Genomic DNA, 55,366 nt, shown 5'->3' with positions numbered 1-55,366 from the left:
GAAGCCGGAGCCGATCCAGCGACGCGGCCAGGGTGGCGGCGGGCGTTCGCAGCGCCAGGGACAAGGCGCGGGGCGTCGTGACGGCGCTGCTGGTGGTGGCGCATCGGCCAAGCCGGCTCAAGGCTCCGGTCAGCGTTCGGGACAGCGTGCGTCTAACGCTCAGCCCGCGCCGCGGCCGCAAGGTGCGAAGCCGGCCGGCAATGGCGGTCAGCCGCGTCGCGATACTCAGCGGCACGACGATCGGCCGCGTGCCGCCGCGCATGATGGCGCTCCCGCGCACCACGCGCCGCGCAAGCCTCAAGGCAATCGTTCGCCCAACGGCAATCCGGGCGCGTTGCTCGGCGGCGGCGTGAAGCGCAACGATGCGCCGCGTGGCGCGCAACCGTCGCGCAACGGCGACCGCGGCCGTTAAGCGCCGCTCGGCCTAAGGGCTGCCAGCGTGCGTACCAGCCATTAGCGCTTCCCTGCTCGAAGACTAACGGCTGCTCGCGGCGGCAGCCCGCTTCAAATGCTCGATTTGCTGTTCCCATCGCTCGAGCGCCGCACTCCCCTCTCCCTGCAATTCGAACGTGATGCCGCCCGTCAGGCGCGCATAACGGGCGCTTTGCGCTTCCGCTGTGTCGATCGAGCCGAGCAGATAGACGAGGCCGCTGTCATCGCCCGCAACACCGGGCAGCGGCGCGATACGCAATTGCACCTGATAGAACGCCGCATCGCATACAAAGCTCAGCGCCGCGCGCCCGCTTTGCGCAATCGCGCCCGTCGCGCGCGCCTGCGGCCATAGCGCAATGCACAGCGTGCGCGAGTCGGGTGCATAGAGTTCGCCGACGCTCAGCAGCGATGTGCGCACGTGCCCGTTCGCATCGACGCTCAACAGCGAGGCGGTGAAGCCCACCTTGTCCGCAAGCGACGAACCGTCGAACAACGCGCGCACGTTGGCCGGCCATTCGTCGAACACATTCTGTTCGAGCGGACGCGCGGACGGTGATGCGGAAGAGGAATCGCTCATGCCATCGATCCAGTCGAAGAGGGGGGTAAAGCTCAATCATGCCTCGAAAAAAGCAAAGCCCGCTGATGCGGGCTGATGCGGGCTTTGCTCTTTGCTTCGCTTTCAAGGCTCAGCGAAAGAACACATGCTGCGTGATCTTCGCGAGCGGATAATGCACACCCGGCTGAATGCGCGCCGGCAGATCGAGCGGCTTGAGCAGCATCTTCACGCACATGTCGGCGGACAGATTGCGCCGCACCAGCTTATTGATACGCGCCGCGCGCTCGCGGTTATATGCGGAGTCGTGCACGCGCTCCGGATAGCGAATCGCGAACACGTGGCGCAATGCGATCTCCGAATCTTCGTTCTTGATTTCCATCACGCGACGCATCAACGCGCCGAGCACCGCGAGCCGGCCGTTGCCCTCGATCCGGTTGTACTTCTTGAAGTACTTGAAAAAGTGCTTGTAATGACGGACTTCGTCGGTGCGGATGTTGTCGGTGATCTGCTTGAGCACCGGCTCATCCGAGCATTCGTTGATCGCTCGATACAGCGTCGCGGTACCCGTTTCGACTACGCAACGCGCGACCATCTCGAGCGCCCGGGTCTTTTCGAAATCGTCGACCGAGCACGTCAGCGAATACTCGCCCATGAAATTGCGGAACGCGGTGTGCCAGTCGAACTCGGGCCATACATACGCGATATAGGTCTGCAGCGCCCGGCCGTGCTGCATTTCCTCGGGCTCCCACTCGTGGTTGAGCCAGGCCGAGACCTCCGGATCGTCGTTGAAAAATGTACTCAGATTGCTGGTGTAGAGATCAGTGCCGCTTTCGATGAACGAGGCCGCGCACAGCAACAGCAGCAGGTCTTCGTTGGCCGCGGCCTTCTGCCGGTCGATGCGCGTCAGATCGATGTCCTCGATCCGCCAGGGCATGACATGGTTCAGCTCCGTGTGCATTGTGTCTTGCTCCCATGCTGTACCGACCCGTGGAGTTCTTCGCAACCGCCCCCGCGCTCGCCGTGATGTTCTCCGTGCCGGATACAACGCCGTGAATTAGAGTTGGGCCCTTGTACCCTGCATGTTAGCCGGAGATATCCGACCATGCAGTTCACACAGCACAGACCATGCCGCAACGACGCAGTTCCGATTCCAAGATAGTCGAAATCTTGCAGCGGATTAAAAACGATGTCCGCAAGGCAAAAAAAGCCAGCCCAAAAGGCTGGCTTTTCGGACACAACCCAGGTCCGGCCGGGTTGGAGACACGGGCGCCCCCAGGCGGCCCGCTCTTCCTCAGGCAGCTTGTACCTCGCCCGAGACGGGACGCACTCGACGCATGCGCCGCGCAACGATGATCAGCGATGCGCCCGAAAGCACCGCCGCAAGCAGCACGTAATAACTCGGCGCGAGTTTGTCGCCGGTCAGATGAATGAAGGTTTCGACGATGGTCGGCGCGAAGCCGCCGAAGATCGTCACGCCGATGCTGTAACCGATCGAAAGGCCAGTCGAGCGTACCTGGGTCGGGAAGATCTCCGACATCAGCGCGGGCATCGGCCCCGAGTACGAGGCCTTGAAAATACCGGCGACGCCTTGCAGCACGAGCAGCCAGCCAATCGTCGGATGTGCCTGCAACCATGCGAACATCGGATAGATCAGCAGGCCCATCAGGATCGACGTGCTCAGCATGATACGAATTCGGCCGATGCGATCGGACAGCGCGCCCATGATCGGTGAGAAGATGAACTGCATGCCGCCGTTCAGCACGACCACACCGAACGAGGCGGCCGCCGCCATATGCAGCTGCTTGACCGCGTAGAGCGGCATGTAGAGCTGCAGCACGTACACCCCGACCGTCGACTGCGCAACGATGCCGATCGCGAGCAGCAGGTTGACCCACTGATTCGCGAACGACGCGTCCTTCGATCCGTTCACGGCCTTGTGTTCGCCGGCCGCTTCGCTAGCCGCCCGCTCTTCACGCAATGCGAGGAATTCGGGTGTCTCGTCCAGATGCGAGCGAATGTAGTAGCCGACCGGCCCGACCAGCAGACCGAACACGAACGGCACACGCCAGCCCCAGCTGTTCAGGTGCTCGGCCGGCAGCCACGCGGTCAGCAGCGAACCGAAGGCCGCCGCGGTGATCGCCGCGAGACCCTGGCTCGCGAACTGCCAGCTCGCGTAGTAGCCGCGCCGCGTCGCGCTGTGTTCGACCATGAACGCGGTCGCGCTGCCGAACTCGCCGCCGACCGCGAAGCCCTGCACGAGCCGCGCGAACAGCACCAGCAGCGGCGCCGCGAGACCGATCGTCGAAAACGGTGGCATCACGGCCATCGTGAAAGTACCGACCATCATCAGCGCGATCGCGAGCGTGAGCGCCGCTTTGCGGCCCTTGCGGTCGCCGTACACGCCGAGCACGATCGCGCCGAGCGGGCGCATCAGGAACGAGATGCCGAAGGTGGCGATCGCGAGCAGCGTCGACAGCCACTCGTCCTGCATCGGGAAGAACTGTTTCGCGATGATCGTCGCAAAGTAGCCATAAACCAGGAAGTCGAACCACTCGAGCGCGTTGCCAATCGACGACGAGAAAACGATCCGCCGCACCATCGCTTTCGAAAGCGGCGCGGCGTGAGGCGAAGCGCTTGTCGAATGCGACGCGGGGGTGTTCATGATGGTCTCCTGCGTGTCTGCTGCGTGATAGCTGTGTCGGGCGCGGCTTCGCCTGCATCGGCGAGGCGGCTGGTGGGCGCGCATTGGCGCGGCATACGGAATGCCGCGCGTTCGTCGCCTGTTGCCCGGGTGTCTGAGCTGAGCTCCGGTGTGGACCTCAGCTCCGCGCGTTGCCTCGTCGTGGCCTAGAAGCCGGCCGCCAGACCGTCGCGGCGGCTGTCGCTGGCCGCTACGTAGCCGCGCTCCGGCTCGTTGCGATCGAGCTTCCAGATGAACTGGCCGGAGCCGAAGTCCATGTACGGATCGTCGACCGACTTGATCGTGTGGCCGAGCTTCTGCAGGCCCTCGGTGGTCTTCGGATCGAGCGTCGACTCGATATCGACCGTGAAGTCGCGGTTGACCTTCCAGCGCGGCGCATCGCACGCGGCCTGCGGCTGCTGTCCGTAGTCGAGCATGCGCACCACGGTCTGCAGATGACCTTGCGGCTGCATGTCGCCGCCCATCACGCCGAAGCTCATCACCGCTTCCTGCTGGCCGTTCACCTGCTGCGTGAGGAATGCCGGAATGATCGTGTGGAACGGCCGCTTGCCGCCCTCGACGACGTTCGGCGACTTCGGGTCCATCGAGAAGCCGCAGCCGCGGTTCTGCAGCGCGATGCCGCTCTCGGGCACCACGACACCCGAGCCGAAGCCCATGTAGTTCGACTGGATGAAGCTGACCATCATGCCGCTCTCGTCCACGGCCGACATGTAGATCGTGCCGCCCGCCATCGGCATGCCGAAGTCGAAGTGCGTCGCGCGCTTCGGATCGATCAGCTTCGCGCGTGAGCTCAGATACGCGTCGTCCAGCATCTGCTCGGGCGTGACTTCCATCGAGCGCGGATCGGCGACATAGCGATACACGTCGGCAAACGCGAGCTTCATCGCTTCGATCTGCAGATGCTGCGACTCGACGCTGTCGACCTTCAGCGACTTCACGTCGAACTTTTCCAGGATGCCGAGCGCAACCAGCGCCGCGATGCCCTGGCCGTTCGGCGGAATCTCGTGCACGGTGTAGCCGCGATAGTCCTTGCCGATCGGCTCGACCCAGTCAGCGCGGTAGTTGCGCAGATCGTCGGCGCTCAGCGCGCCGCCGCCTGCGCGCGCGAACGCGGCAATCCGCTCGGCGATTTCGCCTTCGTAGAACGCGCGCGGGCCTTGCTCGGCGAGCAGGCGCAGCGTCTTCGCGTGACCGGGGAAGCGCACCAGCTCGCTGACCTCGGGCGCACGGCCGCGCGGCATGAAGGTTTGCGCGAAGCCCGGCTGGTCCTTCAGCTCAGGCACCGCGGCTGCCCACTTGTAAGCGACGATGCTCGCCACCGCGTGACCGCGCTCGGCGATTTCGATGGCCGGCTCCATCAGGTCGGCGAACGGCAGCTTGCCGAACTTCTGGTGCAGCGCTTCCCAGCCGGCGATCACACCCGGCACGGTGACCGCATCCCAGCCGCGCTTCGGCTGCTGCGCGAGGCCGTTTTCCTCGCCATATTTGCGCTTGAAGTAATCGACGTTCCACGCGGCCGGCGCTACGCCCGACGCGTTCAGACCATGCAGCTTCTTGCCGTCCCACACGAGCGCGAACGCGTCGCCGCCCAGGCCGCACGACACCGGCTCGACCACCGTGATCGCGGCGGCGGCCGCGATGGCCGCATCGACGGCATTGCCGCCTTTCCACAGCATGCGCAGCCCGGCCTGCGCGGCGAGCGGGTGCGAGGTCGAAACGATATTGCGTGCGAATACGGGCAGACGTTGCGTCGGATAAGGGTTTTGCCAGTTGCTGAAGCCAGTCATGTCGAACACTCTCGAAAGCGCGGCCGGCACGAAAAAGTCGCCGGACATCAGGGGAAAGGTTGTAAAGCAGGTAAATCGCGAAACCCAGGATTGCATCGCGAAGCGCGCCAAAAAACAAATTCATTTATTAAATGAATAAATGCGAAATGCGCCTGAACGAGGGGATCGAGCAAATCCGTAGTGCTCTCGGCGAATTCCAGCGGACTGCGCCAGTTGGCGGACAAAGGGCACGATGGTCTTACAATAGCCGCAACCGCGTTCGTCGACGGCCGGCTTTCGGCCAGCCGCTTGATGACGACGACGGACCGCGCCGACACAACAGCCACGACACACCACACATGACACGAGACCCCCGCCTGACTCTCAACGCCCGGCAACAGGAATTGCTGGAGTGGGTGCAACGCGACGGCTTCGTGACCGTGGACGACCTCGCGAGCCACTTCGACGTCACCCCGCAGACGATCCGCCGCGACGTCAACTGGCTCGCCGATATAAACCTGCTGCGCCGCTATCACGGCGGCGCCAGTCTGCCGACCAGTTCCGAGAACGTCTCCTACACCGCGCGCCAGCGCATGTTCCATGAAGAGAAGCGACGCATCGCGGCGCTGGTGGCCACTCACATTCCGGACCAGGCATCGCTGTTCATCAACCTCGGCACGACCACCGAGGAAGTGGCACGCGCGCTGAACCGCCACCGCGGCTTGCGCGTGATCACGAACAATCTGAACGTCGCGAGCATGATGAGCGGCTACCCGGACTGCGAAGTGCTGGTGACGGGCGGCATCGTGCGACCGTGGGACAAGGGCATCGTCGGGGAACTGGCGATCGACTTCATCCGTCAGTTCAAGGTCGATTTCGCGATCATCGGCACGTCGAGCATCGAAACGGACGGTACGCTGCGCGATTTCGATACGCGCGAAGTGCGTGTCGCCGAGGCGATCATCGAGCACGCGCGCACCGTTTTCCTCGCCGCCGATCACTCCAAGTTTGGCCGGCCCGCGCTAGTTCGCCAGGGACATCTCGAGCAGATCGACGCGCTGTTCACCGACGCCGCCCCACCCGCCGACATGGCCGAGGCTCTGAACGCCGCGAATTGTCAAATCTACATCGCCGGATAATTCCAGGCGTTCTCCGCCATGCTGCGGTGCACGCAAAACCTCGCGTGAAATCAAGAATTTGGCTGCAGGGCCGGACCGCCTATCGCGCGGCCAATTGTCAAATGGAAAATTTACGGGGACCATGTTGGCGTTTCATCGGTGCTCGCCTACACTCCAGTTCCCCAGCGTACGTTGCGAGTTTCGCACGGCGTCGGTTGTGTGAACCTGTCGTGTAAGCCGTACCTCCCGCCCTGATCTTTAGCGGACCCCCGCCCCGGCCTACCGGTCGACTGCAAGGCTGTCCGCAATTTGCTGACATGGAGAGAACGATGCTGAGTCCGCATGAATTCGCCACGTTGTTGCTCGTCAAGGACGCCCCCAACCAGGTCGAAATGGACCGAGAAGAACTCGATGCGTTGCTCGAACGCCAACTGGTGCAACTCGAACGCCTCGCATCGGGCAACGAAGAATGGCGCGTGACGGAAACCGGCGACACCGCATTGCGGGCCATCAAACGTTATTCGTGAGTTTCCCCTGCAGTTGACAGCGGGCCGCCTTTGCGGCCCTTTGTTGTGCGCATCTCATTTACACAGTAAATTCGCGCGACGGACTTCTTCCCGACCTCGCGCATGCCCAAGACGCTCTCCGCCGACGACATCCAGCAGTTTCGCGAAGCGATGCGACGCGTCGCGGAAAACGCGTTTGCGACCCGCGGCGCACAAGGCGTGACGATGCGCGAGCTGGCGAAGGAGCTCGGCTGCAGCGCGATGACACCGTATCGCTATTTCCGCGACAAGGAAGAAATTCTGGCGATGGTCCGCGCCGCCGCGTTCAACCGCTTCGCCGCGCGCCTCGAAGCGGCCGCGAAAGCGATCCCCGCGAGCGCCCCCGCCATCGATCACAGCGCCGTCAGCCGGGCCTATGTCGACTTCGCGCTCGATGAGCCGCACGCCTATCGTTTGATGTTCGATCAGACGCCGCAACAGCAAGGCGCTTACCCCGAGCTGGCCGCGGCGTCGCAACGCGCGTGGCGCCTGCTGGAAGCGCACTTCGAGCGGCTCGTCGAGGCGGGTGTTCTCGAAGGCGATCCGCGTCTGATCGGCTACGCGTACTGGACGAGTCTGCACGGCTTCACGATGCTCGCGCTCGCGAACCAGTTGCCGCCGCCGGCGGCCCGACACGCCGATTCCGCCGACGACGGCGCACATGAGCCGTCGCGCGAAGCGGTGTTCGCGCAGATCCTGCGCATGCTGTGGCGCGGAGCGTTGGCGCCGCAAAAGTGAACCGGTGCGCCTGGCAGGCGGCGCGAGAGTCGGGCCCACAGTCAACCCGCTGCCACTTAGCCGCTACGCAAGGTCGGGTCGACAGTCGCCCGCCAGCTGAGCGCCCTTGCGCGCTGCTCGTTGAAGAACTCGACCCACTGGTTGCGCACCTTCGGATCGCTGCTCGTCCCCTCGCTCGCATGGCGCTGCGCGATCGACGCCTGGAACGCGCAGAAGTCGTCATTCGACAGCCGGCCGCGCCGGTTCGCCACATAGGCATCGAAGAACGTCTCGTAGACGATCTGCGCGTCGTGGCCGTAGTCGACGGTCTGCGGCGAGCACATCTTCTGCAACGCCTCGAACGACGTCGCGCCCCTCGTCCCTTCCAGACTCGGCGTACTCACGCATCCTGCCAGAAGCGCGGCAGCGCCGATCATCAAAAATCCTCGCATTCATCACCTCGAAATGGCTGCTGCCAAGAGTATCGTCCGCGCTCGCGCGTTACGCCACTCGGTCGCCATTCGATCCACGTTCGTGCAAATCAAGCGAACTTTACTTTTTCGAATATGTTCATTAAAGTTCGAAAACGAACATGATTCGTTCAATTAGCTTTCCAACTGACTTCCAGATTCGATCCAGAGGGCTCAGCAGGTGACGCAAGGCACGAAATACGATTTGCTCGTCGTCGGTGGTGGGATCAACGGCGCCGGCATCGCCCGCGACGCGGCCGGCCGCGGCCTGTCGGTGCTGCTGTGCGAGCAGGACGATCTGGCCGCGCACACGTCGTCGGCGAGCACCAAGCTGATCCACGGCGGGCTGCGCTACCTCGAGTACCGCGAGTTCGGGCTCGTACGCAAAGCGCTGCAGGAGCGCGAAACGCTGCTGCGCGCGGCGCCGCACATCATCTGGCCGCTGCGCTTCGTGATGCCGCACATGCCCGAACTGCGCCCCGCCTGGCTGATCCGCGCGGGTCTGTTCCTGTACGACCATCTGGCTAAACGCGAGCTGCTGCCGGGCTCGCGCGGCATCGTGATGAGCCGGCATCCGGCCGGCGCGCCACTCGTCGAAACGATCAAGCGCGGCTTCGTTTATTCGGACGGCTGGGTCAACGACGCGCGCCTCGTCGTGCTGAACGCGCTCGACGCGCACGAGCGCGGCGCGACGATCCTCACGCGCACGAAGCTGCTCAACGCCGTGCGCGCGGGCGGCGAGTGGCGCGCGCAACTGCAAGGGGCGGACGGCACGACGCTCGACGTGCGCGCCGCCGCGATCGCGAACGCGGCGGGCCCGTGGGTCGGCGAGCTGCTGCAAGGCGCGCTCGGCCGGCCGTCGTCGCATAGCGTGCGGCTCGTCAAGGGCAGCCACATCGTCACGCGGCGCCTATTCGAGCACGACCACGCGTACATCTTCCAGAACCCGGACAAGCGGATCATCTTCGCGATTCCCTATGAGCACGACTACACGCTGATCGGCACGACCGACCTCGAATATCGCGGCGACCCGTCGCAAGTCGCGATCGACGCCAACGAAACGCAGTACCTGTGCGATTCGATCAACCGCTACTTCAGGCAGAAGATCTCGCCCGCCGACGTGCGCTGGAGCTATTCGGGCGTACGCCCGCTGCTGGAGGACGAGAACGCGGACAATCCGTCGGCGGTCACGCGCGACTACTCGCTCGAACTCGATGCGCCCGCGAACGAGGCGCCGCTGCTGTCGGTGTTTGGCGGCAAGATCACGACCTTTCGCAAGCTCGCCGAGCAGGCCGTCGATACGCTCACCGACGCGCTGCACCACGGCGCGCCCGCGTGGACCGCCGACGCGCCGCTGCCGGGCGGCGACATCGCGCAGGCGAACTTCAATCGCTTCCTCGGCGAGTTCTCGCGCGAACATGCGTGGCTGCCGGCATCGCTCGCGCATCGGCTCGCGCGCGCGTATGGCACGCGCGCGAATCGCGTGATCGGCTCGGCGCACTCGCGCGCCGAGCTCGGTCGCGAGTTCGCGCCGGGTCTGCACGAAGCCGAGCTGATTTATCTGCGCGATACCGAATGGGCGCGCACCGCGCAGGACGTGCTGTGGCGCCGCTCGAAGCTCGGCCTGCATGTCGAGCCGGACACGCTCGAGCAAATCACGCGCGACATCGACGCGTGGTTCGCGCGCGAACCGGTCCGGCAGAGCGCCTAGCAGGCTGTTGAATTTGGATCCCGTGTAAACGGGGTTTGAAGGACGGGCGTTATGGATATCGTGTTCATGATCTTTGGCAGCGGATGCGATGCGCGGAATGGACGAGATGCAGGAACCCCTGTTCACGACGGTCAAGCTCGAGGACTTCGTCCCGGCAGATCACCCGTTGCGACCGATCCGGTTGCTGGTGAATGATGCGTTGAAACGGCTCAACGGGCTGTTCAGCGTCATCTACGCGGACACCGGTCGTGCCTCGATTGCGCCTGAGAAGCTGATGCGGGCGCTGCTGTTGCAGGTGTTCTACTCCGTACGCAGCGAGCGCATGCTGATGGAGCAGATGCGCTACAACCTGCTGTTCCGCTGGTTTGTCGGGCTGGCGATTGAGGACGCCGTGTGGGACCACTCGGTGTTCTCGAAGAACCGCGACCGGCTTCTGGAGCATGAAGTCGTGGAAGCGTTCTTCACCGAAGTCATGAGCCTGGCGGACAAGCGGGGCTTGCTGTCGAGAGAGCATTTCTCGGTGGACGGCACGCTGATTCAGGCGTGGGCCAGTCACAAAAGCTTCCGCCGCAAGGACGGCCCGGACGATGGTCCGCCAGCCGGCGGTGGCCGCAACGCCGACACCGACTGGAAAGGCGAGCGACGTAGCAATGCCACGCACGAGTCGACTACTGATCCGGAGGCGCGATTGTTCAAGAAGAGCCACAAGAGCCCGGCCATCCTGTGCTACCACGGGCACATCCTGATGGAGAATCGCTCGGGGCTGGTGGTCGGCGCCGTGGTTAGTCACGCAGATGGTTTTGCCGAGCGGGCCAGCGCATTGCAATTGCTCGATTGCGTGCCAGGTACTCATGCGAAGACAGTTGGCGCCGACAAGGCGTATGACACCCGTGACTTCGTGAACGATTGCCGCGCTCGCAACGTGACACCGCATGTCGCGCGCAACGATGAGCGTTGGGGCGGCAGCGCCATCGACGGTCGCACTTCGCGGCATGCGGGCTACCGGACTAGCCAGATCATCCGCAAACGAATCGAAGAGCATTTCGGCTGGGGCAAAACCATCGGGCGGATCCGGCAGACGGTCTATCGCGGCCTCAAGCGCGTCGACCAGCACTTCAAGCTGACGATGGTTGCGAGCAATCTGACCCGCATGGCCCGAATGCCAGGGATGGTGCCGCGAGGAGCGACGCGATGAGCCGCCAATGCGCGAAGACTGCGCGCCAGACGAGCCGCATGCGTGCGCCTGCCCCGCGCAGATCGCGCGGTGAACCGTTAATTCAGCGCAATATCGCACGCGCAAGTCTCCTGAACATAGCTTCGGTCGTCATGACGGGGCGCTTTTCAACAGCCTGCTAGGCGACGCGGCAGACGACACCCGGCGAGCGGAGCCGGCCACCCACCGCAGCTTCGGCTGGACGACGCCGGCACGCACCCTCAAACTATGGCGGCTCGCTCGCAACAACACGCCGCTCGCATCGCCGGCCAAACGATCCGGCGATCCATAACATGCATGGAGAAGAGACAATGCAGGATCAGTACGTCCTCGCGCTTGACCAAGGCACCACCAGCTCACGCGCGATGCTGTTCGACCGGCGCGGCAACGTCGTGTCGAGCGCGCAAAAGGAATTCCAGCAGATCTACCCGCAGCCTGGCTGGGTCGAGCACGATCCGCGGGAAATCTGGTCGACCCAGGCCGGCGTCGCCGCCGAGGCGGTCACGCGAGCCGGCATGAACGGCACGTCGATCGCGGCGATCGGCATCACGAACCAGCGCGAAACCACGATCGTGTGGGATCGCGAAACCGGCCACCCGATCTACAACGCGATCGTCTGGCAGGACCGCCGCACCGCCGACTTCTGCGACGAACTGAAAGCGCAAGGTCTCGAAGCGAGCGTGCGCGCGAAGACCGGTCTGCCGATCGACTCGTACTTCTCGGCGACCAAGATCCGCTGGATTCTCGACAACGTCGAAGGCGCGCGCGAAAAAGCGCGTCAGGGCCGGCTCGCGTTCGGCACCGTCGACAGCTGGCTCATGTGGAATTTCACGAAGGGCGCGCTGCACATCACCGACGTAACCAACGCGTCGCGCACGATGCTGTTCAACATCCATACGCTGAAGTGGGACGACGAACTGCTCGCCGCACTCGACGTTCCGCGCAACATGCTGCCGGAAGTGCGGCCATCGTCGGAGGTGTACGGACCGACGGTGACCACCGTGTTCGCATCGAAGATTCCGCTCGCGGGCATCGCCGGCGATCAGCACGCCGCATTGTTCGGCCAGATGTGCACCGAGTCCGGCATGGTCAAGAACACCTACGGAACCGGCTGCTTCCTCGTGATGAACACGGGCGCCAAACCGATCGAATCGAAGAACAATCTGGTCACGACGATCGCCTGGCAGATCGGCGAGCGTATCGACTACGCGCTCGAAGGCAGCATCTTCATCGCCGGCGCGGTGGTGCAGTGGCTGCGCGACGGCCTCGGCATCATCAGGAGCGCGGCCGAAATCGAAACGCTCGCGCGCAGCGTGCCGCATTGCGACGGCGTGTATCTCGTGCCTGCGTTCGCCGGCCTCGGCGCTCCGCACTGGAACGCGCATGCGCGCGGCACGCTGTTCGGGCTCACGCGCGGCACGACCTCCGCGCATATCGCGCGTGCGGCGCTCGATTCGATCGCATATCAATCGCTCGATGTGCTGAAGGCGATGGAAGCCGACTCGGGCATTCGCATCGGCGAACTGCGCGTGGATGGCGGCGCGTGCGCGAACAATCTGCTGATGCAGTTCCAGGCCGACATCCTCGGCGTCGACACGGTGCGCCCCCAGGTGTCGGAGACGACCGCGCTCGGCGCCGCCTATCTGGCCGGTCTCGCGGTCGGCTACTGGAAGGATATCGACGAGTTGAAGAGCCAGTGGAAGCTCGAGCATCGCTTTACGCCGGCGCTGCCGCACGCGGAGGTCAGGACCTGCCTCGATGGCTGGCAGCGCGCGATCCGCGCGGCGAAGGCGTGGGCCGATACACCGTAAGGTCGTCAGGCCGCGGGCACGCAGAACATCGAAAGGACGTGGTCCGAAAGCACGTATGATGTCGCTTTTCACCCCGGCGAGCGGGCCCCGCAACCCGCCGCCCGCGCGCGTTGCGCTTATCGTTTTTCAGGCATGATCGACCACCTCATCTGTGACTGCGACGGCGTGCTCGTCGACAGTGAAGTCATCGCCGATCGCGTGATGTTCGACACGCTGACGGCCACCTTTCCCGGCATCGATTTCGCCCCCGTCATCAAAACCGCGTTCGGCCAGCAAACCTCGCGCTTTCTCGCCGGCCTCGAAAAGCAGTTCGACATCACTCTGCCCGCGAACTTCCTCGATACGATCGAGCACAACGTCGAGCTCGCGCTCGCCGCGTCGCTCGGTCCGATCCACGGTGTGCGCGACGCGCTGCAGCGCGTGACGCTGCCGGCCGCAGTCGTGTCGAACAGCCGCATGACACGTGTGAGCGCATCGGTGCGGCGGGCCGGTCTGCAGCAGATTTTCGGCGAGCGGGTGTTCAGCGCCGAGCAGGTCGCGCGGCCAAAGCCCTATCCCGATGTCTATCTGTTCGCGGCCACGTCGCTCGGCGTCGAGCCCGCGCGCTGCCTCGTCGTCGAAGACAGCGTCTCGGGCCTGAACGCGGCGCGCGCGGCCGGCATGAAGACGATCGCCTTCGTCGGCGCGAGCCATATTCCGGACGGCTATGCGGATGCGCTGCGCGCGATGGGCATCACGCGAATCATCAAGCATATGGATGAACTGCCGGCGCTGATCGACGCGGGCGTGCGCGGCGAGTTCGGCGACGTGCAGTCGTAGCGGTTTCGCGCAACGCCGATAAAAAAGCCGGTTCTTCTTGCGAAGAACCGGCTTTTTGCGTCATGGCACTGCGTGCCGCTCGAAGCATGATGGCCCGTCAAGCCTCGGCCAGCGCGCCCTCGCGCACCCGCGCGAGCGTCTCGCGAAACTCGACCAGCTCGGCGATCGTCAGCATCGGCAGATCGTGTTGCGCGGCAAAGCGTTCGACGTCCGCACCGCGCGTCATCGTGCCATCGGCGTTCATCAGTTCGCACAGCACGCCGGCCGGCGTCAGGCCCGCGAGGATCGCCAGATCGACGGTGCCTTCGGTGTGGCCGCGCCGTGCCAGCACGCCGCCGGGCATCGCGCGCAGCGGGAACACGTGGCCAGGGCGCACGATGTCGGCGGGCGTGGCCGTATCGGCGATCGCAGCGAGGATCGTAGTCACGCGATCCTGCGCGGACACGCCGGTGCTGACGCCTTCGCGCGCTTCGATCGACACAGTGAACGCGGTGCCGTGACGGCTTTCGTTGTTGACGGCCATCGGCGGCAGTTCGAGCGCGCGGATCTTGTCGTCGGGCAGGCACAGACACACGATGCCGCTGCATTCGCGGATCAGGAGCGCCATCGTTTCGACCGACAGGCGCTCGGCCGCGACGATCAGATCGGCTTCGTTCTCGCGGTCGTGGTCGTCCTGCAGCACCACGGCGCGACCCTCGCGCAGTGCCTGCAAGGCGGCGGCGATACGCGGCGGAACGGCTTCGGTGGCAAGCAGGGGAAGATCGGCGAAGGCATCGTCTGCAATCGTCGACGGAGCGGGAAAAGTAGCAAAGGACATGTTGAAACGCTCATCGCAAAAGTTGGGCGAAAAACGTTTCAGGGCATTGCAAACAGACTGACGCGCTGCCGCCTGGCACGCCGCACGAAAGCGGACGATAGTCAGCCGCCCAAGCTACGGGCGGCATCGCGGAACGCACATGACTATCTGCACATCTTCTTCCATCCGGACTATCACCGTCGGCTCTGGCTTCTGACCAGATCTGCTGACCCCGCCGCAATCTCCGCTACTGCGAAGACCACTCGATGCGGGCGCTCGCGGGCTTGCCGGCTCACGCTGTCGCGCTGTCGGCCTACCGCCGGTGGGGAATTGCACCCCGCCCTGAAGACGCACTGATTGCCGGTTTGACCGGCCGGCGAAGCATACAACAGTCGCGCAAGCGCTGCAGCGCGACGAACAAAGACCCTACTGACGGCGTTGGCCCTGCATCGACGCCCCGAGCTGCCCCAGAACCTCGAATGCCGTCGATTCTCAACCCGGCACGCCTTCGCACGCAGCCTCATCGCGCGCGGCGCTCGCGGCCCGCACTTCCCAGCGCGGCGGCGCCTCAGCTCGCAGCGTCACGCGAAACGCGCGCGCCTCGGTGTCGCCGGGATTGCGCAGGCTGTGCGGCTGGTCGGCGTCGAACACGATCGCGTCGCCGGTCGCGAGCAGCTGGCGCTGGTCGTGCACGCTGACTTCGAGCGTGCCGTCGCTGACCACCAGATTCACCGTCGTGCCCGGCGCGCGGCGAATGCCCGCCTCCGTATGCAGCGGCGCGATCCGCAGCTCGTGAAACTCGGCGGCGATCGACTCGTCGTCGGGATACAGCGGGCGCACCGAGTAGCGCCCGTTCGCGCTGACCACGCGGGCCGAACGCTCGGCCGGCAGATGCTCGAAGCCGTTGGTCGCGTGACGCCGCAGGAACGCCGCCACCGACACCTTCAGCGCCGCCGCCACCTTGCACAGCACTTTGATCGACGGCACGCTGCGCGCCGACTCGATTTGCGCGAGCATCGCGCGCGACACGCCGGACGCGCGCGCCAGCGCATCGAGCGAAAGCTGGCGTTCGGCGCGCAGCCGCGCCAGATTCACGCCGACCAGCTGTTCGAGCGCATCGAACGGTTCGGCAGAGCGCGGCGCGGCGTTGGTATCGCCATCGGCCGAAGGATCGCGGACCAGCGCGAGCGGGGAATGCATATTGGCCTCCAGAGCGCCGCCCAGCGGCGCAAGAGCAGTAAGTGGAGGCAAGATAGCATCGGCTCTCGCCGCGCCCAACGAAGTTATCGTCACACTGTTATCAGCATGGCGGAGGCAAGCAACTGACGACTCACGCGCCTTGGGCGAACGTGCGCGCGCTGCTCGATTTCCTCGCCGAGCGCTTCGCGCAGGTGTCGGATCAACCGGGAAGCCCGCTGGGACTGCCGCTGGAGCAGCCAATGAGCGCCTCATGAGCGCTAAAACCCCCGCAGCGTGAAGGGCTATAATATGCAGTTACGCTGCAAAGACACGCGCAAGCCGGCCATCAAGCGCCGCGCTGCCCCGCGCCGCGGCCTCCTTCACCTTTTTACGACGCCCCCAGGTTAACCACTGCGACCGGCGAAATTCGATGACCAAGAAAGTTTATGTAAAAACCTTTGGCTGCCAGATGAACGAGTACGACTCCGACAAGATGGTCGACGTGCTCGGTGCCGCTGAAGGACTCGTCAAGACCGACACGCCGGAAGACGCCGACGTGATCCTGTTCAATACCTGCTCGGTGCGCGAAAAAGCGCAGGAAAAAGTCTTCTCCGACCTCGGCCGCGTGCGCGAGCTGAAGGACGCGAATCCGAATCTGATCATTGGCGTGGGTGGCTGCGTCGCTAGCCAGGAAGGCGCATCGATCGTCGCGCGCGCGCCGTACGTCGATATCGTGTTCGGTCCGCAAACGCTGCACCGCCTGCCGCAGATGATCGACGAGCGTCGCGCGAGCGGCCGCGCGCAGGTCGATATTTCGTTTCCCGAAATCGAGAAGTTCGATCACCTGCCGCCGGCGCGCGTCGAAGGTCCGAGCGCGTTCGTGTCGATCATGGAAGGCTGCAGCAAGTACTGCAGCTACTGCGTCGTGCCGTACACGCGCGGCGAGGAAGTGTCGCGTCCGCTCGACGACGTGCTGACCGAAATCGCCGGCCTCGCCGACCAGGGCGTGCGCGAAGTCACGCTGCTTGGCCAGAACGTGAACGCTTATCGTGGCAAATTCGGTGGCGCGCTTACGGTCGGTTCGACCGAGATCGCCGACTTCGCGACGCTGATCGAATACGTCGCGGACATCCCCGGCATCGAACGGATTCGCTACACGACGTCGCATCCGAAGGAATTCACGCAGCGCCTGATCGACACTTATGCGAAGGTGCCGAAGCTCGTCAGTCACCTGCATCTGCCCGTGCAGCACGGCTCCGACCGCATCCTGATGGCAATGAAGCGCGGCTACACCGTGCTCGAGTACAAGTCGGTGATCCGCAAGCTGCGCGCGATCCGCCCGGATCTGTCGCTGTCGACGGACATGATCGTCGGCTTCCCCGGCGAGACCGAGGAAGACTTCGCGAAGATGATGGCGCTCGTCGAAGAGATGAAGTACGACACGAGCTTCTCGTTCATCTACAGCCCGCGCCCCGGTACGCCGGCCGCGAACCTGCACGACGACACGCCGCGCGAGGTGAAGCTGAAACGTCTGCAGCATCTGCAGGCCACGATCGAAGAGAACGTGCAGCGCATCAGCGACGCGATGGTCGGCAAGATCGAGCGCATTCTGGTCGAGCGCCCGGCGCGCAAGGACCCGAACGAGCTCGCGGGCCGCACCGAGAACAACCGCGTCGTCAATTTCCCGGCGTCGGTGGCGTCGCATGCACGGCTGATCGGTCAGATGGTCGACGTGAAGATCGTGCACGCGTACCCGCACTCGCTGCGCGGCGAACTGGTGATGGTTCACGACGACGGCGCCGCCGTGACGCACTGAGCACGCTAAGCGCACTGACCGACATTCTGAGTATCGCAACCGACAGGATCGACTCACCGCCTTGAAGACCACTCAGCAGCATCTGGAATTCACCGCACCGCGCGATGACAACGCGCGGCTCGCCAACCTCTGCGGACCGCTCGACGAAAATCTGCGGCAGATCGAGCAGGCGCTCGACGTGACCCTGCAGCGCCGTGGCCACCGCATCACGATCCGCGGGCGCGGCGCGAAACTCGCGCTCACCGCGCTCGAAAACTTCTACAACAGCGCACGCGAGCCCTTGTCAGTCGACGACATCCAGCTCGCGCTCGTCGAAGTGCGCCATCCGGCGCGCCATCGTTCGAACGGCAACGGCAATGGCAATGGCGGCGACGCCGTCGACACGCGCTTCACCGGCAATCCCGATCATCCGTTCGACCAGCCCGCCGATGCCGATGCGAGCGAAGATGACTTCGAGGAATACGGCCCGAAACTGTACACGCGGCGCGCGGATCTGCGCGGCCGCACGCCGGCGCAGCGCGAGTACCTGAAGCAGATCGTGTCGCACGACGTCACCTTCGGCGTCGGCCCGGCCGGCACCGGCAAGACCTACCTCGCGGTGGCCTGCGCGGTCGACGCGCTCGAGCGCGACCAGGTCAAACGCATCGTGCTGACGCGCCCGGCCGTCGAAGCAGGCGAGCGGCTCGGTTTTTTGCCGGGCGATCTGGCGCAAAAGGTCGATCCGTATCTGCGTCCGCTGTACGACGCGCTGTATGACCTGCTCGGCTTTGACAAAACCGCGAAGATGTTCGAGCGGCAGATGATCGAAATCGCGCCGCTCGCGTACATGCGCGGCCGCACGCTGAATCACGCGTTCATCATCCTCGACGAGGCGCAGAACACCACGCCCGAGCAGATGAAGATGTTCCTCACGCGGATCGGCTTCGGCTCGAAGGCGGTCGTCACCGGCGACACGACCCAGGTCGACCTGCCGCGCGGCCAGAAGAGCGGGCTGATCGAAGCGCAGCAAGTGCTCGCGAACGTGCGCGGCATCGCGCTCACGCGCTTCACGAGCGCGGACGTGGTGCGCCATCCGCTGGTCGCGCGAATTGTGGAGGCGTACGATGCGCATGCGCAGAAATCGACCGCCGCGGCCGATTCGCGCTAAAGCGATGCGCTTCGCAGCGCGAGGCCCGCGTGGCCTCGCCGCCACGCCGCAAAAAACGACTGAGCCACGAACGCCACGCACAGAAACCGCATGAGCCGCACCCCAAAACTAACGCTGAGCCTGCAATTCCCCGCTGCCAAAGCCTGGCCGGAACACAAGGCGCTACTGCCGCGCGCGACGGTGGCCGGCTGGATCAAGGCGGCGCTGTTCGCAGACGGCGAACTGACGGTTCGCTTCGTCGACGCCGAAGAAGGCCGCACGCTGAACCGCACTTATCGCGGCAAGGACTATGCGACCAACGTGCTGACCTTCGCCTATGCCGAATCGGAAGACGACCCGGTGACGGGCGATCTGATTCTGTGCTGCCCGGTGATCGAGAAGGAAGCCGCCGAGCAGGGCAAACCGCTTGCCGCGCATTACGCGCACCTGCTCGTGCACGGCACGCTGCATGCACAAGGCTACGACCACGAGGTTGAAGAAGAAGCCGAGGAAATGGAGGCGATCGAAACCGAAATCCTCGCCAGGCTCGGCTTTCCGGACCCTTATCAATAGACGTCCCCGCCCCTCCTCCAACCGAACCCACCGTGAGCACTCCGTCCCCCGAAACCGAGATTCCCGTGCGCTGTCCGGACTACCCGCCGGTGCTCGGCGACTCGCGGCTTCTGACTGACGACGAACTGCGCGCGTCGCTTGAATGCACGTTGCGCGGCTGGGACCGCCAGAGCGATCTGTGGCTGTTCGGCTATGGCTCGCTGATCTGGAACCCGGGACTGCCCACCGTCGAAGCGATGCGCTCGAAGGTGCACGGCTATCACCGCGGCCTCTATCTGTGGTCGCGTGTGAATCGCGGCACGCCCGAGCAGCCCGGCCTCGTGCTCGCGCTGGATCGCGGCGGCTCGTGCACCGGCATGGCGTTCCGGCTCGCAGCCGATGGCTCGATGCCGCATCTCGAAGCACTGTGGCGCCGCGAAATGCCGATGGGCTCGTACCGTCCCGCGTGGCTGCCGTGCGTACTCGCGGACGGCCGGCGCGTCGACGCGCTCGCCTTCGTGATGCGCCGCGACGTGCCGAGCTACACCGGCAAGCTGCGCGACGACATCATTCAGACCGTGCTGGGCTGCGCGAGCGGCCGCTACGGCACGACTTTCGACTACGTAAGCCGTACCGTGCATGCGCTGCGCGAAAGCGGCATGCCGGACCGCGCGCTCGAAGCGCTGCTCGCGCGCTGCAAGCCGGTCGTGTAATTTCGTCATCTCGGCGAAAACCCCACCCGCGACTTTTTTGCCGGCGAGCGCTTTTGACCGCGTAATCGGTTAGGATGATTCCACGCTCCGCCTTCGCGGCGCGGCCGTTTCACCTCGGCTTCACTCATCGCCAGGCCCGGCCGGACACGGTTCCGCCATGTGCCTGGTGTATCCTTAACGCTCTGTAACAGCGCGCCCAGTCTCGCCGGGCGCACTACCATGAACGACACGTATCCCAGTCGACGCCATACCGGACGCCATCTCGACAAACCGCAGGAAAAGCGCTCGCTGCTCGAACGCCTGACCGACTTCATCTCGCCCGAACCCGACTCGCGGGCCGAACTTCTGGAAATTCTGCAGGACGCGCACGAGCGCAACCTGATCGACGCCGACTCGCTGTCGATGATCGAAGGCGTGTTCCAGGTCTCGGAACTGAGCGCGCGCGACATCATGGTGCCGCGCGCACAAATGGACGCGATCAACATCGCCGACAATCCCGCCGAATTCATCCCCTACGTGCTCGAGAAAGCGCATTCGCGCTATCCAGTCTACGAGGGCAATCGCGACAACATCATCGGCGTGCTGCTCGCGAAAGATCTGCTGCGCTATTACGCCGAAGAAGAATTCGACGTGCGCGGCATGCTGCGCCCGGCCGTGTTCATCCCCGAGTCGAAGCGGCTGAACGTGCTGCTGCACGACTTTCGCGTGAACCGTAACCACCTCGCGGTGGTCGTCGACGAATACGGCGGCGTCGCGGGCCTGATCACGATCGAAGACGTGCTGGAGCAGATCGTCGGCGACATCGAGGACGAATACGATTTCGACGAGGAAAGCGGCAACATCATCGCGTCGCCGGACGGACGCTTCCGGGTGCGCGCGCTGACCGAGATCGAGCAGTTCAACGACACCTTCGGCACGCATTATTCAGACGAAGAAGTCGACACGATCGGCGGGCTGGTCACGCATCACTTCGGCCGGGTGCCGCATCGGGGCGAGAAAGTGCGCCTCGACGATCTGATCTTCGAGATCCTGCGCGGTGACGCCCGCCAGATCCACATGCTGCTGGTGCGCCGCGACCCGCTCGCGGGCCAGCGCGAACGCGAGTCGCAGCACGTGCAGACCTGAGCCGGCGGCTCGGGCCGATGCACGGCCCGAGCGCCCGCGCGTTGTTATTGCGGGCGCATGTGGCCGACTCGTTTGCCTGCTGATTTACCCTTTCAACTTCCGACGCCGACCGCGCAACAATGGCCGACCCGATCACTTCCCGTTCGCACCGCGGCGTGAGCGCTCCCGCCCCCGCTGCCACCGACGACGTCACGCGCAGCCGCGCGCTGCCGCGCTGGCACTACCTCGTCGCACTGGCCGCGGGCGCGGCCAATACGCTGTCGTTCGCGCCGACGCCGCATGGCGGCTGGCTGCAACTCGCGATCTTCGTGTTCTTCTTCGCGTGGCTCACGCGCAGCACCGGCTGGAAAAGCGCCGCGCTGACGGGCGGCGCGTTCGGCTTCGGCAACTTCGTGAGCGGGGTCTGGTGGCTGTATGTGAGCATGCACTACTACGGCGGCATGCCGGCGCCACTCGCCGGCACGGCGCTCGTGCTGTTCTCGCTGTATCTCGCGCTCTACCCGGCGCTCGCCGCGGGGATATGGTCGTTCTGCGCGGGCCATGCGCGCAACGGCGCGGCCGACGACCGCGCGCCATTCTCGCCGACCTGGCACGGCGCGCTGGCTTTTGCCAGCGCGTGGGCGATCGGCGAATGGCTGCGCGGCACGGTGTTCACCGGCTTTCCCTGGCTCGCCACCGGTTACGCGCAAGTCGACGGCCCGTTGGCGGGGTTTGCGCCCGTGGTCGGCGTATATGGCGTCGGCTGGATGGTCGCGCTGACGGCCGCGTTGATCGTGCAGGCATTGCTGGCGCTGCTGCCGTCGTGGCGCCCCGGGCGTGCCAACGACTCGCGCGAGCCGAACGCCGGCGCCGCTGGTGACGTCGACAGCCGCGCCGCGCGTGGCCGCGGCACGCGCGTTGCCGCCATCGCCGTGCCAGCCTGCGTCGCGCTCGCGCTGCTCGTGATCGGCCTGCTGCTGCCGCTCGTGCAGTGGACGACGCCCGCCAATGCGCCGCTGACGGTGCGCCTGCTGCAAGGCAACGTGAAGCAGGAGATGAAATTCGAGGAAGCCGGCTTGCGCGCGGCGGTCGACGAGTATCAGAAAATGATCACGTCGAAGCCGGCCGATCTGATCGTCACGCCGGAAACCGCGATCCCCGTACTCGCGCAGCAACTGCCGCCGAACTTCGCGGCCGCGATCCGCCAATTCACCAATTCGACCGGCAGCTCGCTGCTGTTCGGCGCGATCGGCGGCACGATCACGCCGGACGGCCGGGTGGTCGACTACACCAACAGCCTGTTCGGCGTCACGCCCGGCTCGCACGAAATCTACCGCTACGACAAGCACCATCTGGTGCCGTTCGGCGAATTCGTGCCGTGGGGTTTCCGCTGGTTCGTGAACCTGATGAACATTCCGCTCGGCGACTTCTTCCGCGGACCGCCTGTGCAAAAACCGTTCATGGTGCATAACCAGCCGGTCGCGGTGAACATCTGCTACGAGGACATCTTCGGCGAGGAAATCGCGCGCACGCTGCGCGAGAACGCGACGCCCGCCGGCGTGCTGATCAACTCGACCAATCTCGCGTGGTTCGGCGACACGATCGCGCTCGACCAGCATCTGCAGATCGCGCGCATGCGCTCGCTCGAAACCGGCAGGCCGATGCTGCGCGCAACCAACACCGGGATGACCGCCGCGATCGACGCGAACGGCCGCGTGATCGGCCGCCTGACGCCATACACGGTCGGCTCGCTCGACGTCAACGTGCAAGGCACCGCCGGCAACACACCTTACGTGACGAGCGGCAACAACACGGTGCTCGCGGTGTCGGTGCTGCTGCTCGCGATCGGTTTCGCGTTCGGACCGGGGATCGCGCGGCGGCGCGACGGCAAGCGGTAACGCCGGCGCCCACGTCAAACGAACACCGCCCGCAAAAAAAATGCGCCTGACATGCAGGCGCATTTTTTTATGCTCATTCGAGCTTCATCAATCCTTCGGCGCCGTATCGATGAACGACTGCCGCTGCGACAGCTTCTGGAAGTGCTTGTCGAGGTTCGGATGCGCTTCGCGCCAGTTCAGTTCCGGCATACGGAAGTCCAGATAGCCGAGCGCACAGCCCATCGCGATGTCGGCCAGCGTGTAGTGATTGCTCGCGCACCACGGCTTGCTGCCAAGCCCCTGCGACATCGCGATCAGCGCTTCGTCGATCTTGCGCTGCTGCCGCGCGACCCATGCGTCCACGCGCTGCTCGGGCGCCCGCTGCGTGCTTTCGAGCCGGATCAGCACGGCCGCGTCGAGCACGCCGTCGGCGAGCGCCTCCCAGCAGCGCACTTCGATGCGCTCGCGCCCGGACGGCGGAATCAGCTTGCCCACCGGCGACAGCGTATCGACGTATTCGCAGATCACGCGTGAATCGAACACGGCTTCGCCGTCTTCCATCACGAGGCACGGCACCTTGCCGAGGGGGTTGAAGGTGTGAATCCGGGTATCCGGCGCCCAGACGTTCTCGGGCACCAGTTCGTAGTCGATCTTCTTGTCGGCGAGCACGATGCGCGCTTTACGCACATACGGGCTGCCGAACGAACCGATGAGTTTCATCATGACCTTCTGCCTTTTTCTGAATCCGGCGAAAGTATAAGTGGTCTAAGGCTTTCGCGAACGTGCTGGCGGCATCTTCGCGAACTGCTCGCCGAGCCGCTGTGGACGGATTGCAACATGACGGCGGCCGCCGCGCCGTCGGAATCCGCACAAAGGGAGTCGATGTCGTGCGCGGAGAATGGGGCCAGGAGACACGCGGCGCTACAATCGCACGATGAACCAGCCGACCGAACCCACCATCGCCATCGACGTCCACCGCACGCGCCGCGAGCGCGTTCTCGCCGCGCTGCGCGCCGCGGGCGGCGGCGTCGCCATCGTCCCGACCGCGCCGGAAGCGCTGCGCAACCGCGATACCGACTATCCGTACCGCCACGACAGCTACTTCTATTATCTGACCGGCTTCACCGAGCCCGAAGCGCTGCTGGTGCTCGATGCCAGCGCTGCGCCCGGCGCGCCCGCGTCGGTGCTGTTCTGCCGCGAAAAGAGCGTCGAGCGTGAAACGTGGGAAGGCTTCCGCTTCGGCCCCGACGGCGCGCGCGAAGCATTCGGGCTCGATGCCGCGTTCCCGATCGGCGAACTCGACACGCAGTTGCCGCGCATCATCGCCGACAAGCCGGCGCTGCACTATGCGCTCGGCACCTCGGCGCATCTGGACGGGCAGGTGCGCGGCTGGCTCGACGCGGTGCGTGCGCAAAGCCGCAGCGGCACCGTCACACCCACGGCCGCGCGCGATCTGCTGCCATTGCTCGACGAGATGCGGCTCGTCAAGGACGACCACGAGCTCGCGATCATGCGCCGCGCCGGGCAGATTTCGGCGGCCGCGCATCGTCGCGCGATGGCCGCGTGCCGGCCCGGTATCCGCGAGTACGAGCTCGAGGCCGAACTGCTCTATACGTTCCGCAAGTTCGGCGCGCAGGCGCCGGCCTATACGTCGATCGTCGCGGCCGGCGCGAACGCGTGCGTGCTGCACTACCCCGCCGGCAACGCGATCGCGCGCGACGGCGACCTGATCCTGATCGACGCGGCCTGCGAACTCGACGGCTATGCGTCCGACATCACGCGCACGTTCCCGGCGAGCGGCCGGTTCACGCCGGCGCAGCGCGAGCTGTACGACATCGTGCTGGCCGCGCAGCAGGCCGCCGTCGATGCGACGCGCGCCGGCGCGAGCTTCGACGATCCGCATCAGGCCGCGCTGCGCGTGCTTTCGCAGGGGCTGCTCGACACCGGCATCGTGCCGCGCGCGAAGTTCGCATCGGTCGACGACGTGATCGCCGAGCGCGCCTACGCGCCGTTCTACATGCACCGCACTGGCCACTGGCTCGGCATGGACGTGCACGACTGCGGCGACTACCGCGAGCGCGGCGCGCCGCGCGACGAAGCGGGCGCGCTGCCGTGGCGCACGCTGCGCGCGTCGATGACGCTGACGATCGAGCCGGGCCTGTACGTGCGCGCGGCCGAAGGTGTGCCCGAGCGCTACTGGAACATCGGCATCCGCATCGAGGATGACGCGATCGTCACGCCGACCGGCTGCGAGCTGATCACGCGCGACGTGCCGGTCGCCGCCGACGAGATCGAGGCGCTGATGCAGGAAGCACGAGCGGCTCATCAACAGAGGACCTGATCGGCGATGAATGAAGCGTCTCCATCGGCGGTGATCCTGAGGCCCGCCTCCCACCAGCAAGGGTTCGATTTCGATGTGACGATCGTCGGCGCCGGTCCGGTCGGCCTCGCGCTCGCCGGCTGGCTCGCGCGCCGTAGCGTGACGCGCGAGCTGAAGATCGCGCTCGTCGACGCGCGCGAGCCGGAAGACTCGATCGCCGATCCGCGCGCGATCGCGGTCTCGCACGGCAGCCGGATGATCCTCGAGCCGCTGCGCTGGCCGGCCGACGCCACCGCGATCGAGCGCATCCACGTGTCGCAGCGCGGTCATTTCGGCCGCACGCTGATCGATCATCGCGAGCACGGCCTGCCCGCGCTCGGCTACGTGCTGCGTTACGGCTCGATCGTGCATGGCCTCGCCGACGCCGTGCACGCGACGCCGGTCCACTGGTTCCGCTCGACGTCGGCCGGTGCGCCGGTTCAGGAGCTCGACGGCGTCACGCTGCCGATCGAAACCGCGGGCGTCGCGCGCCAGTTGCGCACGCGTATTCTGGTGAACGCCGAGGGCGGCCTGTTCGGCGACCAGAAGCACGCGAAAAACCCGAGCCGCGCCACGGGCGAAGACGCCGGCGCACGCAGCATCGGTAAAAATCACGCCGGCTCGCGCGACTACGGCCAGACCGCGTTGGTCGGCACGGTCACCGTGTCCGCACCGCAGCCGCACGTCGCATGGGAGCGCTTCACGTCGCAAGGCCCGATCGCGCTGCTGCCGATGGGCGGCGTGCGCGGCGCCGACTACGCGCTCGTCTGGTGCTGCGCGCCCGACGAAGCCGCGCGCCGCGCTCAGCTCTCCGACGAAGCGTTCCTGCGCGAGCTCGATGCCGCGTTCGGCGACCGCATGGGCCGCTTTACGCACATCAAGGGCCGTGCGTCGTTTCCGCTCGGTCTCAACACGGTCGACACGCTCGTGAACGGCCACATCGTCGCGATCGGCAATGCGGCGCAGACCTTGCATCCGGTGGCGGGCCAAGGCCTCAACCTGGGCCTGCGAGACGCGCACGCTCTCGCCGATGCGCTGTCGGCCGAGGGCCCGACACCGCTCGCGCTCGCCACTTTCGCGCAGCGCCGCGCGCTCGACCGGCGCCTGACGATCGGTTCGACCGACACGCTCGCGCGCCTGTTTACCATCGACTTCGCGCCGCTCGCGGTACTGCGCGGCCTCGCGCTGACCGCACTCGAATTCGTCCCGCCGGTGAAAACCGCGCTCGCCCGCCAGATGATGTTCGGCCAGCGCCGCTAAGGACGCAAAACGCCGCGCGGCTCTATGAGCCGCGCGACTTTCATAGAAGATTTAACAGGTTACGAGACCCGGTTCGCGAGTCCCGGCAACCCGTTAACGCTAAAATGGTGCTTTTCCCTCGCATTTCGCGCTGCGCCGGCCGTCACGATTGTCAAATCTGACCCGACGTCGGCGCACGCTCACGTCATGCCCATTCTCGGCCCCCACATTCTGCGCAATAACCTGTTCGTCGCCCCGATGGCCGGCGTGACCGACCGGCCGTTCCGCCAGCTGTGCAAACGGCTCGGCGCGGGCTACGCGGTGTCGGAAATGGTCGCGTCGAACGCTCAGTTGTGGAAAAGCGAAAAGACCATGCGCCGCGCGAATCACGAGGGCGAGGTCGAACCGATCGCGGTGCAGATCGCTGGCGCCGACCCGGACATGATGGCCGAGGCCGCCCGCTACAACGTCGCGAACGGCGCGCAGATCATCGACATCAACATGGGCTGCCCGGCCAAGAAGGTTTGCAACGTGGCAGCCGGCTCGGCGCTGCTGCAGAACGAACCGCTCGTGCAGCGCATTGTCGAGGCTGTCGTGAACGCAGTTGGCGTCGGGCCCGACGCGGTACCCGTCACGCTGAAAATCCGCACCGGCTGGAATCGCGAGAACAAGAATGCGCTGAACGTCGCGCGTCTCGCACAAGCCGCGGGCATTTCGATGCTGACCGTGCACGGCCGCACGCGCGCCGACCTGTACCACGGCGACGCCGAGTACGAAACCATCGCCGCCGTGAAAGCGGCGGTCAACATTCCGGTCGTCGCGAACGGCGACATCACGTCGCCGCAAAAGGCGCGCGAGGTGTTGGCCGCGACCGGCGCGGACGCGATCATGATCGGGCGGGCCGCGCAGGGTCGTCCGTGGCTGTTCCGCGAGATCGAACATTTCCTGCAAACGGGCGAGCTGCTGCCGCCGCCGCGCATCGACGAAATCCAGCAGGTGATGAACGAACATCTCGAAGATCACTACGCTTTTTACGGGGAATTTACCGGTGTCCGCACTGCGCGCAAGCACATCGGCTGGTACACTCGCGGCCTTTCCGGCGCCAACCTGTTCCGGCATCGCATGAATACGCTGGACACCACGCGCGAACAACTCCTCGCCGTCAACGAGTTCTTTGACGCGCAAAAGGCGATCTCAGACCGCCTCGTCTACGTCGACGAAGCGCCCGGCAACCCCGGGCTCGACAGCCAGGGCGAGGACAACACCGACCGACTAGCAGCATGAGCAAGAACAACATCGAACAATCTGTCCGCGACAGCCTGGATGTGTATTTCCAGGATCTCGACGGCTCCAATCCGCACGACGTCTACGACATGGTCATTTCATGCGTGGAAAAACCCTTGCTCGAAGTGGTGCTCGAGCAGGCCAACGGTAACCAGTCGCTGGCCGCCGAGTATCTCGGCATCAACCGCAATACGCTGCGCAAGAAGCTGCAACAACACGGTTTGCTGTAGCGCGTTGCAGTTTCTCGCGCCCTGCCACGTTTCCCCTTCGGCTTTTCGTCTTCATCATGATCAAGCAAGCGCTCATCTCCGTTTCCGACAAGTCCGGCATCGTCGACTTCGCCAAATCGCTGTCGGACCTTGGCATCAAGATCCTGTCGACCGGCGGCACCGCGAAACTGCTCGCGGACGCGGGCCTGTCCGTCACCGAAGTCGCCGACTACACGGGCTTCCCGGAAATGCTCGACGGGCGCGTGAAAACGCTGCATCCGAAGGTGCACGGGGGCATCCTCGCGCGCCGCGATCTGCCCGAGCATATGGCCGCGCTCGAGAAGCACGACATTCCGACCATCGACCTGCTGGTCGTGAACCTGTACCCGTTCGTGCAGACCGTGTCGAAGGAACAGTGCTCGCTCGAAGACGCGATCGAGAACATCGACATCGGCGGCCCGACGATGCTGCGCTCGGCCGCGAAGAATCATCGTGACGTGACGGTGGTGGTCGATCCGGCCGACTACGCGGTCGTGCTCGACGAAATGCGAGCGAACGGCAACACGGTGTCGTACAAGACGAACTTCCGTCTCGCGACCAAGGTGTACGCGCACACCGCGCAGTACGACGGCGCGATCACGAACTACCTGACGAGCCTGACCGACGAGTTGCAGCACTCGTCGCGCAACGAGTACCCGGCCACCTTCAACATGGCGTTCAACAAGGTGCAGGACCTGCGCTACGGCGAAAACCCGCACCAGAGCGCAGCGTTCTACCGCGACCTGACCGTGCCGGACGGCGCGCTCGCGAACTACAACCAGTTGCAGGGCAAGGAACTGTCGTACAACAACATCGCCGACTCCGACGCGGCGTGGGAATGCGTGAAGACCTTCGACGTGCCGGCCTGCGTGATCGTCAAGCACGCGAATCCGTGCGGCGTTGCGGTGGGCGCGAACGCGCACGAAGCGTACTCGAAGGCGTTCCAGACCGACCCGACCTCGGCGTTCGGCGGCATCATCGCGTTCAACCGTGAAGTCGACGAAGCGGCGGCGCTTGCCGTTGCGAAGCAGTTCGTCGAAGTGCTGATCGCGCCGTCGTTCAGCGCCGAAGCGCGTCAGGTGTTCGCGGCGAAGCAGAACGTGCGTCTGCTCGAAATCGCGCTGGGCGAAGGCCACAACACTTTCGATCTGAAGCGCGTCGGTGGCGGCCTGCTGGTGCAGTCGCTCGACTCGAAGAACGTGCAGCCGCGCGAGTTGCGCGTCGTCACGAAGCGTCATCCGACGCCGAAGGAAATGGACGATTTGCTGTTCGCATGGCGTGTCGCGAAGTACGTGAAGTCGAACGCGATCGTGTTCTGCGCGAACGGCATGACGCTCGGCGTCGGCGCGGGTCAGATGAGCCGCGTGGACTCGGCGCGTATCGCGAGCATCAAGGCGCAGAACGCCGGCCTGACGCTGGCCGGTTCGGCGGTCGCATCGGACGCGTTCTTCCCGTTCCGCGACGGTCTCGACGTCGTGGTCGCTGCAGGCGCGACCTGCGTGATCCAGCCGGGTGGCTCGGTGCGCGACGACGAAGTGGTCATGGCCGCCGACGAGCACAACATCGCGATGGTGCTGACGGGCGTGCGTCACTTCCGTCATTGATCGGCTGAAGTTCGGTAGCTGAAAAAAGGCCCGGCGGGTTGTCCCGCCGGGCCTTTCGTTTTGCGGCGACGCGTTCAATCGTCCGGCTCTTTGCGGGCGTAACCGTCCCGCACTTGCGCATGCTGGCTGATGTACGTGCCCAAACCCTGGCCGCGCCGCGCGAGACGCGTCAGCACCGCGAGATGCTCGGCGCCGACACTTGCCTCTGTGTACCAATACACGACACCCGGCCGAAAGCGCACCTTGATGAAATCGTCGCCGATTTCATAGGCGTCGACGCCCGAGTCGCGGCTGAGATTGCGGTAGCGCTCCATTCCCGATCGCCCTCCTCGTGCAAAGCCTTTAGCAGCTTTTATTCCGCCAGGCATGCTGCCAGCGGCCCGCCGCACGCCGCGTTCGTTGTAGTATCGCAGGCACCTGGTTTTTATCGCTTGTGCGGCACTTCATGAGAATTCTCGGCATCGACCCCGGCCTGCGCGTGACCGGCTTCGGCGTGATCGAACAACACGGCCACACACTGCGCTACGTCGCGAGCGGCGTGATCCGCACCGCCGACGCCGATCTGCCGTCGCGGCTCGGCACCATCTTCGCAGGCATCTCGACGCTGATCCGCGAGCACGCGCCGGATCAGGCGGCGATCGAAAAAGTCTTCGTCAACGTCAATCCGCAGTCGACGCTGCTGCTCGGCCAGGCGCGCGGCGCCGCGATCTGCGGGCTCGTCGCGGGCGGCGTACCGGTCGCCGAATACACCGCGCTGCAGCTGAAGCAGTCAGTAGTCGGCTATGGCCGCGCGACCAAGGAGCAGATGCAGCAGATGGTCGTGCGGCTCTTGAGCCTGTCGGGCGTGCCGGGCACGGACGCCGCCGACGCGCTCGGCATGGCCATCTGCCATGCGCACGGCGGCTCGACGCTGAGCACGCTAGGCGGCATCGCACCGGCGCTCGCGAAGAAGGGTCTGCGGGTGCGGCGCGGGCGTCTGGTCGGCTAGCGCAACGTAGACACGCGATGCCGTTCGCGCCGCCGATCCGCTGCGCTACACTCGCGCATTCCCATCCGACTCTGAAAAGTAATCCGCCATGATCGGTCGCATCGCCGGCGTTCTGCTGGAAAAAAACCCGCCGCATCTGCTCGTCGACTGCAACGGCGTCGGCTATGAAGTGGACGTGCCAATGAGCACGTTCTACAACCTGCCGTCGACCGGCGAGCGCATCGTGCTGCTCACCCAGATGATCGTGCGCGAAGACGCGCATCTGCTGTACGGCTTCGGCACCGCGCAGGAACGCGCGACCTTCCGCGAGCTGCTGAAGATTTCCGGCATCGGCGCACGCATGGCGCTCGCGGTGCTGTCGGGCATGAGCGTCGCGGAGCTCGCGCAGACTGTCACGATGCAGGACGCCGCGCGCCTCACGCGTGTGCCGGGCATCGGCAAGAAGACCGCCGAGCGGCTGCTGCTCGAACTGAAGGGCAAGCTCGGCGCCGACCTCGGCGCAATGGCGGGCGCCGCGTCGCCATCCGACCATGCGTCGGACATCCTCAATGCGCTGCTCGCGCTCGGCTACTCGGAAAAAGAAGCGCTCGCGGCGATCAAGAACGTGCCGGCCGGCACGGGCGTGTCCGAGGGCATCAAGCTCGCACTGAAGGCGCTCTCGAAGGGCTGATGCGCGATCCGCGCGCGGTACAATGAGCGGATGATCGAAACCGACAAACTCGCCGCCGAGCGCATCATCGCGGCCACGCCCGTGTCGCCGAACGAAGAAGCGTTCGAACGCGCGCTGCGCCCGCGTCAGCTCGACGAATATGTCGGGCAGGAGAAAGTCCGCGGCCAGCTCGAAATCTTCATCGAGGCCGCGAAGCGCCGTTCCGAATCGCTCGACCACGTGTTGCTGTTCGGCCCGCCAGGCCTCGGCAAGACCACGCTCGCGCACATCATCGCGCGCGAGATGGGCGTCAATCTGCGGCAAACGTCGGGGCCGGTGCTCGAACGCGCCGGCGACCTCGCCGCGCTGCTCACCAATCTCGAAGCCAACGACGTGCTGTTCATCGACGAAATTCACCGGCTCTCACCGGTCGTCGAGGAAATCCTCTATCCGGCGCTCGAGGATTATCAGATCGACATCATGATCGGCGAAGGGCCCGCCGCGCGCAGCGTGAAGCTCGATCTGCAGCCGTTCACGCTGGTCGGCGCGACCACGCGCGCGGGCATGCTGACCAATCCGCTGCGCGACCGCTTCGGCATCGTCGCGCGACTCGAGTTCTACAACGCCGAGGAGCTCGCGCGCATCGTCACGCGTTCGGCCGCGCTGCTCGGCGCGCAGATCCATCCGGACGGTGCCTTCGAAATCGCCCGTCGCGCGCGCGGCACGCCGCGTATCGCGAACCGCCTGCTGCGGCGCGTGCGCGACTTCGCCGAAGTAAAGGCCGACGGCAACATCACCGCGCAGGTGGCCGACGCCGCGCTCAGCATGCTCGACGTCGACGCGGTCGGCTTCGACCTGATGGACCGCAAGCTGCTCGAAGCGATCCTGTACAAGTTCGACGGCGGCCCGGTCGGTGTCGACAATCTCGCGGCGGCGATCGGCGAGGAGCGCGACACGATCGAAGACGTGCTCGAGCCGTATCTGATCCAGCAGGGCTTCCTGCAGCGCACGCCGCGCGGCCGCGTCGCCACTCTGCTCACGTATAGGCACTTCGGGCTGGCCGCGCCGGATTCGTCGAGCGCGCTGCCGGGTCTGTGGAATTCAACGAATTGAGTCACACGACGAGGCCGACCAGGATGTCCGATCAGACCGAGCAACCCGGCCCTTCCAACCGTTCACCCGTCAATCCCGCCGGCGACCCGTCCGGCAATTTCGCGGCGCGCCTCACCCACCGCCTGCGCTCGAAACTCGCCGCGAGCGTCACCCATCTGACGACCGGTAGCGGACCGGTGCTCGATTACTCGTCGCCGCCGGGCGACCCCGGCCTGTTCGGGCCGCACTCCGTCTGCTGGAAAGTCCACGCCGACTTCACGTCGATGATGGCGGGCGGCATCAGCGCGCTGCTGCTGCAAGCGCTGCATCCGCTCGCGCTCGCGGGCGTGTGGGACCACTCGAGTTTTCGCACCGACATCCTGGGCCGGCTGCGTCGCACGGCGACGTTCATCGCCGGCACGACGTACGGCAGCAAGAGCGATGCGCTCGCGTTGATCGAGCGTGTGAAGCGCATTCATCTCGACGTGACCGGCGTCGCACCGGACGGCCAGTCGTATCGCGCAAGTGAGCCCGCGCTGCTGACGTGGGTGCACGTCGCGGAGGTGTCGAGCTTCATGACCGCGCATCTGCGCTATGTGAATCCGGTGCTGTCGGTCGCCGCGCAGGATCAATACTTCGCGGAAACCGCGCGCATCGCGGAAATGCTCGGCGCCGTCGATATTCCGCGCTCGCGCGCCGAGATCGAGGCCTACCTGCTCGCGATGCGGCCCGCCCTCGTCGCCAGCGAGCGCACGCGCGAAGTCGTCAGGATTCTGATGAACGCTCCGGCACCGAGCTTCGCGATGCGGCCCGCCGGCACGCTGATGCTCAACGCGGGCGTCGATCTGTTGCCCGACTGGGCGCAGTCGATGCTCGATCTGAATCGCTACGCGGTGCTGCGTCGAACTCTCGCACGGCCTGGCGTGCGGGTCGTCGCGCCGGTAATCCGCTGGGCGTTGATCAATGGCGTATCGAAGCGGGCGCGGCGGCGCGCGGCGGCGGTGCGGCGGCAGGATTGATCGCGCCGCGCGAGCCGGGCCATTGTCGGCTTCGGCTTACCGCTTCGACTGCGGTCCCTTCCTGAAACCGTCATCGTCGGCGCTGCCGGCTTCGAGATGCGATACGTCCGCCCACGTCACGATCGTCGCGCGATCGTTCCCGTAATCCACGACGTTCAGGCTGGTGTTCAGCAGCGGATAGTCGCGCGGTACATCGAGCCGCATCCCGGTTGCAAAGCGGTGCACGCAGTCGAGCACGCCACCATGCGTGACACAGGCGATGCGCCCGCCCGGATGCGCGGCGACGAGCGGCTCGATCGCGTGCATGATGCGGTGGTAGAACACGCGGTGCGACTCGCCCCCGGGCGGCGCGAAGCCGGGATCACGGGTTTGCCACTGCGCGTATTCGTCGGGGAAACGTAGCGCGATCTCGTCGCTGTCATGGCCCTGGAACGCGCCGTACGAGCGCTCGCGCAAGTTCTCGCGCGATTGCAGCGGCAGGTCGAGCGCCTCGCCGATCGGCTGCGCGGTCTGCTGCGCGCGCTGCAGGTCGCTCGAATAGATCGCGTCGAGCCGCGCGCCCTGCTTCGCCTCGGCGACGAGGCGCTGCGCGAGACGTTGCGCCTGCGCGATGCCGGTCGTCGCGAGCGGAATGTCGATGTGGCCTTGAATGCGCTTGATGCGGTTCCAGTCGGTCTCGCCGTGCCGGATAAACAGGATCTGCGTCGTCATGAGAGAGAGGTGCCGTTCGCGGTTGTGTCCACGGCTATTGTCGCAAAAAGCGGCGGCGCGGCTCGCATGCCGCGACTGCGCGCTCGCACCGTTTGCGCTCTTTTACGCGTTGGTCTGCAACCAGAACGTGACCGGCCCGTCGTTGACAAGCGACACCTGCATCTCCGCGCCGAACTCACCGGTCTCGACGATCGGATGCTTGGCGCGCGCCGCCGTGACGAAGTAGTCGAACAGGCGCTTGCCCTCGTGGGGTGGCGCGGCCGGCGTGAAGCTCGGGCGCAGGCCGCTGTTGGTATCTGCCGCGAGCGTGAACTGCGACACCAGCAGCAGGCCGCCCGCGCGCCCTGTGCCGTCGAGATTTTGCACCGAGAGGTTCATCTTGCCGGCCGCGTCGCTGAACACGCGGTAGCCGAGCACCTTGGCGAGCAGTTTGTCGGCCACGGCCTCGGTGTCGCCGCGCTCCGCGCAGACGAGCGCGAGCAGGCCGGCGTCGATCGCGCCGGTTACCCGATCGGCGACGCGCACTTCGGCGCGCCGCACACGTTGGATCAGCGCGATCACGCCGTCAGCGTCACGCGTGCGAAGCGGCGCTTGCCGACCTGCACGACGTACTCGCCCGCTTCGACCTTCAGGCCTTTGTCGGACACCGCGGTGCCATCGATCTTCACGCCGCCCTGCTCGATGTTGCGCAGTGCCTCGCTCGTCGACGGCACGAGGTTCGCCTGCTTCAGCAGCTGGCCGATCGCAAGCGGTGCGCCCGCGAGCGTCACGGCCGGAATATCGTCGGGCACGCCGCCCTTCGCGCGATGATTGAAGTCCTCGAGCGCGCGCTCGGCATCCGCCTGCGAGTGGAAACGCGCAACGATTTCCTGGCCGAGCATCACCTTGAAGTCGCGCGGGTTACGGCCCGCCTCGGCCTCGCGCTTGAAGCCGGCGATTTCGTCCATCGGACGGAACGACAGCAACTCGAAGTAACGCCACATCAGCGTGTCGGAAATGCTCATCAGCTTGCCGAACATGTCGGTCGGCTTTTCGCTGATGCCGATGTAGTTGTTCTTCGACTTCGACATCTTTTCGACGCCGTCGAGCCCTTCGAGCAGCGGCATCGTCAGGATGCACTGCTGCTCCTGGCCGTACTGCTTCTGCAGCTCGCGACCGACCAGCAGGTTGAACTTCTGGTCCGTGCCGCCGAGTTCGAGGTCCGCGTTCAGCGCGACCGAGTCGTAGCCCTGCATCAGCGGGTACAGGAATTCGTGGATCGAGATCGGCACGCCGCCCTGGAAGCGCTTCGTGAAGTCCTCGCGCTCGAGAATGCGCGCGACCGTGTAGCGCGACGCGAGCTTGATCATGCCGTCGGCGCCGAGCGGCATCGACCATTCGCTGTTGTAGCGGATCTCGGTCTTGTCGCGATCGAGCACGAGGGCGGCCTGCTCGAAGTAGGTTTTCGCGTTCGATTCGATCTGCTCGCGCGTGAGCGGCGGTCGGGTCGCGTTGCGCCCGGACGGGTCGCCGATCAGCGACGTGAAATCGCCGATCAGGAAAATCACCGTGTGGCCGAGGTCCTGCAACTGGCGCATCTTGTTCAGCACGACCGTGTGGCCGATGTGGATGTCGGGTGCAGTTGGATCGAGCCCGAGCTTGATGCGCAGCGGCGTGGCCGTCGCCGCGCTGCGCGCGAGTTTTTGCGCGAATTCGTCTTCGATCAGCAGTTCGTCGACGCCGCGCTTGGTCACGGCGAGCGCGTGACGGACTTCGTCGGTGATCGGGAAGGCGGAAGCGGGATTGGGCTGGGTGGACTCGGTGCTCATGCTGGAAACGTGAAGTCGCGAAAAAACAGGATTGTCCCATAGATGCGCGCCGCCGCGCCCATTGACACGCCCTGTGCGGCCCCGCGACGGGCGATTTCGTTGCGGCTCGCGTCACCTACGGCGTTTGCGCCGATAATCTGCTACAACGAATCGCAATGAACATCGACAGGAGCAGCGACGTGGCGCAAGATCCCGCAGACGGCATCTATTTCGGACTGATGTCGGGAACCAGCATGGACGGTGTGGACGGCGTCGCCGTCCGGTTTGCCACGGGGAAACCGCCCGAAGTGCTGGCCGAGGCGTTCGTCGGCTTTTCGGCCGGCATCCGCGAGGCGCTGTTCGCGCTGCAACAGCCGGGGGACAACGAGATTGAGCGCGAAGCGCTCGCCGCCAACGCGCTAGCGACGCGCTACACGGTGTGCTGCCACGATCTGCTGCGCGATAGCCGCGTATCGGCCGACGAGGTCCGTGCCATTGGCGTGCACGGGCAGACCGTGCGGCATCGGCCCGAAAAGGGCTATACGCGGCAGATCAACAACCCGGCGCTGCTCGCGGAGATGTTGCATATCGACGTGGTCGCCGATTTCCGCAGCCGCGACGTCGCGGCGGGCGGCCAGGGCGCGCCGCTCGTGCCCGCTTTTCACGCGACGATCTTCGGGGCGAAGAACGAAACGCGTGTCGTCTGCAATCTTGGCGGCATCAGCAACATCACGATCCTGAACGCGACCGGCGGGGTGCGCGGCTTCGACTGCGGCCCGGCGAACGCGCTGCTCGACGCTTGGGCCGAGCGCCATCTTGGCAAGCCATTCGACGAAAACGGTCATTTCGCGGCGAGCGGCCAGGTCGATCGCAAGCTGCTCAACGCACTGCTCGACGAGCCGTTCTTCGCCGAACAGCCGCCCAAGAGCACCGGCCGCGATCTGTTCAACACAGCATGGCTTGATGCGAAGCTCGAGCCGTTCGGCGCGCTCGCACCGGCCGACGTACAGGCGACGCTCGTCGCGCTGACCGCGGTGACGGTTGCGCGCGAGATCGAGCGGCATGCATCCGACGCGCGGGCCGTGTACGTGTGTGGCGGCGGCGCGCGCAATCCGGAGATCATGAAGGCGTTGCAGCAGGCGCTCGAAGACAGCGGCGTAAGCGGCGTGCCCGTGTTGACGACCGACGCGCTGGGCGTGCCGCCGAGCCAGGTCGAACCGCTCGCGTTCGCATGGCTCGCGATGCGCTGCATCGCGCGTCTGCCGGGCAGTCTGCCAAGCGTGACGGGGGCGTCCGCGGAGCGGGTTCTGGGGGCGATTTATCCGCGCTGATGAGAGGTCAAGGCGAAGAAACCGACGCCTTTTGCCGTCGCGCGCTGCTTCGGTGGCACGGAACCAATAAAAAAACGGGACCGAGGCCCCGTTTTCCCTGTGGTTTAATGAGCCTTTTACCGCTCAGACCGAAAACGACGAACCGCAACCGCAGGTCGTGGTCGCGTTCGGGTTCTTGATGACGAACTGCGCGCCGTTGATGTCATCCTTGTAGTCGATCTCTGCGCCGACCAGGTACTGGTAGCTCATCGAGTCGATCAGAAGCTGCACGCCGCTCTTGTTCATCACGGTGTCGTCTTCGTTGATCGCTTCGTCAAACGTGAAGCCGTACTGGAAGCCCGAGCAGCCGCCGCCCTGCACGAACACGCGCAGTTTGAGCTCCGGGTTGCCTTCCTCATCGATCAGTTGCTTGACCTTGTCCGCCGCTGCGTCGGTGAAGACGAAGGGGGCCGGCATCTCGGTCACGGGGGTGTCGGTGACTGCGTTCATTCGAACTCTCCAAAAAGCTTTAGCCGATATTGTAGGGCTGTTCCGGATATCGTGCTGATGCCCACAAAATCAATGGGTTCTTGTTGCAAGGTCGATGCAAGGCGAGCCGTTGCCGCTGAGCGAACGAGACCAGGCCGCGAACGCCAGCGAAGCATAAAAAAAGCCGCCTTCGCTCGTGGCGTTGGCGGCTTTTGCTGCAAACCGGCGTGAAGCCCCGGATTGCGCCCGAAACGATTAACGCTTCGAGAACTGCTTGCGGCGACGTGCCTTGTGGAAGCCGACCTTCTTACGTTCGACTTCACGAGCGTCACGCGTAACGAAGCCAGCGTTCGACAGTTGCGGCTTCAGCGTTGCGTCGTAGTCCATCAGAGCGCGGGTGATGCCGTGGCGAACCGCACCGGCTTGACCCGTTTCACCGCCACCGGTCACGTTGACCTTGATGTCGAACGTGGTGCCGTGGTTCGTGAGTTCCAGCGGCTGACGCACGATCATCAGCGACGTTTCGCGCGAGAAGTAGTCGGCGATGGGCTTGCCGTTCACAACGATGTCGCCCTTGCCTGCCTTGATGAACACGCGAGCGACGGCGCTCTTGCGGCGGCCCGTGCCGTAATTCCAGTTACCGATCATGTGGGCTCCCCTTAGATCTCGAGCGCCTTCGGCTGTTGTGCCGAATGCGGATGCGTTGCGTCAGCGTAGACCTTCAGCTTCTTGATCATCGCGTAGCCGAGCGGGCCCTTCGGCAGCATGCCCTTGACCGCCTTCTCGAGCGCGCGGCCCGGGAAGCGTTCCTGCATCTTGCCGAACGTCGTTTCATAGATACCGCCCGGGTAGCCCGAGTGACGGTAGTACTTCTTGTCGGTAACCTTGTTGCCCGTGACCTTCAGCTTGCCAGCATTGATAACGATGATGAAATCACCGGTGTCGACGTGGGGAGTGAATTCAGGCTTGTGCTTGCCGCGAAGACGGTGTGCCACTTCGCTGGCGACACGCCCGAGAACCTTATCCGTCGCGTCAATCACGTACCATTCGCGCGTCACCTCATGGGCTTTTGCGGAAAACGTCTTCATGATCGATCCAAAAAAATTGCTGCGCCCAATGTGTTCTTTCCTGCTTGTAATTTGCGCATCGAGGCGCGTGCAGGCTCTCCCTGGTTCTTCTTCCGCGGGCGCGGATGCGGAAAAGCCCTGAATTATAAAGGAATTTCTACTCGCAAGTCAAAACGTGCGATGCGCTCTCCATGAGCGGTCCGAAATCGGGGCAAAACGGCGGACAAAGCCAGGCGAAAAAAAACCCGAACAAGTGGTTCGGGTTTAATCCACCAAAGGAGGAGGTGGAGGAGACAGCGGAGGTTGCAGAACTGCTGCAACGATGGGTGGATTATAAGAGTGGCCCTTGTGCAACGCAAGAACATTTGCATTGCGAAATGTGATTTCATCATGTGGAATACTCGGTGTGCGACTAACGTTTGGAAAAACTCCTTTTGGATCAAGCACTAAGGGTGGAATAATTCGAACAGCAACAGATATCCCCTAGAGTAAAACCCCTAAACGGGGCGTGGGACCAGGAAATCGGCGGTCCATTCCGCACCGCAGCAAGAAAGCAATCAGTGTGCATGGACACCGGCTGCGGTCGGCCTGAGCTAATTGTCAGACACCGGGCTACAATGCCGTCTCGACAAAGCGATGCGCGGTGGGAGTGACAGCATGGAATGCAAAGTAAGCTGGATGGGACAAGACGGGATGGCGTTCGCGGCCGAGACGGGCAGCGGTCATCTGGTGGCGATGGACGGCGCACCCGAGGGTGGCGGACGCAACCTCGCGCCGCGTCCGATGGAAATGGTGCTGCTCGGCACCGGCGGCTGCACCGCCTACGACGTCGTGATGATCCTGAAGAAGAGCCGCCAGGAGATCGCCGGCTGCTCGGTGACACTGAAGGCCGAGCGCGCAAGCGAAGATCCGAAAGTGTTCACGAAGATCCACTTCCACTTCACGGTGACGGGCAAGAATCTGAATCCGGCGACTGTCGAGCGCGCAATCAATCTGTCGCACGACAAATACTGTTCGGCGTCGATCATGATCGCGAAGACCGCCGAGCTCACGCATTCGTTCGACATCGTCGCGCTCTGAGCACGGTAGCGATGGCGGCCACGGCCGGCATCCGCGCCCCCAAATGAAAAAGCCGGCGTCCCAACGGACGCCGGCTTTTCTTATTCAGCGGCAAAGCAGGCCGATAAGCCGGATTCTGTGCGCACGCCGCGTCCGGAGACGCGACGCGCGTGGCAGCCATTCCTCTAGGCGCGCCATTACTGACGCGCTCAAGCTTCCTACCCGCAGACGAGACGGGGGCCCCGTCCTGCATCGCGAAGATGCGCGCCTGCCTACTTGGAATTGCTCCGGGTGGAGGTTACCGTGCCGGTCTGCCTTGCGGCAGCCGCGGTGCGCTCTTACCGCACCGTTTCACCCTTACCTGATCCCGGCTTGCGCCGGGCCATCGGCGGTTTGCTTTCTGTTGCCCTGTTCCGCGTGTCGCCACGGATGGCCGTTAGCCATCACCCTGCCCTGTGGAGTCCGGACTTTCCTCGCCCTCGTTGGCCGAAGCCGTCGAGGCCGCGACTGCCTGGCCTGCTTTGCTGGCGCGGATTTTAACACCGAACGCAAAAGCGCCTAGCGGTTGCGCCGCCCCGCTCGGAACACGGTCGTGTCGTCGTAGAACGCGGGTGATTCGTTCTCGGGCCACCAGCCCGGAATGCCGAGCACCGGCAGCGGTGCGAACAGGCGGCTCGTCAAAGCGTCGGTGCCGAGCACCGCCGTGCTGACCACTTCATCGAGCCATGCGTCGCGCGCCGGGGTGTCCCAATCGAAATATTCGGCCGGAACGTCGACGATCCACGCATGGCCGGTGCAGCCCTTGAATGGCGCGATCAGCTTTTCCAGCAGCGCATGACCGAAGCAACGTACTTCGCAGGCGCGCCCCCATGCATCGCGCCGTGCGACGAACAGCGTTTGCCAGTCGAAACCACGTAGCGCGGCGCTCAGCGCAGGATCGGCGCAAGCGAACAGCAGCGCATTTTCGTCGAACAGAGTCAGCATGTCGCGCACGCCGCCACGCGTCGAGCCGACGCCGCGCACGTCGAGTTCCGCCGACTGGCGCGCGTTCAACGCCGCCTTGATGCGCGGAAAGGCGAACCACATCGAACCGTTGAAGAAGTCGTGCAGATTGTGGCGCGTCGGCACGCAACCGGTCGACGCGATATGCCCCTCGTACGCGGCGCCCGGTGGCAGATCGTCCTGCGCGATAAACGCGAGACGCTGGCCGCGGCCGGTGGTCTGTTGCATCTGGGCCGCGTCGGCATTCATCGCGGCGAGCAGGTCAGCGTAGCCGGTCAGCGCGGCTTGCTGCCAACGCTGACCGCGTGCGGCGAATTGCGCGAACCACGGCGCCGACCAGTCGATTGCGGCGAAGCCTGCTGGCACAGGCTCGGTTGCCATGCCGCGCGCAGCTTTGGCCGCGGCTTCATGCGCTAGCGCGAAGCCCGCGTTCGCCGCCACATCAATATTGGCAGTGCGCTGCCCCGCCTCACGCTCGGGCATCTGCCGTAGCCTCAAACGAGACGCCAGCCAATCGATTCGCCGCCGCGCAGCGGCACGACCGGCGTATCACCAGCCGGCAGCTCGGCCGGCAGCGTCCATTCCTCACGACGCAGCGTGATCTTCTCCGTATTGCGCGGCAGACGATAGAAGTCCGGCCCGTGAAAGCTCGCGAAGCCTTCGAGCTTGTCGAGCGCGCCGGCCTTGTCGAATGCCTCGGTGTAGAGCTCGAGCGCGTGCAGCGCGGTGTAGCAGCCCGCGCAGCCGCACGCGTGCTCCTTCAGTCCCTTCGGATGCGGCGCGCTGTCGGTGCCGAGGAAGAAACGCGGATCGCCCGAGGTCGCGGCCTCGACCAGCGCGACGCGATGCGTCTCGCGCTTGAGCACGGGCAGGCAGTAGTAATGCGGACGGATGCCGCCCTGGAAAATCGCATTGCGGTTGTACAGCAGATGGTGCGCGGTAATCGTAGCTCCTAGCAGTTCCGGCGCGACGCCCGCCTCGCGGACGTAGTCTGCCGCGTCCTTCGTCGTGATGTGCTCGAACACGACCTTCAGCGCCGGAAACGCCCGGCGCAGCGGCATCATCACGCGATCGATGAAGACCTTCTCGCGGTCGAACAGATCGATGTCCGAATCCGTCACCTCGCCGTGCACGAGCAGCGGCATGCCGACTTCCTGCATCACTTCCAGCGTATTCGCGCACTTCATCAGATCGGTGACGCCCGCGTCGGAGTTCGTCGTCGCGCCCGCCGGATAGAGCTTCACGCCGTGCACGAAGCCGCTCTCGCGCGCGCGGCGGATTTCGTCGGGCGGCGTGTTGTCGGTCAGGTACAGCGTCATCAGCGGCTCGAATTTCGCGCCCTCGGGAATCGCGGCGATGATGCGCTCGCGATACGCCCTCGCCATCCCGGTCGTCGTGACCGGCGGCTTCAGGTTCGGCATGATGATCGCGCGGCCGAACTGGCGCGCGGTGTCAGGCAGCACGGCCGCGAGCATCGCGCCGTCGCGCACGTGCAGGTGCCAGTCGTCCGGGCGGACCAGCGTGACGGAATCGGGGGAAACGTTGGAAGCAGTCATGGCAGGAATACGAGACTTCGCGCGCCTCGCTGATCGACCGGTCAAACCGCGTTGTAGCGGCCCAAACACGTGTCAATTTTGCTATTTGGCGTCTCCGGCTCGGTGATATGCTTGGAAAATCATCATTGTAACGGCTCGCTCCGTTCACAGGCTCACCTGCAACATGTGCCAACTTCTCGGAATGAACTGCGCCGCGCCGACGGACGTCACGTTTTCCTTTACCGGCTTTGCGGCGCGCGGCGGCGTCACCGATCACCACGCCGACGGCTGGGGCATCGCCTTCTTTGAAGACAAGGCCTGCCGCCTGTTCATCGATCATCAATCGTCGGCCACCTCGCCGATCGCCGAGATGGTCAAGCGCTACCCGATCAAATCGAAAAACACGATCGCGCACATCCGCAAGGCGACGCAAGGGCACATCCTGCTCGAAAACTGCCACCCGTTCATGCGCGAACTGTGGGGACGTCACTGGATCTTCGCGCATAACGGCGATCTGCAGGGCTACGCGCCGGAGTTGAACGGCGTGTATCAGCCGGTCGGCACGACCGACAGCGAACTCTCGTTCTGCGCGCTGCTGCAAGGTTTGCGCAAGGCTTTTCCGGGCACGCAGCAGCCGCCGCTTGACGAGCTGTTCGGCGCGCTCGAGGCGCTCACGCGTGAAATCACGCAATACGGCGTGTTCAATTTCCTGATGTCGAACGGCCAGGCGCTGTTTGCGCATTGCTCGACGCATCTGCATTACCTCGTGCGTCACTGGCCGTTTTCGACCGCGCATCTGGTCGACGCGGACGTATCGATCGACTTCGCCAAATACACGACACCCGAAGACCGCGTCGCCGTCATCGCGACCAAGCCGCTGACCGACAACGAAGTGTGGACCGCGTTCAAGCCCGGCGATCTGCTGATGTTCCGGCATGGCGAAGTGATCGGCCAGGCCAATATCCCGGTGCCGGACTCGGTGCTCGAAAAGCTGCGCAATCCGGCCCTCGATGCATCCGCATCGGCGACGACGATCGCGGCGTCGAACGGCGCGCAGCCGGTGAGCACGCGCGGAACCACGCTTTCGCCCGACAGCGAAACCGATCTCGAAGCCGCGGATGATGCGGCGGCGTTCGAGTCATGAACCGCTGACGTCGCCCTCAGCCAGGCAACAAAAAGCCGCTCCACGGAGCGGCTTTTTCTCATCCCCACACAAGCCTCGGCAACGAGGCCCGCGCAGCGAAGCTCAGTGCAGAATCTTCGCGAGAAAATCCTTCGCGCGATCCGACTTCGGATTCGCGAAAAAGTCTTCCTTGCGGTCGTCTTCGACGATCAAGCCCTTGTCCATGAAAATCACGCGATGCGCGACCTTCTTCGCAAAGCCCATTTCGTGCGTCACGCACATCATCGTCATGCCTTCCTGCGCGAGTTCGACCATCACGTCGAGCACTTCGTTGATCATCTCTGGGTCGAGCGCCGAAGTCGGCTCGTCGAACAGCATCGCGATCGGGTCCATGGACAGCGCTCGCGCAATCGCCACGCGCTGCTGCTGACCACCGGACAGCTGCCCCGGATACTTGTCCGCATGCGCGCGCAGACCGACGCGATCGAGCAGCTTGAGGCCCTTCGCGGTCGCCTCGTCGTTCGAGCGGCCGAGCACCTTGACCTGCGCGAGCGTCAGGTTCTGCACGATAGACAGATGCGGGAACAGCTCGAAGTGCTGGAACACCATGCCGACCTTCGAGCGCAGCTTCGACAGATTGGTTTTCTTGTCGGTCAGCGACTGACCGTTGATGACGATCTCGCCCTTCTGGAACGGCTCGAGGCCGTTGACGGTCTTGATCAGCGTGGACTTGCCCGAGCCGGACGGCCCGCACACCACGACCACTTCGCCCTTCTTGACTTCCGTCGTGCAGTCGGTCAGCACCTGGAAATGGCCGTACCACTTCGAAACATTCTTGATAGAGATCATCTTGCGACCTTTTTCTGAAGACCTTTGACGAGGCTCGACGCGATCACGCAGATCACGAAATAAACCGCACCCGCGAACAGTACCATCTCGACATTCGTGCCGTCACGATCGCCAATATTCGTGGCCGTGCGGAAGAAGTCGGCAAGGCTGATCACGTACACGAGCGATGTATCCTGAAACAGCACGATCCCTTGCGTGAGCAGCAGCGGCACCATCGCGCGAAACGCCTGCGGCAGCACGATCAGACGCATTGCCTGCCCATAGGTCATGCCGAGCGCGAACGCCGCGTTGACCTGGCCGCGCGGCACCGCTTGAATGCCGGCGCGGATGATCTCCGAATAGTACGCAGCCTCGAACAGCGAGAACGCGACCATCGCCGAGGCGAGCCGGATGTCGATGTCGGCCGACAGACCGAGCACGCTTTGCAGCACCTGCGGCACGATCAGGAAGAACCACAGCAGCACCATCACGAGCGGGATCGAACGGAACAGCGTCACGTAGCCCTGCGCGAACCATGCGAGAGGCTTGACCGACGACAGTCGAAACATCGCGAGAATGGTGCCCCAGATGATGCCGAACACGATCGCGACGAGCGTGATCTTGAACGTGATGATCGCGCCGGTCCACAGCGTAGGCAGTGCACCCGGAATACCGCTCCAGTCGAAATGATGCATCACTTGCCTCCGATATAGCCGGGCAGCCGGGACTTCGCTTCGACCCAGCGCATCAGTAGCATCACGATCACGTTGATCAGCATGTATGCGACCGTGACCGCGATGAACGACTCGTAAGTTTGCGACGTGTAGTCGACCAGCTGACGCGCCTGCGCGGACAGATCGAGCAGACCGATCGTCGAGGCAACCGCTGAGTTCTTGAAGATGTTCAGAAACTCGGAGGTGAGCGGCGGCACGATGATCCGGTACGCGACCGGCAGCAGCACGTAGCGATACGTTTGCCATTGCGTGAAGCCCACCGCGAGACCGGCCGCACGCTGGCCGCGCGGCAACGCGTTGATGCCCGAGCGCACCTGCTCGCACACCCGCGCGGCGGTGAAGAGGCCCAGACACACGATCGACGCCGAGAAGAACTGCGCGCTCGGCGGCAATTGCTTGAACCAGGTGCCGATCGACACGGGCAGCAGCTCCGGTATCACCAGATACCAGATGAAGAACTGCACGATCAGCGGAATGTTACGGAAAATCGCGACGTAGACGGTGCCGACGCCCGACGCCCATTTGTTCGGCACCGTGCGCAGCACACCGAACAGCGAGCCGACGATCAGCGCGATCACCCATGCCGACAGCGACACGGTGACCGTCACCCACAGCCCCGAGAGCAGCCAGCCCAGGTAGGTGGTCGGCTCGCCCGTGGAGACGGGACTCAGCAGAATGCCCCAGTTCCAGTGATATGACATGACCAAGACTCCGGCAAAAAGAAACGGAAGAAGCGCGTGGCCCCTTCCGTTCCGTTCAGCGTTTCGAAAGTGTCGAAAAAGCAGCTAGGGTTTAGTCGATTGCCTTGTCGTTCGGATTCTTGAACAGCGCACGCATGTCGTCGCTCATCGGGAAGTTCAGGTTCAGGCCCTTCGGCGGGATCGGCGATTCGAACCAGCGCTTGTAGATCGTTTCGCCTTCGCTCGACAATTGAACCTTCGCGATCGCGTCGTCAGCGACCTTCTTGAAGTCGGCGTCGTTCTTGCGCAGCATGCAGCCGTAAGCCTCACGCGATTGCGGCGTGCCGACGATCACGAAATCGTTCGGGTTGCTCGACTTGGCGCGCTCGCCGGCGAGCAGCGCGTCGTCCATCATGAACGCGGCGGCACGGCCCGTCGACAGCGTCAGGAACGACTCGCCGTGATCCTTTGCGCTGATGATGTTCATGCCCATGCTCTTGTCCTGGTTCATCTTGCGAAGCAGGCGCTCGGACGTGGTGCCGGCGGTCGTCACGACCGTCTTGCCCTTCAGGTCCGGGAAGTCCTTGATACCGGAATCTTTCTTGGTCATCAACCGCGTGCCGATCACGAAGATCGTGTTCGTGAAGGCAGCCTGTTGCTGGCGCTCGAGGTTGTTCGTGGTGGAGCCGCACTCGATGTCGACCGTGCCGTTCTGCACGAGCGGAATACGGTTCTGCGACGTGACCGGCACGAGCTTCACCTTCAGGTTCGGCATGTTCAGCTTCTGCTTGACGGCCTCGACGATCTTCATCGCGTAATCCTGCGAGTAGCCGATCACGTTCTGCTTGTCGTCGTAATACGAGAACGGAATCGACGACTCCCGATGGCCCAGCGAAATGACGCCGGTATCCTTGATCTTTTTCAGCGTCCCCGAGTCTTGCGCATGCGCGCCAACCGTAAACAATCCGAGAGTGGCGAGCAACAGTGCAGCTTTTTTAACCTTCATCTTGATCTCCTTGGCAAGAACCGGCGCCAGTGTAACAAAGTAATTTTTCTGAAAGTATTCCTATTAACCATGCTGTTGCGCGCACGCCGCGATGGGCCCGCGGCGCGGTCGCACAGCCGTTTCGCACATACGAGAAGGCGGGCGGCATCGATAGGATGCCGCCCGCCGGTCAAACACGCCGTCTTGTGGACCGCGCTGATGCACAAAATTTCGACGGTTTCGCCTCCCGGCCCGGATACCGGGCCGCCTCACCGCCGCTTCCAACAAGATAGGACAGGGTCCATCAGGGATACAAGCCGCGCATCTCGCGCGCTTGCAAAATCCGCTTACACGCGACGATGAACGCCGCCGTGCGCACCGACACGTTCTGCTCGCTCGAAACCTGCCACACCGCCGCGAACGCTTCGCGCATCACGCGCTCGAGGCGCTCGTTGATTTCGTCCTCGGTCCAGAAGAAGCTCGAAAAGTCCTGTACCCATTCGAAATATGACACTGTCACACCGCCCGCATTCGCGACCACGTCCGGAATCACGAGGATGCCGCGATCGTGCAGGATGTCGTCGGCCGCCGTGGTGGTCGGGCCGTTCGCGCCCTCGACGATGATCCTGGTCTTGATCTTGCCTGCGTTGTTTTCGGTGATCTGGTTTTCCAGTGCCGCCGGAATCAGGATGTCCGATTCGACGGTCCAGAACTCGTCAGCGGTGATCGCGTCGGCTTCAGGGAATCCGCCGACGCCGCCCTTCTTCGCGACGTAGTCGAGCAGCGCGACCGCGTCGATGCCGGTGGACTTGTACACCGAGCCGGTGTGGTCCTGCACCGCGACGACCTTCGCGCCCGCTTCCTGGAACAGACGCGCGGCGATGCCGCCGACGTTGCCGAAGCCCTGCACCGCAATACGCGCGCCTTCGATATCGAAACCGATGCGGCGAGCCGCTTCGCAGCCCACCACGAACACGCCGCGGCCGGTCGCCTCGCGGCGGCCGAGCGAGCCGCCGAGCGTGATCGGCTTGCCGGTCACGACGCCGGTGGCCGTCTGCCCCTGATTCATCGAGTACGTGTCCATCATCCACGCCATGATCTGCTCGTTCGTGTTGACGTCCGGCGCGGGGATGTCGGTATTCGGTCCGATGATGATGCCGATCTCGCTCGTGTAGCGGCGCGTCACACGCTCGAGCTCGCCGCGCGACAGCGTGCGCGGATCGACGCGGATGCCGCCTTTCGCGCCGCCGTACGGCACGTTCACCGCCGCGTTCTTCACCGACATCCACGCGGACAGCGCCATCACTTCGGAGAGCGTAACGTCCTGGTGATAACGTACACCGCCCTTGCCCGGACCGCGCGACACGTTGTGCTGCACGCGATAGCCCTCGAAGTGCGCGACCGTGCCGTTATCGAGTTCGATGGGCACGTCGACGACGAGAATGCGCTTCGGGCGCTTCAGGGTTTCGAGCCAGCGGGACAGCGAGCCGAGGTAGGGCGCGACGCGGTCGACCTGGCGCAAGTAGTTGCCCCAGGGGCCGAGATCTTCTTTGTTGAGGTAGGAGGGAACGGACTGCAACGTTGAGGCGGCTTGTGCCGATTCTGCGGCTTGTTGCTGGGATGACATGAACGCTCCGGCGTTTGATCGAGTACGGGCATTGTGGAAAAACGCCGTATTGAAATCCAATGCCGTTTCCTTATCCGGTTATGTTTTTCTTGCATAACGTTCGGAAAGCCGCAAATTCGCGTCGCGGCGACGCAGGTTCGAGCTTCAGTTTTATGCCGCGTTTCAGGCGGCGCTTTGCCGGAGTTCCTCCGACACGACGTCCCACAACTGCCGCACGAGGATCTGGCGCGCGTCGTCGCTTTTCGCGGCGAGCTTGTCGCGGTACAGGCGAATCTCCATGCTGAGCGTCAGCTGCCCTTCGGGTGTGCCGCGCGTCGCGCGATCGAGGCGGATCAGCCGGCCTTCGGCCACCGCATCTTCGACCGCGCTATGCGGCAGAAACGCGATGCCGTGACCCGCGAGCGCCATCGCTTTCAGCCCCTCTGCCATGTCGGTTTCGTAGAGCCGGTCGAGGTACAGGCGCTCCGGCGCGTTCGCGAGAATCACCTCGGTCATGCGCCCGAGGTACGCGTTCGGCGTGTACGACAGATACGGCGCTGGCGCGTCGGCCGAGCCAGGCAGCGTGTGACGCGGACGGCCCGCGCGGGTCGGCGCCGAGAACGGGCTGATCGGCTCGTGGCCGAGCGTCAGCATGTCGTAGCGCGCCGGATCGAGCGCGACCGGGTGGCTCGGATGGTGGTAGCCCATCATGAGATCGCAGCCGCCTTCGACCAGCGACAGCGCCGCATCGTGCACGTTCAGCGCGCGCAGCCGCGTGTGGATCGGGCCCATCTGCGCCTCGATGCGCTGCAGCCAGCGCGGAAAGTAAGTCAGCGACAGCGTGTGCGGGACCGCGAACTCGATCGTCGCCTGCGGCGCCGCCGTGTGGCCGCGCAGCAGCGCGCGCGCCTCGTGGAATTGCGACAGCATCGCGAGCGCCTGCTCGTTGAACACCTGCCCGGCCGCCGTGAGCCGCGTCGGATAAACAGAACGGTCGATCAGTTCCGTGCCGAGCCACGCTTCGAGCGCCTGGATGCGGCGCGAGAAAGCCGGCTGGGTGACGTGGCGCAGTTCGGCCGAGCGGCTGAAGCTACGTGTTTCCGCGAGCGAAATGAAGTCTTCGAGCCATTTCAGTTCCATGCGAGTGCGTTTGCCTGCGAGAGGGAAGAAGTCTGCATTCTAGCGGCGCGAAGTGCGGTCGACGCATCCGGACGGGCGCATCGCATCACAGTGGTAAAATCCACGGTTCCCTCCGTTTCCGATCCGCTCGCTGAGCGCTCAGTGCCTTAACCCGCGCCTCAACCTGCGCCTCAACCCGGTCCTCATCATGTCCGACACCCGCCCCGACACCCTGTTCGCGCTGAACGCGCTCTCCCCGCTCGACGGCCGCTATGCCGCCAAAACCGAAGCCCTGCGCGACTGGCTCTCGGAAGCCGCCTTCATGCGCAATCGCGTGACGGTCGAAATCCACTGGCTGATCGCGCTGTCGCGCGCCGGCTTCGCCGAAGTGCCGCGCTTCTCCGAGGCGTCCGAGCAGTTCCTGCTGCAATTGGCCGAGCGCTTCACCGCGCACGACGCCGCGCGCATCAAGGAAATCGAGCGCGTGACGAACCACGACGTGAAGGCCGTCGAGTACTGGCTCAAGGAATCGGTGAAGGGTCAGGAAGAACTGGAGCGCGCGAGCGAGTTCATTCACTTCGCGTGCACGTCGGAAGACATCAACAACACGTCGCACGGCCTGATGCTCGCCGGCGCGCGCGAACACGTGATCCTGCCGGCGCTGCGCTCGGTGCATCAACGCCTCATCGCGCTCGCGCATGCGCAAGCCGCCCAGCCGATGCTGTCGCGCACGCACGGCCAGCCGGCCAGCCCGACCACGCTCGGCAAGGAAATCGCCAACGTCGCCGCGCGTCTCGCACGCGCGATCGAGCGTATCGCCAAGGTCGAGCTGCTCGGCAAGATGAACGGCGCGGTCGGCAACTTCAACGCGCACCTGTCCGCGTATCCGGAGTTCGACTGGGAAGCGTTCTCGAAGGACGTCGTCGAGAATCGCCTGAAGCTCACCTTCAATCCGTACACGATCCAGATCGAGCCGCACGACTACATGGCCGAGCTGTTCGATGCGATCTCGCGCGCAAACACGATCCTGCTGGATCTCGACCGTGACGTGTGGGGCTACATCTCGCTCGGCTACTTCAAGCAGCGCACCAAGGCTGGGGAAATCGGCTCGTCGACGATGCCGCACAAGGTCAACCCGATCGACTTCGAAAACTCCGAAGGCAACCTCGGCCTCGCGAACGCGACGCTACGCCATCTCGCCGACAAGCTGCCGGTGTCGCGCTGGCAGCGCGACCTGACCGACTCGACGGTGCTGCGCAACATCGGCGTCGCCTTCGGCTACTCGCTGCTCGCGTACGACTCGCTGATCCGCGGCCTCGACAAGCTCGAAGTGAACGCACAACGTCTGAACGAAGACCTCGACAACTGCTGGGAAGTGCTGGCCGAGCCGGTGCAAACGGTGATGCGCCGTTACGGCATCGAGAATCCGTACGAGCAGCTGAAGGAACTCACGCGCGGCAAGGGCATCACGCGCGAGGCGCTGCAGAGCTTCATCGGCGGCCTGGCGATTCCGCAGGACGCGAAGGACCGTCTGCTCGAAATGACGCCCGGCTCGTACATCGGCAAGGCCGTCGACCTGGCGAAGCGGATCGCCTGATCGGCTGGTCCAGCTTCGGCTCATGGAAAAAGCCGCTCCGAGGAGCGGCTTTTTTTCGTCCCGCGTTCGAAACTGGAACGCGGGGAATCAAAGACTCAGCGCGCTTCGAGCTGCCTGAGCGCCTCGTCGACGATCTGCTCCGGCGTCAGATCGATGCTGACCGTGATCGCTTCATCGTCACCCGGCTCCTCGAGCGTATCGAGCTGGCTTTGCAGCAGCGACGGATCGAAGAAGTGCCCGGTGCGATGCCCGAGACGCTCCGAGAGCACCTCGCGCGAACCCTTCAGGTAGACGAAGCACACGTCCTTGTCGCCGGCACGCAGAATGTCGCGATACGAGCGCTTCAGCGACGAACACGTGAACACCGCCGTCTCGCCCGCCTTCTGCCTTTCCTCGATCGCTGCGCGGATCGTCTTCAGCCACGGCCAGCGGTCTTCGTCGGTGAGCGGAATGCCGTGGTGCATCTTCTCCTTGTTCGCCGCGCTATGGAACGCGTCGCCGTCGGTGAACGTGCAATGCAGACGCGCCGCCAGCATTTCGCCAATCAGAGACTTGCCCGCGCCCGACACGCCCATTGCGATCAGAATCATTTGAAACTCCTTACAGGACCGCCGCGAGTGCGAAGGTCAGGGCCAGCCCCATTATCGAAATGATGGTTTCGAGGAGCGACCAGGTCTTGAAGGTCTGCACCACCGTCATGCCGAAATATTCCTTGATCAGCCAGAAGCCGCCGTCGTTCACGTGCGAGAAGATCAGCGAGCCCGAGCCGGTCGCGAGCACCATCAGTTCCGGCTTCACTTGCACCGCGCCCGCCGCCGCGATCGGCGCGACGATGCCGCAGGCGGTCGTCATCGCAACGGTGGCCGAACCGGTCGCGAGACGGATCATCGCCGCGACGATCCAGCCGAACAGCAGCGGCGACAGATGCACCGCGGTCGCAACGTTGGTGATTTCCTTCGAAATGCCGCTATCCAACAGCACGCGGCCAAAACCACCGCCCGCACCGACGATCAGTGTAATACCCGCGATCGGCGCCAAACACTCGCCGCAGAACTTCTGGATCTGCTCGCGGTTAAAGCCGCGGCTCGCGCCGAAGGTCCAGAAGCTGACCAGCACGGCCGTCAGCAGCGCGACGTCGGTGTTGCCGAAGAAGCGCAGCAGATCGTTCGGCAGCGTCTTCGGTTCGAACACCAGGTCGGCCCAGCTGCCGACCAGCATCAGAACCACCGGCAACAGGATCGTGGCCAGCGTGATGCCGAAGCCCGGCAGTTCGCGCTTCGGTGTGTTGGTTGCCACGCCGTTGCCGTTATTCGCGTCGTGACTGAGAAACTGCGCGGCAAGCGGATTTTCCTTCGGCAACTGGATATGCCGGCTCACCAGCAGCGCGAACAGCGGACCGGCGACGATCGCGCAGGGGATGCCGACGATCAGACCATAGGCGATCGTCTTGCCGATGTCCGCGTGATACGCCTGCACGGCGAGCAGCGCGGCCGGGTGCGGCGGAATCAGCCCATGCACGACGGACAGACCCGCGACCATCGGCAGGCCGACCAGCAGCAGCGATTTGTTGGTGCGCTTGGCGACGTTGAACGCGATCGGAATCAGCAGCACGAAACCGACTTCGAAGAACACCGGCAAACCGACGATGATCGCGACGACCATCATCGCCCAGTGAATGTGTTTCTCACCGAACCAGTTGATCAGCGTGGTCGCGACGCGCTCGGCGCCGCCCGATTCGGCCATCATCTTGCCGAGCATCGTGCCGAGACCGACGACGATGGCAATGTGCCCGAGCGTGTTGCCGTTACCCGTTTCGAACGATTTGACGATGGTCTGCATCGGCATGCCGGCCACGAGGCCCAGCAGCAACGACACGATGATAAGAACGAGAAACGGATAGACCTTCAGGCGCGTGATCATGAAGATCAGCAACGCGATCGCGATCAACGCGTAGACCAGCAACATGCTTCCGTGGGCAGATTCCATGAAGCCCCTCCTTTGGTTTATTGATTTCAGAGTGCGGATGCGGCCGGCACTTCGTCTCACGGCAACCTGCGCGATGCCTGAAAACCCGGCTGGCCGCGCGGACGCTGAATTTTACTGTTTGTTTCAAAAACGCGCGCAAATCCAGCACGCATATCAAGCAAAAAAGAGTCTCGGCGCGACAGCCTGATGCGGCTGTATCGACGAGACTCCTGGGCCCGGCTCAGTCAACCGATGCGCTGGTGAGTCGTGGGGCTTAGTGTGCGGGCGCCGCCAACTGGCTCGCGGCGCGCGCAAGGCGCGTCACCTCATCCCAGTTCTGCGCGGCGAGCGCGGCCTTCGGCGTGAGCCACGAACCGCCGACGCAGACCACGTTCGGCAGCGACAGGAAGTGCGGTGCGCTTTCTGGCGTGATGCCGCCGGTCGGGCAGAACTTCAGCGCCGGGAACGGACCGTGGAATGCCTGCAGCATCGGCACGCCGCCGGCCTGCTGCGCGGGGAAGAACTTGACGATCTCGTAGCCGAGCTCGAGCGCGAGGATGATGTCCGACGGGGTCATCACGCCGGGCAGCAGCGGCAGACCCACATCCTGCGCGGCCTGGTGCATGTCATTGGTCAGACCCGGCGACACGCCGAACTGTGCGCCCGCCTTCTTCGCCTGGGCGCAATGTTCGGGCTTCGTGATCGTGCCGACACCGACCACGATGTCGTCGGCGAGCTCGCACGCACGCTCGATCGCGCCGAGGCCCGCCGGTGTGCGCAGCGTGATTTCGAGCACCTTCACTCCGCCCGCATGCAACGCGCGCGACACGTGTTCGCCCTGTTCGACCGTGTCGAACGCGAGCACCGGAATCACCGGGCCGAGGCGCACGATATCGCTTACTGTTTTCGACGTCATAGTCAGACTCCTTGTTTCTGCAGCGCCGCGCCGGCTTGCGCGGTGCTCGTGTGATGGCTGCTCGATTGATGGGCGTGCTTGTCGCCGTGCTTGTGGTGGCTGCCGTGGCCGTGCTGGCCGTCGAGCGCGCCGCCCTCGCCGATCAGCTTGCCGAACACCGACGCGCCTTGCTCCGCAGGTGCCGCCGCCGCACGGAACACGCCGAACAGCTCGCGGCCGAAGCCGGCTTCGTTGTCCGCCTGATGCAGCGGCTCGGCGTTCGGACGCGCGGCCCATTCGGCTGCGTCGATCTCGATGTCGAGCACGCCCGCTTCGGCGTCGATGACCAGCGTGTCGCCCGTGCGGACCTTGCCGAGCGGGCCTTGCAGCAACGCTTCCGGCGAAACATGAATGACCGCCGGCACCTTGCCCGACGCGCCCGACATACGGCCGTCGGTCACCAAAGCGACATGGAAACCCTGATCCTGCAACACACCGAGCAGCGGCGTCAAACGATGTAACTCGGGCATGCCGTTTGCACGGGCGCCCTGGAAGCGCACCACCGCGATGAAGTCGCGCTTGAGCTCGCCCTTGTCGAATGCTTCCTGCACCGCTTCCTGCGAATCGAACACGACTGCCGGCGCCTTCACCTTGCGATGCTGCGCCGCGACCGCCGAGATCTTGATCACGCCGCGGCCGAGCTTGCCCTGCATCAGACGCAGGCCGCCGTCCGGCTGGAATGGCTCCTGGATGCCGCGCAGCACCGCGGTATCCGCGCTCGCCTCGACGCCCGCGACCCATTGCAGTTTGCCGTCGAGCAGCTTGGGCTCCTCGGTGTAGCGCTTCAGGCCCTTGCCCGCGACGGTGTTGACGTCTTCATGCAGCAGACCGCCTTGGAGCAGATTGCGCACGAGGAACGCGACGCCGCCCGCCGCGTGGAAGTGGTTCACGTCGGCCTTGCCGTTCGGATAGATCTTCGCGAGCAGCGGCACCGCCTGCGACAGCGTGTCGAAGTCGTCCCAGTCGATCACGATGCCGGCCGCGCGCGCGATCGCGACGAGGTGCAGCGTGTGATTGGTCGAGCCGCCGGTTGCCAGCAGCGCGACGATGCCGTTGACGATCGCCTTCTCGTCGATCACATGGCCGATCGGCATGTATTGGCCGCGCTCGACCGTCAGGTCGAGCACGCGGCGCGCGGCCTGGGCCGTCAGCGCGTCGCGCAGCGGCGTGTGCGGATGCACGAAGGCCGAGCCCGGCAGATGCAGGCCCATCACTTCCATCAGCATCTGGTTGCTGTTCGCGGTGCCATAGAACGTGCAGGTGCCGTGGCTGTGATATGCGGCCGCTTCCGCTTCGAGCAGCGCGTCGCG

At 64.6% G+C, this 55,366-nt stretch carries 57 protein-coding genes, 1 other RNA gene, 1 pseudogene and 1 riboswitch (2 of these 60 only partly in view); of the genes and pseudogenes, 31 read left to right on the top strand and 28 right to left on the bottom strand.

What is annotated here, in order from left to right; genetic code table 11:
* On the top strand, positions 1–412 hold the end of the coding sequence (locus G5S42_RS00810; RefSeq protein WP_176105110.1) for a DEAD/DEAH box helicase. Its footprint begins 1,145 nt before the window's first position; 412 of the gene's 1,557 nt are visible here — the last part of the coding sequence; its start codon lies beyond the left edge, outside the window; the stop codon is at positions 410–412.
* Positions 413–475: 63 nt separating this feature from the next.
* Here the strand turns inward: G5S42_RS00810 and G5S42_RS00805 are convergent, their stop codons facing one another.
* From G5S42_RS00805 to ggt, 4 genes are all read right to left on the bottom strand, one after another.
* The gene (locus G5S42_RS00805) at positions 476–1,009 is read right to left on the bottom strand and encodes a hypothetical protein (protein WP_176105109.1); all 534 of its coding nucleotides are present in this window, start codon (positions 1,007–1,009) and stop codon (positions 476–478) included.
* A 109-nt stretch (positions 1,010–1,118) separates the two neighbouring features.
* Positions 1,119–1,946, bottom strand: coding sequence for a ferritin-like domain-containing protein (locus tag G5S42_RS00800; protein ID WP_176105108.1), 828 nt, complete (start codon positions 1,944–1,946; stop codon positions 1,119–1,121).
* A 333-nt stretch (positions 1,947–2,279) separates the two neighbouring features.
* Complete coding sequence (locus G5S42_RS00795; RefSeq protein WP_176105107.1) at positions 2,280–3,650, bottom strand: MFS transporter; 1,371 nt, start codon at positions 3,648–3,650, stop codon at positions 2,280–2,282.
* Between the two features lie 185 nt (positions 3,651–3,835).
* The gene (gene ggt, locus G5S42_RS00790) at positions 3,836–5,476 is read right to left on the bottom strand and encodes a gamma-glutamyltransferase (protein WP_176110250.1); all 1,641 of its coding nucleotides are present in this window, start codon (positions 5,474–5,476) and stop codon (positions 3,836–3,838) included.
* On the opposite strand from ggt, the gene G5S42_RS43755 reads away from it, so the two are divergent.
* From G5S42_RS43755 to G5S42_RS00775, 4 genes are all read left to right on the top strand, one after another.
* Positions 5,475–5,615 (top strand): hypothetical protein, encoded by a 141-nt coding sequence (locus G5S42_RS43755; RefSeq protein ID WP_176365620.1) that lies wholly within the window; start codon positions 5,475–5,477, stop codon positions 5,613–5,615. The two genes, ggt and G5S42_RS43755, sit on opposite strands and share 2 nt — an antisense overlap.
* A gap of 199 nt (positions 5,616–5,814) precedes the next feature.
* On the top strand, positions 5,815–6,594 hold the full coding sequence (locus G5S42_RS00785) for a DeoR/GlpR family DNA-binding transcription regulator (RefSeq protein ID WP_176105106.1): 780 nt from the start codon (positions 5,815–5,817) through the stop codon (positions 6,592–6,594).
* A 308-nt stretch (positions 6,595–6,902) separates the two neighbouring features.
* Positions 6,903–7,100, top strand: a complete 198-nt coding sequence (locus tag G5S42_RS00780; RefSeq protein WP_013090475.1) for a hypothetical protein — start codon at positions 6,903–6,905, stop codon at positions 7,098–7,100.
* 102 nt (positions 7,101–7,202) lie between these two features.
* A complete protein-coding gene (locus tag G5S42_RS00775; RefSeq protein ID WP_176105105.1) occupies positions 7,203–7,856 on the top strand; it encodes a TetR/AcrR family transcriptional regulator in 654 nt (217 codons plus the stop codon).
* A gap of 56 nt (positions 7,857–7,912) precedes the next feature.
* On the opposite strand, the gene G5S42_RS00770 is transcribed toward G5S42_RS00775, so the two are convergent.
* The gene (locus G5S42_RS00770) at positions 7,913–8,272 is read right to left on the bottom strand and encodes a hypothetical protein (protein ID WP_246391772.1); all 360 of its coding nucleotides are present in this window, start codon (positions 8,270–8,272) and stop codon (positions 7,913–7,915) included.
* A 214-nt stretch (positions 8,273–8,486) separates the two neighbouring features.
* On the opposite strand from G5S42_RS00770, the gene glpD reads away from it, so the two are divergent.
* From glpD to G5S42_RS00750, 4 genes are all read left to right on the top strand, one after another.
* Positions 8,487–10,016, top strand: a complete 1,530-nt coding sequence (gene glpD / locus G5S42_RS00765) for a glycerol-3-phosphate dehydrogenase (RefSeq protein ID WP_176105103.1) — start codon at positions 8,487–8,489, stop codon at positions 10,014–10,016.
* An 88-nt stretch (positions 10,017–10,104) separates the two neighbouring features.
* A complete protein-coding gene (locus G5S42_RS00760; protein ID WP_376776852.1) occupies positions 10,105–11,211 on the top strand; it encodes an IS5 family transposase in 1,107 nt (368 codons plus the stop codon).
* Positions 11,212–11,540: 329 nt separating this feature from the next.
* Positions 11,541–13,040, top strand: a complete 1,500-nt coding sequence (gene glpK, locus G5S42_RS00755) for a glycerol kinase GlpK (protein ID WP_176105101.1) — start codon at positions 11,541–11,543, stop codon at positions 13,038–13,040.
* A 132-nt stretch (positions 13,041–13,172) separates the two neighbouring features.
* Positions 13,173–13,859: an HAD family hydrolase gene (locus G5S42_RS00750; protein WP_176105100.1), complete on the top strand. Its 687-nt coding sequence runs from the start codon at positions 13,173–13,175 to the stop codon at positions 13,857–13,859.
* 97 nt (positions 13,860–13,956) lie between these two features.
* Here the strand turns inward: G5S42_RS00750 and ribB are convergent, their stop codons facing one another.
* A complete protein-coding gene (gene ribB / locus G5S42_RS00745; RefSeq protein WP_176105099.1) occupies positions 13,957–14,676 on the bottom strand; it encodes a 3,4-dihydroxy-2-butanone-4-phosphate synthase in 720 nt (239 codons plus the stop codon).
* A gap of 149 nt (positions 14,677–14,825) precedes the next feature.
* Positions 14,826–15,009, bottom strand: a riboswitch (FMN riboswitch).
* A 138-nt stretch (positions 15,010–15,147) separates the two neighbouring features.
* Positions 15,148–15,855: a helix-turn-helix domain-containing protein gene (locus G5S42_RS00740; RefSeq protein WP_176105098.1), complete on the bottom strand. Its 708-nt coding sequence runs from the start codon at positions 15,853–15,855 to the stop codon at positions 15,148–15,150.
* A gap of 149 nt (positions 15,856–16,004) precedes the next feature.
* Here G5S42_RS00740 and G5S42_RS45655 point away from each other — a divergent pair.
* The 7 genes and pseudogenes from G5S42_RS45655 to lnt all read left to right on the top strand — a co-directional run.
* Positions 16,005–16,109, top strand: a pseudogene (locus G5S42_RS45655) (LysR family transcriptional regulator); the annotation flags it as partial.
* A gap of 155 nt (positions 16,110–16,264) precedes the next feature.
* Positions 16,265–17,650 (top strand): tRNA (N6-isopentenyl adenosine(37)-C2)-methylthiotransferase MiaB, encoded by a 1,386-nt coding sequence (gene miaB, locus G5S42_RS00735; protein ID WP_176105097.1) that lies wholly within the window; start codon positions 16,265–16,267, stop codon positions 17,648–17,650.
* A 61-nt stretch (positions 17,651–17,711) separates the two neighbouring features.
* On the top strand, positions 17,712–18,797 hold the full coding sequence (locus tag G5S42_RS00730) for a PhoH family protein (RefSeq protein WP_176105096.1): 1,086 nt from the start codon (positions 17,712–17,714) through the stop codon (positions 18,795–18,797).
* Positions 18,798–18,887: 90 nt separating this feature from the next.
* Positions 18,888–19,349 carry an rRNA maturation RNase YbeY gene (gene ybeY / locus G5S42_RS00725; protein ID WP_176105095.1) on the top strand — a complete coding sequence of 154 codons (462 nt, stop codon included), beginning with the start codon at positions 18,888–18,890 and terminating at the stop codon, positions 19,347–19,349.
* Positions 19,350–19,381: 32 nt separating this feature from the next.
* Positions 19,382–20,041 (top strand): gamma-glutamylcyclotransferase, encoded by a 660-nt coding sequence (locus G5S42_RS00720; protein WP_176105094.1) that lies wholly within the window; start codon positions 19,382–19,384, stop codon positions 20,039–20,041.
* Positions 20,042–20,260: 219 nt separating this feature from the next.
* Positions 20,261–21,166 carry a CorC family transporter gene (locus G5S42_RS00715; protein WP_176105093.1) on the top strand — a complete coding sequence of 302 codons (906 nt, stop codon included), beginning with the start codon at positions 20,261–20,263 and terminating at the stop codon, positions 21,164–21,166.
* A gap of 119 nt (positions 21,167–21,285) precedes the next feature.
* Positions 21,286–23,043: an apolipoprotein N-acyltransferase gene (gene lnt, locus G5S42_RS00710; RefSeq protein WP_176105092.1), complete on the top strand. Its 1,758-nt coding sequence runs from the start codon at positions 21,286–21,288 to the stop codon at positions 23,041–23,043.
* A gap of 87 nt (positions 23,044–23,130) precedes the next feature.
* On the opposite strand, the gene G5S42_RS00705 is transcribed toward lnt, so the two are convergent.
* Positions 23,131–23,745 (bottom strand): glutathione S-transferase C-terminal domain-containing protein, encoded by a 615-nt coding sequence (locus tag G5S42_RS00705; RefSeq protein WP_176105091.1) that lies wholly within the window; start codon positions 23,743–23,745, stop codon positions 23,131–23,133.
* Positions 23,746–23,956: 211 nt separating this feature from the next.
* Here G5S42_RS00705 and G5S42_RS00700 point away from each other — a divergent pair, with 211 nt between their 5' ends.
* The 5 genes from G5S42_RS00700 (at position 23,957) to purH (ending at position 29,756) form a co-directional block, all read left to right on the top strand.
* Positions 23,957–25,363: an aminopeptidase P N-terminal domain-containing protein gene (locus G5S42_RS00700; RefSeq protein WP_176105090.1), complete on the top strand. Its 1,407-nt coding sequence runs from the start codon at positions 23,957–23,959 to the stop codon at positions 25,361–25,363.
* Between the two features lie 6 nt (positions 25,364–25,369).
* Positions 25,370–26,641, top strand: coding sequence for a UbiH/UbiF/VisC/COQ6 family ubiquinone biosynthesis hydroxylase (locus G5S42_RS00695; RefSeq protein WP_176105089.1), 1,272 nt, complete (start codon positions 25,370–25,372; stop codon positions 26,639–26,641).
* 186 nt (positions 26,642–26,827) lie between these two features.
* Complete coding sequence (gene dusB / locus G5S42_RS00690) at positions 26,828–27,904, top strand: tRNA dihydrouridine synthase DusB (protein WP_176105088.1); 1,077 nt, start codon at positions 26,828–26,830, stop codon at positions 27,902–27,904.
* Positions 27,901–28,134, top strand: a complete 234-nt coding sequence (locus G5S42_RS00685; RefSeq protein WP_013090496.1) for a Fis family transcriptional regulator — start codon at positions 27,901–27,903, stop codon at positions 28,132–28,134. The genes dusB and G5S42_RS00685 overlap by 4 nt, the downstream gene beginning before the upstream one ends.
* Positions 28,135–28,190: 56 nt before the next feature.
* Positions 28,191–29,756 (top strand): bifunctional phosphoribosylaminoimidazolecarboxamide formyltransferase/IMP cyclohydrolase, encoded by a 1,566-nt coding sequence (gene purH / locus G5S42_RS00680; protein ID WP_176105087.1) that lies wholly within the window; start codon positions 28,191–28,193, stop codon positions 29,754–29,756.
* A gap of 74 nt (positions 29,757–29,830) precedes the next feature.
* Here the strand turns inward: purH and G5S42_RS00675 are convergent, their stop codons facing one another.
* Positions 29,831–30,070 (bottom strand): hypothetical protein, encoded by a 240-nt coding sequence (locus G5S42_RS00675; protein WP_176105086.1) that lies wholly within the window; start codon positions 30,068–30,070, stop codon positions 29,831–29,833.
* 131 nt (positions 30,071–30,201) lie between these two features.
* On the opposite strand from G5S42_RS00675, the gene ruvC reads away from it, so the two are divergent.
* The 4 genes from ruvC (at position 30,202) to G5S42_RS00655 (ending at position 33,504) form a co-directional block, all read left to right on the top strand.
* The gene (gene ruvC, locus G5S42_RS00670) at positions 30,202–30,744 is read left to right on the top strand and encodes a crossover junction endodeoxyribonuclease RuvC (RefSeq protein ID WP_008919621.1); all 543 of its coding nucleotides are present in this window, start codon (positions 30,202–30,204) and stop codon (positions 30,742–30,744) included.
* A gap of 88 nt (positions 30,745–30,832) precedes the next feature.
* A complete protein-coding gene (gene ruvA, locus G5S42_RS00665) occupies positions 30,833–31,414 on the top strand; it encodes a Holliday junction branch migration protein RuvA (protein WP_018421776.1) in 582 nt (193 codons plus the stop codon).
* A gap of 30 nt (positions 31,415–31,444) precedes the next feature.
* Entirely contained in the window at positions 31,445–32,506 is a 1,062-nt protein-coding gene (ruvB, locus tag G5S42_RS00660) for a Holliday junction branch migration DNA helicase RuvB (RefSeq protein ID WP_013090500.1), read from the top strand.
* A gap of 23 nt (positions 32,507–32,529) precedes the next feature.
* Entirely contained in the window at positions 32,530–33,504 is a 975-nt protein-coding gene (locus G5S42_RS00655) for an oxygenase MpaB family protein (RefSeq protein WP_176105085.1), read from the top strand.
* Between the two features lie 36 nt (positions 33,505–33,540).
* Here G5S42_RS00655 and G5S42_RS00650 read toward each other — a convergent pair whose 3' ends face one another.
* From G5S42_RS00650 to tyrS, 3 genes are all read right to left on the bottom strand, one after another.
* Positions 33,541–34,215: a histidine phosphatase family protein gene (locus tag G5S42_RS00650; RefSeq protein WP_176105084.1), complete on the bottom strand. Its 675-nt coding sequence runs from the start codon at positions 34,213–34,215 to the stop codon at positions 33,541–33,543.
* Positions 34,216–34,317: 102 nt separating this feature from the next.
* Complete coding sequence (gene dtd / locus G5S42_RS00645) at positions 34,318–34,776, bottom strand: D-aminoacyl-tRNA deacylase (RefSeq protein ID WP_176105083.1); 459 nt, start codon at positions 34,774–34,776, stop codon at positions 34,318–34,320.
* The gene (tyrS, locus tag G5S42_RS00640) at positions 34,773–36,023 is read right to left on the bottom strand and encodes a tyrosine--tRNA ligase (RefSeq protein ID WP_176105082.1); all 1,251 of its coding nucleotides are present in this window, start codon (positions 36,021–36,023) and stop codon (positions 34,773–34,775) included. Before tyrS ends, dtd begins: the two co-directional genes overlap by 4 nt.
* A gap of 179 nt (positions 36,024–36,202) precedes the next feature.
* On the opposite strand from tyrS, the gene G5S42_RS00635 reads away from it, so the two are divergent.
* Positions 36,203–37,333 carry an anhydro-N-acetylmuramic acid kinase gene (locus G5S42_RS00635; RefSeq protein ID WP_176110248.1) on the top strand — a complete coding sequence of 377 codons (1,131 nt, stop codon included), beginning with the start codon at positions 36,203–36,205 and terminating at the stop codon, positions 37,331–37,333.
* 123 nt (positions 37,334–37,456) lie between these two features.
* On the opposite strand, the gene erpA is transcribed toward G5S42_RS00635, so the two are convergent.
* The 3 genes from erpA to rplM form a co-directional block, all read right to left on the bottom strand.
* On the bottom strand, positions 37,457–37,822 hold the full coding sequence (erpA, locus tag G5S42_RS00630) for an iron-sulfur cluster insertion protein ErpA (RefSeq protein WP_013090506.1): 366 nt from the start codon (positions 37,820–37,822) through the stop codon (positions 37,457–37,459).
* Between the two features lie 234 nt (positions 37,823–38,056).
* Positions 38,057–38,449 (bottom strand): 30S ribosomal protein S9, encoded by a 393-nt coding sequence (gene rpsI / locus G5S42_RS00625; RefSeq protein ID WP_013090507.1) that lies wholly within the window; start codon positions 38,447–38,449, stop codon positions 38,057–38,059.
* A gap of 11 nt (positions 38,450–38,460) precedes the next feature.
* Positions 38,461–38,889: a 50S ribosomal protein L13 gene (gene rplM, locus G5S42_RS00620; protein WP_013090508.1), complete on the bottom strand. Its 429-nt coding sequence runs from the start codon at positions 38,887–38,889 to the stop codon at positions 38,461–38,463.
* A 170-nt stretch (positions 38,890–39,059) separates the two neighbouring features.
* Between rplM and G5S42_RS00615 the strand changes: the two genes are divergently transcribed.
* Together G5S42_RS00615 and G5S42_RS00610 are read left to right on the top strand one after the other, a co-directional pair.
* Positions 39,060–39,251 (top strand): hypothetical protein, encoded by a 192-nt coding sequence (locus G5S42_RS00615; RefSeq protein ID WP_176105081.1) that lies wholly within the window; start codon positions 39,060–39,062, stop codon positions 39,249–39,251.
* Positions 39,252–39,525: 274 nt separating this feature from the next.
* Positions 39,526–39,948: an OsmC family protein gene (locus tag G5S42_RS00610; RefSeq protein ID WP_026226035.1), complete on the top strand. Its 423-nt coding sequence runs from the start codon at positions 39,526–39,528 to the stop codon at positions 39,946–39,948.
* A gap of 88 nt (positions 39,949–40,036) precedes the next feature.
* On the opposite strand, the gene rnpB is transcribed toward G5S42_RS00610, so the two are convergent.
* The 3 genes from rnpB to pyrC all read right to left on the bottom strand — a co-directional run bounded on the left by rnpB (position 40,037) and on the right by pyrC (position 42,485).
* Positions 40,037–40,450: RNase P RNA component class A (rnpB, locus tag G5S42_RS00605), an RNA gene on the bottom strand.
* Between the two features lie 35 nt (positions 40,451–40,485).
* Positions 40,486–41,412: a DUF3025 domain-containing protein gene (locus G5S42_RS00600; RefSeq protein ID WP_176105080.1), complete on the bottom strand. Its 927-nt coding sequence runs from the start codon at positions 41,410–41,412 to the stop codon at positions 40,486–40,488.
* Between the two features lie 11 nt (positions 41,413–41,423).
* Positions 41,424–42,485: a dihydroorotase gene (pyrC, locus tag G5S42_RS00595; protein WP_176105079.1), complete on the bottom strand. Its 1,062-nt coding sequence runs from the start codon at positions 42,483–42,485 to the stop codon at positions 41,424–41,426.
* A gap of 163 nt (positions 42,486–42,648) precedes the next feature.
* Between pyrC and G5S42_RS00590 the strand changes: the two genes are divergently transcribed.
* Positions 42,649–43,608, top strand: coding sequence for a class II glutamine amidotransferase (locus tag G5S42_RS00590; RefSeq protein ID WP_176105078.1), 960 nt, complete (start codon positions 42,649–42,651; stop codon positions 43,606–43,608).
* Positions 43,609–43,710: 102 nt separating this feature from the next.
* On the opposite strand, the gene G5S42_RS00585 is transcribed toward G5S42_RS00590, so the two are convergent.
* The 6 genes from G5S42_RS00585 to G5S42_RS00560 form a co-directional block, all read right to left on the bottom strand.
* Positions 43,711–44,436 carry an amino acid ABC transporter ATP-binding protein gene (locus G5S42_RS00585; RefSeq protein WP_176105077.1) on the bottom strand — a complete coding sequence of 242 codons (726 nt, stop codon included), beginning with the start codon at positions 44,434–44,436 and terminating at the stop codon, positions 43,711–43,713.
* A complete protein-coding gene (gltK, locus tag G5S42_RS00580) occupies positions 44,433–45,110 on the bottom strand; it encodes a glutamate/aspartate ABC transporter permease GltK (protein ID WP_176105076.1) in 678 nt (225 codons plus the stop codon). Before gltK ends, G5S42_RS00585 begins: the two co-directional genes overlap by 4 nt.
* On the bottom strand, positions 45,110–45,850 hold the full coding sequence (locus G5S42_RS00575) for an amino acid ABC transporter permease (protein ID WP_176105075.1): 741 nt from the start codon (positions 45,848–45,850) through the stop codon (positions 45,110–45,112). The genes gltK and G5S42_RS00575 overlap by 1 nt, the downstream gene beginning before the upstream one ends.
* 91 nt (positions 45,851–45,941) lie before the next feature.
* Positions 45,942–46,835, bottom strand: a complete 894-nt coding sequence (locus tag G5S42_RS00570; protein WP_176105074.1) for a glutamate/aspartate ABC transporter substrate-binding protein — start codon at positions 46,833–46,835, stop codon at positions 45,942–45,944.
* A gap of 283 nt (positions 46,836–47,118) precedes the next feature.
* On the bottom strand, positions 47,119–48,441 hold the full coding sequence (locus G5S42_RS00565) for a Glu/Leu/Phe/Val family dehydrogenase (RefSeq protein WP_176105073.1): 1,323 nt from the start codon (positions 48,439–48,441) through the stop codon (positions 47,119–47,121).
* 162 nt (positions 48,442–48,603) lie between these two features.
* A complete protein-coding gene (locus G5S42_RS00560) occupies positions 48,604–49,560 on the bottom strand; it encodes a LysR family transcriptional regulator (protein ID WP_176105072.1) in 957 nt (318 codons plus the stop codon).
* A gap of 187 nt (positions 49,561–49,747) precedes the next feature.
* Between G5S42_RS00560 and purB the strand changes: the two genes are divergently transcribed.
* Entirely contained in the window at positions 49,748–51,136 is a 1,389-nt protein-coding gene (gene purB, locus G5S42_RS00555) for an adenylosuccinate lyase (RefSeq protein WP_176105071.1), read from the top strand.
* Positions 51,137–51,231: 95 nt separating this feature from the next.
* Here the strand turns inward: purB and G5S42_RS00550 are convergent, their stop codons facing one another.
* Positions 51,232–51,726 carry a gluconokinase gene (locus G5S42_RS00550; RefSeq protein WP_176105070.1) on the bottom strand — a complete coding sequence of 165 codons (495 nt, stop codon included), beginning with the start codon at positions 51,724–51,726 and terminating at the stop codon, positions 51,232–51,234.
* A gap of 10 nt (positions 51,727–51,736) precedes the next feature.
* A complete protein-coding gene (locus G5S42_RS00545) occupies positions 51,737–53,122 on the bottom strand; it encodes a GntP family permease (protein WP_176105069.1) in 1,386 nt (461 codons plus the stop codon).
* On the opposite strand from G5S42_RS00545, the gene G5S42_RS43750 reads away from it, so the two are divergent.
* Positions 53,121–53,309: a hypothetical protein gene (locus G5S42_RS43750; protein ID WP_217709825.1), complete on the top strand. Its 189-nt coding sequence runs from the start codon at positions 53,121–53,123 to the stop codon at positions 53,307–53,309. The genes G5S42_RS00545 and G5S42_RS43750 overlap by 2 nt on opposite strands.
* 66 nt (positions 53,310–53,375) lie before the next feature.
* On the opposite strand, the gene eda is transcribed toward G5S42_RS43750, so the two are convergent.
* Both eda and edd read right to left on the bottom strand, forming a co-directional pair.
* The gene (gene eda / locus G5S42_RS00540; RefSeq protein ID WP_176105068.1) at positions 53,376–54,017 is read right to left on the bottom strand and encodes a bifunctional 4-hydroxy-2-oxoglutarate aldolase/2-dehydro-3-deoxy-phosphogluconate aldolase; all 642 of its coding nucleotides are present in this window, start codon (positions 54,015–54,017) and stop codon (positions 53,376–53,378) included.
* A 2-nt stretch (positions 54,018–54,019) separates the two neighbouring features.
* Positions 54,020–55,366 carry the 3' portion of a phosphogluconate dehydratase gene (gene edd, locus G5S42_RS00535; protein WP_176105067.1) on the bottom strand. It continues 618 nt past the right edge of the window, so the window shows 1,347 of its 1,965 coding nt (coding positions 619–1,965); its start codon lies off the right edge, out of view; its stop codon occupies positions 54,020–54,022.

The organism is Paraburkholderia youngii, assembly GCF_013366925.1.
GTDB lineage: Bacteria > Pseudomonadota > Gammaproteobacteria > Burkholderiales > Burkholderiaceae > Paraburkholderia > Paraburkholderia youngii.
Note: the sequence above shows the minus strand (reverse complement) of the source record. Positions and strands in the feature narration are given on the sequence as shown.

Excerpts from the sequence above, each read along its gene's own strand:
- G5S42_RS00780 (WP_013090475.1), top strand. The coding sequence starts at position 6,903 with ATGCTGAGTCCGCATGAATTCGCCACGTTGTTGCTCGTCAAGGACGCC.
- G5S42_RS00545 (WP_176105069.1), bottom strand. The coding sequence starts at position 53,122 with ATGGAATCTGCCCACGGAAGCATGTTGCTGGTCTACGCGTTGATCGCG.
- G5S42_RS00565 (WP_176105073.1), bottom strand. The coding sequence starts at position 48,441 with ATGTCATCCCAGCAACAAGCCGCAGAATCGGCACAAGCCGCCTCAACG.
- pyrC (WP_176105079.1), bottom strand. The coding sequence starts at position 42,485 with ATGACTGCTTCCAACGTTTCCCCCGATTCCGTCACGCTGGTCCGCCCG.
- dusB (WP_176105088.1), top strand. The coding sequence starts at position 26,828 with ATGCCCATTCTCGGCCCCCACATTCTGCGCAATAACCTGTTCGTCGCC.
- G5S42_RS00770 (WP_246391772.1), bottom strand. The coding sequence starts at position 8,272 with ATGATCGGCGCTGCCGCGCTTCTGGCAGGATGCGTGAGTACGCCGAGT.
- G5S42_RS00760 (WP_376776852.1), top strand. The coding sequence starts at position 10,105 with ATGCGCGGAATGGACGAGATGCAGGAACCCCTGTTCACGACGGTCAAG.
- ybeY (WP_176105095.1), top strand. The coding sequence starts at position 18,888 with ATGAGCCGCACCCCAAAACTAACGCTGAGCCTGCAATTCCCCGCTGCC.
- ruvB (WP_013090500.1), top strand. The coding sequence starts at position 31,445 with ATGATCGAAACCGACAAACTCGCCGCCGAGCGCATCATCGCGGCCACG.
- G5S42_RS00715 (WP_176105093.1), top strand. The coding sequence starts at position 20,261 with ATGAACGACACGTATCCCAGTCGACGCCATACCGGACGCCATCTCGAC.
- gltK (WP_176105076.1), bottom strand. The coding sequence starts at position 45,110 with ATGCATCATTTCGACTGGAGCGGTATTCCGGGTGCACTGCCTACGCTG.
- G5S42_RS00805 (WP_176105109.1), bottom strand. The coding sequence starts at position 1,009 with ATGAGCGATTCCTCTTCCGCATCACCGTCCGCGCGTCCGCTCGAACAG.
- G5S42_RS00685 (WP_013090496.1), top strand. The coding sequence starts at position 27,901 with ATGAGCAAGAACAACATCGAACAATCTGTCCGCGACAGCCTGGATGTG.
- rpsI (WP_013090507.1), bottom strand. The coding sequence starts at position 38,449 with ATGATCGGTAACTGGAATTACGGCACGGGCCGCCGCAAGAGCGCCGTC.
- ggt (WP_176110250.1), bottom strand. The coding sequence starts at position 5,476 with ATGACTGGCTTCAGCAACTGGCAAAACCCTTATCCGACGCAACGTCTG.
- rplM (WP_013090508.1), bottom strand. The coding sequence starts at position 38,889 with ATGAAGACGTTTTCCGCAAAAGCCCATGAGGTGACGCGCGAATGGTAC.
- eda (WP_176105068.1), bottom strand. The coding sequence starts at position 54,017 with ATGACGTCGAAAACAGTAAGCGATATCGTGCGCCTCGGCCCGGTGATT.
- glpK (WP_176105101.1), top strand. The coding sequence starts at position 11,541 with ATGCAGGATCAGTACGTCCTCGCGCTTGACCAAGGCACCACCAGCTCA.
- ruvC (WP_008919621.1), top strand. The coding sequence starts at position 30,202 with ATGAGAATTCTCGGCATCGACCCCGGCCTGCGCGTGACCGGCTTCGGC.
- purH (WP_176105087.1), top strand. The coding sequence starts at position 28,191 with ATGATCAAGCAAGCGCTCATCTCCGTTTCCGACAAGTCCGGCATCGTC.
- G5S42_RS00785 (WP_176105106.1), top strand. The coding sequence starts at position 5,815 with ATGACACGAGACCCCCGCCTGACTCTCAACGCCCGGCAACAGGAATTG.
- G5S42_RS00700 (WP_176105090.1), top strand. The coding sequence starts at position 23,957 with ATGAACCAGCCGACCGAACCCACCATCGCCATCGACGTCCACCGCACG.
- G5S42_RS00615 (WP_176105081.1), top strand. The coding sequence starts at position 39,060 with ATGAGCGGTCCGAAATCGGGGCAAAACGGCGGACAAAGCCAGGCGAAA.
- miaB (WP_176105097.1), top strand. The coding sequence starts at position 16,265 with ATGACCAAGAAAGTTTATGTAAAAACCTTTGGCTGCCAGATGAACGAG.
- G5S42_RS00585 (WP_176105077.1), bottom strand. The coding sequence starts at position 44,436 with ATGATCTCTATCAAGAATGTTTCGAAGTGGTACGGCCATTTCCAGGTG.
- tyrS (WP_176105082.1), bottom strand. The coding sequence starts at position 36,023 with ATGAGCACCGAGTCCACCCAGCCCAATCCCGCTTCCGCCTTCCCGATC.
- lnt (WP_176105092.1), top strand. The coding sequence starts at position 21,286 with ATGGCCGACCCGATCACTTCCCGTTCGCACCGCGGCGTGAGCGCTCCC.
- G5S42_RS00600 (WP_176105080.1), bottom strand. The coding sequence starts at position 41,412 with ATGCCCGAGCGTGAGGCGGGGCAGCGCACTGCCAATATTGATGTGGCG.
- G5S42_RS43755 (WP_176365620.1), top strand. The coding sequence starts at position 5,475 with ATGTCGAACACTCTCGAAAGCGCGGCCGGCACGAAAAAGTCGCCGGAC.
- G5S42_RS00795 (WP_176105107.1), bottom strand. The coding sequence starts at position 3,650 with ATGAACACCCCCGCGTCGCATTCGACAAGCGCTTCGCCTCACGCCGCG.
- erpA (WP_013090506.1), bottom strand. The coding sequence starts at position 37,822 with ATGAACGCAGTCACCGACACCCCCGTGACCGAGATGCCGGCCCCCTTC.
- G5S42_RS00695 (WP_176105089.1), top strand. The coding sequence starts at position 25,370 with ATGAATGAAGCGTCTCCATCGGCGGTGATCCTGAGGCCCGCCTCCCAC.
- G5S42_RS43750 (WP_217709825.1), top strand. The coding sequence starts at position 53,121 with ATGAAGCCCCTCCTTTGGTTTATTGATTTCAGAGTGCGGATGCGGCCG.
- G5S42_RS00750 (WP_176105100.1), top strand. The coding sequence starts at position 13,173 with ATGATCGACCACCTCATCTGTGACTGCGACGGCGTGCTCGTCGACAGT.
- G5S42_RS00705 (WP_176105091.1), bottom strand. The coding sequence starts at position 23,745 with ATGATGAAACTCATCGGTTCGTTCGGCAGCCCGTATGTGCGTAAAGCG.
- purB (WP_176105071.1), top strand. The coding sequence starts at position 49,748 with ATGTCCGACACCCGCCCCGACACCCTGTTCGCGCTGAACGCGCTCTCC.
- G5S42_RS00550 (WP_176105070.1), bottom strand. The coding sequence starts at position 51,726 with ATGATTCTGATCGCAATGGGCGTGTCGGGCGCGGGCAAGTCTCTGATT.
- G5S42_RS00655 (WP_176105085.1), top strand. The coding sequence starts at position 32,530 with ATGTCCGATCAGACCGAGCAACCCGGCCCTTCCAACCGTTCACCCGTC.
- G5S42_RS00800 (WP_176105108.1), bottom strand. The coding sequence starts at position 1,946 with ATGCACACGGAGCTGAACCATGTCATGCCCTGGCGGATCGAGGACATC.
- G5S42_RS00610 (WP_026226035.1), top strand. The coding sequence starts at position 39,526 with ATGGAATGCAAAGTAAGCTGGATGGGACAAGACGGGATGGCGTTCGCG.
- G5S42_RS00590 (WP_176105078.1), top strand. The coding sequence starts at position 42,649 with ATGTGCCAACTTCTCGGAATGAACTGCGCCGCGCCGACGGACGTCACG.
- G5S42_RS00575 (WP_176105075.1), bottom strand. The coding sequence starts at position 45,850 with ATGTCATATCACTGGAACTGGGGCATTCTGCTGAGTCCCGTCTCCACG.
- G5S42_RS00560 (WP_176105072.1), bottom strand. The coding sequence starts at position 49,560 with ATGGAACTGAAATGGCTCGAAGACTTCATTTCGCTCGCGGAAACACGT.
- G5S42_RS00775 (WP_176105105.1), top strand. The coding sequence starts at position 7,203 with ATGCCCAAGACGCTCTCCGCCGACGACATCCAGCAGTTTCGCGAAGCG.
- G5S42_RS00740 (WP_176105098.1), bottom strand. The coding sequence starts at position 15,855 with ATGCATTCCCCGCTCGCGCTGGTCCGCGATCCTTCGGCCGATGGCGAT.
- ruvA (WP_018421776.1), top strand. The coding sequence starts at position 30,833 with ATGATCGGTCGCATCGCCGGCGTTCTGCTGGAAAAAAACCCGCCGCAT.
- G5S42_RS00570 (WP_176105074.1), bottom strand. The coding sequence starts at position 46,835 with ATGAAGGTTAAAAAAGCTGCACTGTTGCTCGCCACTCTCGGATTGTTT.
- G5S42_RS00650 (WP_176105084.1), bottom strand. The coding sequence starts at position 34,215 with ATGACGACGCAGATCCTGTTTATCCGGCACGGCGAGACCGACTGGAAC.
- ribB (WP_176105099.1), bottom strand. The coding sequence starts at position 14,676 with ATGTCCTTTGCTACTTTTCCCGCTCCGTCGACGATTGCAGACGATGCC.
- G5S42_RS00675 (WP_176105086.1), bottom strand. The coding sequence starts at position 30,070 with ATGGAGCGCTACCGCAATCTCAGCCGCGACTCGGGCGTCGACGCCTAT.